The following is a 57671-nucleotide window of genomic DNA, read 5'->3' as shown; positions in this document are numbered from 1 at the left end:
TATGAAAAGCTGAAGGAATACGATAAGAAAAAAGAACTTATCGAAACGTTAACGGTCTACATAGAAGAAAATGGCGAAGGAAGCACAGCAGCTAAAAAGCTTTTTATACATCGAAATACGCTAAGTTACCGTCTAGATAGAATTCAAAGCATTACGGGAAAAGATCCAAGAAAAGTCAAAGACCTTCTTGAACTGTATGTAGCGCTATTGCTATCTAAAATTTCATAATTGTGCACGTGCATAAAAGATCTTGCGATAGTGAGGTCTTTTTCTGTTGAAGTGACTAATGAAAGAATATAAGATAGCGCTTACAATTAACGTTAGGGACAGGAGAAATAAGAAAGGGGATGCTTTATGGACGTTCAAGTAAGCGCATTAGGCGCTATTTGTGCATTAGTAATTGCTATTATATTAATCTTAAAGAAAGTGGCTCCCGCATACGGAATGATAGCCGGAGCTTTAATTGGAGGACTGATTGGCGGAGTTAACATCGCTGATACCGTTAATTTAATGATTGAAGGCGCACAAGGCATTATTCCGGCAGTACTGCGGATTCTTGCAGCCGGTATATTGGCCGGGGTATTAATAGAATCAGGTGCTGCAGCGGTTATAGCAGAAACCATTGTAAAAAAACTAGGGGAAACAAAAGCGCTTTTAGCTCTAGCGCTAGCCACACTCATTCTTACGACAGTAGGTGTGTTTGTTGATGTGGCTGTCATCACAGTGGCGCCTATTGCTTTAGCCATTGCTAAACGTACGGGTATGTCAAAGCCTGCTATTTTATTAGCGATGATTGGAGGAGGAAAGGCAGGAAATTTAATGTCTCCTAATCCTAACGCTATTGCTGCTTCGGATGCATTTAATATTCCGCTTACATCCGTGATGGCTGCAGGAATCATTCCCGCTATATTTGGCGTAGCGGCCACTTATCTAGTAGCCAAACGATTAGTGAAAAAGGGAACAATGGTTCAAATTGAAGAAATAGATACAGTGGATGCAAGCAGCTTGCCGCTCTTTTTAACGGCCATCATAGCACCAATTGTTACCATCGTGCTACTGGCGCTGCGCCCGCTTTTTGATCTTAATATTGATCCAATGGTTGCTCTTCCTGCAGGAGGTATTGTTGGTGCCATTGTGATGAAAAAAGGAAAACAGCTTAATACATATGCTATTTCTGGATTAGGGAAAATGTCAGGGGTAGCCATTATGCTTCTCGGAACGGGGACATTAGCAGGTATTATTGCTAACTCTCAGCTAAAAGACGTTATTATTCACGCCTTGTCTGCCATTGGATTGCCCGCTTATGTTTTAGCTCCGGTTTCAGGTATTTTTATGTCAGCGGCAACCGCTTCGACAACAGCAGGAACAGCAGTCGCAAGCCAAGTTTTTGGCTCGACAATTTTAGAGCTAGGCGTTTCTGCTTTAGCCGGAGCTGCTATGGTTCATGCCGGGGCGACCGTACTTGATCACCTTCCGCACGGAAGCTTTTTTCACGCAACGGGCGGAAGTGTAAATATGAAAATAAAAGAACGCTTAAAATTAATACCATACGAATCGCTTATTGGACTCATTATGGCAATTGTATCCACGCTTATATTTGGTGTATTAAAGCTATATGGCTAAAAACTAAAAGGAGTGTTTACGCATGAAAATTGTGATTGCACCTGATTCATTTAAAGAAAGCTTAACGGCTCTTAACGTTTGTGAAGCGGTTGAAAAAGGAATAAAAGCTCATTTTCCCAACGCGGAGATTAGTAAAGTACCTATGGCAGACGGTGGAGAAGGAACCGTTCAGTCGCTTGTGGACGCGACGGGCGGACAAATCATACAAGCTAAAGTAACCGGACCTTTAGATAAAGAGGTGGAAGCTTTTTATGGAATTCTTGGAGACGGCAAAACGGCTGTTATTGAAATGGCAGCCGCTTCAGGCCTTCATCATGTTCCGGTCGATAAACGAAACCCGCTTATCACAACAACGCGAGGAACTGGCGAGCTCATTCTTAAAGCGTTAGATCACAAAGTGAAGCATATCATTATTGGCATCGGAGGAAGTGCTACAAATGATGGAGGAGCCGGTATGGCAAAAGCTTTAGGCGCAAAACTTCTTGATGCTAACGGAGCAGAAATGAAAGAAGGAGGCGGCAGCCTAGATCAGTTAGCTTCTATCGATCTTACAAACTTGGATCCTCGGCTTGCTGAAGTCAAAGTAGAAGTGGCGTGCGACGTAGACAATCCGTTAACGGGTGAAACCGGAGCATCTGCGGTATTTGGTCCTCAAAAAGGCGCAACTCCGGATATGGTCAAACGGCTTGACCGTAATCTAGCTCATTACGCAGCGGTTATTGAAAAAGAAATGAATATTCATATCCAAAGTGTTCCTGGTGCTGGAGCCGCAGGAGGACTAGGAGGCGGCCTGCTGGCATTTTTATCTGCGGAGTTAAAGCCAGGTGTAGACATTGTCATTGAGGCAACTCAGCTAGAAAGCTATATTAAAGATGCTGATCTTGTCATTACCGGTGAAGGAAGAATAGATGGACAAACCATTTACGGAAAAACACCCATTGGCGTAGCCAAAACAGCAAAAAAGCATAGGATTCCCGTGATAGCGATAGCAGGGAGCATTGGAGCGGGAAGCGAAGCTGTGTATGAACACGGTATTTCGGCGTTATTCAGCGTTGTGCCCGGAGCGGTCGATCTGTCAGAAGCGCTGGAAAAAGCGGGTGAAAACATTGAAAGAACGGCTAAAAACGTAGCGTCAGTTATACGCTTAGGCATCAAGTGAAGAAGTTACAGTTTTTATTGTTCTCTTTTTAATAAATAGTAAAAGGTCTCTTCCATCAGAAGAGGCCTTTTTTCGTTTAGTGCTGAAGTAAGCTGCTATCATTCTTTTAAATTTTATATAGGAAATAGAACTAAACGTTTTCTGAAGCGTCATAGTAAGTAAGCAGTTCTAAAGGTTCTCTCGCATTCTCGTCGGCTTACTAACTGCTACTTATGGAAAGGAGAGGTTAACGTGCAAAAAAAGTTTAGGTTCTTGAGAATTTTACGAAACATGATAGTAGCTATGTTAGGGATATGCATCATTTGGATTGTAACGAATCAAGTTATAACGGCAGTAGAAAAGAAAAAGTACCCGCCTATTGGTCAATTAGTAGAGGTTAATGGCAGAAATATTCATGTATATACAAAAGGTAAAGGGGAAAATACAATTGTACTACTAAGCGGCTTGGGAACGACTGCGCCTGCACTGGATTTTGAACCTTTAGTAAATGAACTGTCGAAGGATAATAAAGTGGTGGTAGTAGAACCATTTGGATACGGATGGAGTGACATTACGAATAAAAAACGTACCGTAGAAAATAGTGTAAGTGAAATGAGAGAAGCTTTGCAAAAATCGGATATAAAAGGCCCGTATATATTAATGCCGCACTCAGTTTCTGGCGTGTACAGCATATATTACGCTAATAAATATCCAGATGAAGTAAAAGCAATTATTGGAATAGACCCTACGTTGCCAAAAGCGCTGGATTATTTTAAAGAAGAAGCGCCGAATATACCAAGTTTGATGAGTGTTTTAGCGCCAAGTGGACTTGCGCGCTTAGCCCTGCTTACTAGTCCTGATCAGTATCTACCGCTAGCCGAAGAAGGAACGTATACAACAAAAAATTTAAAAATGACAAAAGCAATATCCAGCTGGAAAGGCTACAACAAAAACGTCATCGATGAAGCAAAAGAACTGAACAACAATATAAATAAAACTCTCGATATGTCGTTTCCTTCAAAAATGCCCGTAATGATTTTTACTAGAAAAATAGATAAAGAAGCAAAAGAAGGAAAATCGAATATTACGTTTTATCAAAACCAATTAAGTCACGTATCGTCGCAAAAACTAGTCGTTTTACAAGGTCATCACTATTTACACTGGACGAACTACAGAGAAATGAGCAAATATGTGAATGATTTTATAGATACATCTATTAATTCAAGTACAAAGAAATAAAGGCTTTAAGAAAAAGTAGTCCGCACCATGGATCTCCTTTTTTATGACACTGCAAATAAAAGATTCCAGCCGCCATTAAGGGATAGGATGAACTCTTTGTTTTTTACAAACGTAAATCATTTGAGTGCTTTGGTTGGTCAAAGCGCTCTTTTTCCAATCTCCGTAGACGCTCGTAATTATAAATCCGCTACGTGTTAAAAGATGTTCCATTTCTTGAGGGAACGTGTAGCGTAAATCTATTTTCGATGTTATTTCTTTTATGATTGTTTTATCGTAATCTCTTATCTTTCTAGTTGTGAGGTTATGCTGAATTTGTTTGATGGCATCATAGTGGCTGCTTGTGTAGACTTCTGTTGTATATCCGGTGTCAGGGTCTTGATAGCTTTTCCAATATTCTTCTGCTTCTGTTGGTGTTAGCTCTTCTATAGAAGGAAAACGTATTCCAACAATAAAGGTTCCACCGTCGTTCAAATGCGTATAAACGCTTCTTAAAAATGCGTGCTGCTCCTCATTTGTTAGAAAATGCTGAAATGAATTTCCTATGATATAAATAAAGTCGCTTTTTACTTTTAAGTCGAGTTTGGTACAATCTTGTTCTACCCATTTAACAGATAGGTCCAAAGCCTCTGCTTTCTTCTGTGCTTCCTGCAGCATGGGTGGATGAATATCTACTCCAATCAGTGAATGTCCCGCTTGTGCTAATGGAATGGTCGCACGCCCTGTGCCACAAGCTAAGTCAAGGATTATTCCGCTTTTGTTAGCTGCTTCTGTTAGTAAAAAAGCAACATCTTCTGTATACTGCTCATTTTCATCGTCGTATAAAATAGGGTTATTATATTCTTCTAAATTTGTTAACATAAAAGCGGACCTCCGTGTAGACGTATTTTTACATAATTATAGTAAAAAAAAAGAGCTGAAACTATTTTCAGCTCTTTCTTTTTACGGCCCAGTCCTCCACAATTTTCGTAAATTCACTTAGGTGTTCTTCAAATATCCGTTTTCGATGTCCGTTTGCTCCGGATGGATGAGGAAAGCCAAATAAATACGTATGCCGAGAAAACGAAGGTTCACGCGAAAGTTTTCTTAAAACATTCTCAACCGCTTTTCCTAGTGGAACGATTAAGCACGGATTCTTTATTTCGTTCAATTCATGTGGAAATACTTCAAAGGCATAGCGAGAAAGAAGCGCTGATCGTTCGATTGGTGGCTGATGTCCCGTGTAGTTTTTTCCTTTATAAAACACAGGATATTTCAGTACGGACGTTGTATGCAGCAAATCTCTCTGTGAAGCGAATAGCTCAGCGGCACCGTTAATGCCCATGACTTTTGCAATTCCGCATTGATCTAACATGTCTATTAAATTGACTCTCATCGTTCCGCTAAAGCTAGCTGCTTTTTTTGTTTCGTACAGGACTTGTTCAAGCTGATGATGAGACAGGCTGGAAACGCATTGTTTAAAAGCAGTTTTCATTTGAAACCAGCCTGGTGTGATGCCGGCAATGACAATATGAGCGTCTGGATTTATGTAATCGTTATGGGGCGAGTAGTACATGCTTAATTCACGTTCTTGAGCGATTAAAAAGTCTTTTTGCAACAGCTGTTCTTTCATAAAATTCATATTATGCAATTGTTGAAGGGCAGGCAGACATTGTTGAAAATAAGAATGTTGGCTAATCATAGGCTCTCTCTTTCCTTATCAGTATTTCTTCTTTTATTTTCCCCCAACAAACCGTTTTATATCAAATATGAACAAATTCTTATGAAAATTAATATTTACTAAAAGTTTACTTAAGTTTTAGTACAGTGTGACAAAAATAAAGTAGTAATAGCGGCTTTTTTGTCATTTTAACGGCGAAACTAACAAAAGAAATGAAGATTTTTGGAGAATATTTTAATAAATTTACTGAAATTTTAAAATTATTTATTGAAAGCGTTTTATTAATGTGCTATTCTTCCAATATAAGAGATAAATATTTAGTAAAAATAGAAGATTATAATAGAGAGGTAAAAATATGGCAACTTTAAAAGATATAGCGGCGTACGCTAAGGTTTCCAGTTCAACTGTATCCAGAGTACTAAATAATGATCATACGCTTTCTGTATCTGAGGTTACTCGTGAACGCATTCTCCATGCAGCCAAAGAGCTGCAATATACGCCCGTGAAGATACGAAAAGGAACGGCAAACGGAAAGGATATAGAAGCTCCTCAAATAGGTATTATTTTTGCTCAATCCCTTGAAGAAGAGTTAGTAGACCCTTTTTTCTCCTCTATTCGCCATGGAATAGAAAGTGAATGCGCAGAAAAAGAAATTTTTACAGTAAAGTCATTTAGGCTAAAAGGCATGAAGCAAGAAGAGCTGCTGCAGGATCTTGATGGAGTGATTGTAGTGGGAAGAGTTAGTCCAGAAACGGTTCAAGAAGTGAGCAATCATTTAGATACTATTGTTTTTATTAATCACAAAGCGGATGAGGATTTGTACGATTCGGTCATGATTGATTTTGAGAAAGCTACTAAACACGCATTAAATCATTTATTTGACCTCGGTTATAAAAGAATTGGCTATATCGGAGGGACAGAAAGAGAACATTATATCAATGGAAGTTCTATTATTGAAGATCAGCGTCAAACGGTTTTTGAACGCGTTATGCATGAAAAAGGCCTGCTCGATTCTGAGAAAATTTATATAGGAGAGTACTCAATGACTGAAGGCTATGAGCTGATGGGACAAGCGATTAAGCAAGGAAATCTTCCTGAGGCATTTTTTATCGCAAGTGATGCAATGGCGATAGGAGCAATGCGTGCCCTGCAGCAATCAAATATAAAGGTTCCTGAAGACGTAGCGATTGTAAGCTTTGATGATGTGGACATCGCAGCATTTGCGAGCACGCCGCTCACAACGGTTAAAGTATATACTGAAGAGATGGGAAGGCAGGCTGTTAAAATGCTAGTAGATCGGTTAAGCGGCAGATCCGTTCCTTTAAAAGTCATGGTGCCGACTAAATTAATTTATCGTGAAAGCTGCGGAGCCTTACTCAAAAAACAGTAGCCTAAAAGTTATAACTTGAAAGGGGGTGATAGAAAAGAAGAATTCATACATAAAGAGTGATAAGGGGGAAGGAAAATAGAAAAAACCATAGAAAAAGCAGGTTAAAAAGCCCTAGAAACTACATACTTATTGGCAGATAAGTATGTAAATGAAAAAGCTTTTTCATCTCTAGGACTCTTTGAACCTTTGTAAAAGTATAGGATTAAATTATAAGTGACTTTATTTCGTTGTGCAATGAATTTGTCTATGTGTAAATAACTGAATATTCAGTTATTTATGTCTTGATAGAGTATAAGGAGGAAAAAAGATAAATGAAAAAGCTTACGTATCTTTTCGTTCTATTACTAGTCTTTTCTGTTGTGGCAGCGGGCTGCGGAAATAAAGAAGCGGCAACAGGCGGAAATGGGAAAACGACGCTAACGCTTTTTTCTACGATGAGTAATAAAGGCGAGAGAAAAGCGCTTCAAAATGCCATTGCAGAATTTGAAAAACAAAATCCAGATATTAAAATTGATGCGAATTTTCCGGGTAACGGCTATGAAGATATGCTTCGTGTGAAAATGGGTGCAAATGATATGCCGGATTTATTTGATACGCACGGCTGGTCTCAGCTTCGCTACGGGGAGTATGTAGCAGATTTAAAAGATATGGATTGGGTTCAGCATTTGGATCCGGCGCTAAATCAAATTTTAAAAGATAAAAGCGGCAAAGTGTATGCGTATCCTTTAAATCAAGCAAAAGACGGAATTAGCTATAATGCGACGCTGTTAGAAAAATACGGAATAAAGCCTCCTAACACAATGGATGAATTTATAACAGCATTAGAAACAGTAAAAAAGAAGAGCAAAGGAGAAGTAGCGCCTTTATGGATCCCAGGAGGGGAAAATGGCAATATTGCTCAAGTATTTGATCAGCTGGCTACACCTCAGCTTATTACAGCAAGAAATAAGAACTACGCTAAGCAGTTGGAAAAAGGAACATTTAATTGGTCAAACTATACGCCGCTAGGGGAAACAATGGCAGAAATGAAGAAGAAAGGGCTGCTGAATGAAGATGTATTAACCGCAAAAGTATCTCAAGCAACGGAATTAATGGCTCAAAATAAAATTGCTTTCACATTTGTGGGCGGATCTCTTGGACCGGATGCAACAGAATTAAATCCTGAAGTAAAAGTAGGAACAGTACCGGTGCCTGCTATTCATAAAGGCGGTACGCAAAGCTGGATCGGCGGAGAGCGCTTTACCCTTGCTGCGTGGAAAGATTCTAAGCACCTTAAAGAAGCCAAGAAATTTATTGAATTTGTGTCACAGCCGGAAGTTGCCAAAAAGATTGCCGAAGGAACGTCTTCAGCATCGGCTCTGACAAACAATAAAACACAAAACTACTACTCTGAATACTACGATAAGTATAGCGATATTAAAGTTGAGCCATACTTCGACCGGAAGTATTTACCGAGCGGTATGTGGGCAGTGATGTCTTCTACAGGTCAAGAATTGCTAGCGGGAAGTTTAACGCCAAAGCAATTATCAAAAGAGATGGAAAAAGAGTACAAGCGTCTCAGTAAACAATAAAATAGTGTGCAAAAGTTCCTTGTTCGCCGAGAAGCAGGGAGATAGGCTTCTGCTTCTTTTCAACACAAGCTGAAATAGGAGTGAACACGATGAATGAATTAGTCAGGAAAGAGCCGGTTTCTATAGTAAGAGATACGAAAAAACGAAAGAAAAAATTAAAAAAAGAGTCCTCTTTATGGTGGATGTACCTTCCCGGCTTAGTAATTATCACCGTTTTTATTATCTATCCTTTTATTAACGGAATTAGACTTTCCTTTACTAATTGGAATGGATTTTCACAAACATATGATTGGATTGGGCTCGAGCAGTATAAACGTTTGCTTGCAGATCCAACGACTTGGCTTGTGATAAAAAATACGCTGCTCTACGGAATAGGCAGCACTATTTTTCAAAATATTATTGGCTTGTTATACGCTTTGCTTCTGAATCAAAGCATTAAAATGAAAGCTGTAACAAGAACAATAGTCTACCTTCCGGTTATTATCAGCCCAATTATTATGGGGTATATCTGGTACTTCTTTTTTGCCTACCAAGGAGGCGCTTTAAATGACCTTCTTGTATTTTTAGGTTTTGAGAAGATTAATGCTTTGGGAACTCCAGAGCTTAACTCTTGGATTATCGTGTTCGTCAATACGTATCAATTCGTTGGAATTGCAATGATTATTTATTTAGCGGGGCTGCAAAGTATTTCAAAAGATTATTACGAAGCAGCGCAGCTTGACGGAGCATCGGCTCTTCAGCAGTTTAAAAACATCACGCTTCCATTGCTTATGCCTTCGATTACAATTAACGTCGTTTTAAATATTATCGGAGGTTTAAAACTGTTTGACGTAATTGTTGCGCTGACAGGAGGAGGGCCTGGAGATGCATCGCAGTCAATGTCTACTTTTATGTATGACTTATATTTTAGAAGACAGGACGCTGGCTATGCTGCAACTCAAGGTGTGTGCATGGCGCTCATTATTTTAGTCATTAGCTTATCAGCACTTGTGTACTTTAAACGAAAGGAGACAGAAGCGTGATGGACTATACAAATAAACGGAAAAAACGATTTTTTACCTTTCTAGCTCTTTGTATAACGCTCGTTCATATTGTCCCTTTTTATATTCTTGTTACGACTTCTTTAAAAGCAACCGGGGATTTTAGTTCCAAATGGGTATTTCCAAAAAGCATACACCTTGAAAATTTCACAGCGGCTTGGGAGCAAGCGAATTTAGGCAGTTCTTTTATGAATACGTTTATCATTACGTTTGTTTCGGCGGTTCTGCTTATTTTTTTAGGATCAATGGCTGCGTATCCTCTAGCGCGCCGCCAAACGAAACTAAATAAGTACGTCTATTTTATCTTTATCGCCGTGATGGTAATACCGCCTCTAACAGCGTTAGTTCCGCTGTACAAAATGGTTGTGAATATGGGGATGATGAACACGTACCAAATTGCTATTTTAAATAATGTCGCAGCATTTTTGCCGCTAACAATCTTTTTGTATGCGGGCTTCATTCGCTCCACTATTTCTAAAGAGCTCGAGGAAGCAGCAAGAATTGATGGGGCCGGCACGTTAACGATTTTCTTTAAAATCGTATTTCCACTGCTAAAGCCTGTCACTGCGTCTATTTTAATTATTGCGAGCGTCTACATTTGGAACGACTATCAGTTTGCAATTTTCTTCCTTCAAGATAAGGAAATGCATACATTAACCGTTACGTTAGCAAGCTTTTTTGCTGAAAATCAAAATAATCTTAGCTTAGTAGGAGCAGCTGCGATTATTGCGATGCTTCCAATGACCATTTTATTTTTAGTGCTACAAAAATACTTTATTGCAGGGCTTTCATCAGGATCTGTAAAAGGATAAAACCAATACGAGGAAGGAAGATGACAATGTCTAAAATCACATTTATCGGAGCGGGAAGTACAGTTTTTGCAAAAAATATTTTAGGAGACTGCATGTTTGTGCCTGCTTTAGCTGGCTTTGAATTTGCGCTATACGATATAGATGCTGAGCGTTTAAGAGATTCGGAAAATATGCTAAACAATCTAAAAGAAAACTATAAAGTGAATATTACGGTTAAAGCCTATTTAAACCGCAGAGAAGCTTTAACAGGAGCAAAGTATGTGATTAATGCCATTCAAGTAGGCGGTTACAAACCAAGCACCGTCATTGATTTTGAAATTCCTAAAAAATACGGCTTGCGTCAGACGATTGGAGATACAGTAGGAATTGGAGGGATCTTCAGATCACTGCGCACGATTCCGGTCCTGTTTGATTTTGCAAAAGATATTGAAGAAGTATGTCCAGATGCGCTGTTTTTAAATTACACCAATCCAATGGCAACACTAACGGGTGCAATGCTGCGCTATACAAATGTAAAGACGGTGGGCCTTTGTCACAGTGTTCAAGTATGTACAAAAGATTTATTTGATTCTCTCGGAATGGATCATGAAGGAATACAAGAGAAAATCGCAGGCATTAACCATATGGCATGGCTGCTAGAAGTAAAAAGGGATGGACAAGATTTATATCCAGAAATTAAGCGTCTGGCAAAAGAAAAGCAAAGAACAAAGCATCACGATATGGTGCGTTTTGAGCTAATGGATAAGTTCGGTTATTATATTACCGAATCGTCTGAGCATAACGCAGAGTATCATCCATACTTTATTAAACATAAATATCCAAATCTTGTTGATCAGTTTAACATCCCTCTTGATGAATATCCGCGCCGATGCGAAGAGCAAATCAGCAATTGGGAATCCATGAGAGAAGAAATGGTTAACAACAGTCAGTTAACTCATACACGTTCACATGAGTACGGCTCTAGAATTATTGAAGCAATGGAGACAAACGTGCCGTTTAAATTTGCCGGTAACGTATTAAATACCGGGGGCTTAATTAGTAACCTGCCGACAAAAGCGTGCGTAGAAGTTCCATGTGTTGTAGACCGAAGCGGCATTATGCCGACTTATGTAGGAGACTTACCTGAGCAGCTTGCGGCGTTAAATCGTACGAATATTAATACGCAATTGCTAACAATTGAAGCAGCGGTCACTAGAAAAAGAGAGCACATCTATCAAGCAGCGATGCTAGATCCTCATACAAATGCGGAATTATCTATGGATGACATCATTCGTATGTGCGATGATTTAATTGAAGCCCACGGCGAGTGGCTGCCTGATTTTACAGGGAAAGTGAACCAATACGTGTAATAAAAGAATCCTCGGCTTTGATCGGCTGAGGATTTTTTTGTGAGTAGTAAAAGAAGGGAATATCATCCAAATGGATATTGACATTTAAAAAACTTCATCATACACTGTAAGAAGCAAGTCATTTTATACTAAGAAAGGAAAGGTACCGTAGACAATGGATAAGTAATCCTATTTTTTTAGACATTCTTTTAAAACTTTATTTTAAATGAACACTTGTCTAGATAGGATTAGTCTGTACATTTTTAGGTGCCATTTCTATATGTCTTATATGAAGTGATTTCTCCCTTTTTTTACTCTATAAAAAGGGTGCATATTTGCGTATGCCTAATTATGACCTCTAATCCTCTCTAGAAATCCTAGGGAGGTTTTTTTATGTTATTGTTAGAAGCTATAAATATTGAAAAAAGCTATGGAGATCGCCTGCTGTTTCAAGCAGAGAAACTTCAAGTACATCGCGGAGAGCGAATTGGAATTGTGGGGAAAAACGGAGAAGGCAAATCGACGTTGCTTCATATTTTAATGAAAAAAATGAGTCCAGATCAAGGGATTGTACAAACATATGGCTGTTCCTCACTGATTCCGCAGCTTGATGTTCAAGCTACAGGAGCTGTTTCTCCTGAGATGAAAAGTCAGTGGAGTGTGCCAACTGAAGCGGACTTTCTTAGCGGAGGAGAAGAAACAAGAAAAAAAATTGCAGCTGCTCTTTCATCAGGCGCGGAACTGCTTGCAGCCGATGAGCCAACGAGCCACTTAGATGTAAAAGGCGTAGAGAAGTTTGAAGAAGAAATGAAGTCTTTTACAGGCAGTCTGCTGCTGATTTCACATGACCGAGAATTATTAAACCGCCTTTGTACGTCTATTTGGGAAGTAGAAGACGGCAAAATTAACTGCTATGAAGGCAATTATCAAGAATATGTGACGCAAAAAAAACACGCAGTTGAAAGACAGCAGTTTGAATATGAACAGTATGTAAAAGAAAAGCAGCGGCTTGAACTGGCGTCTGAAGAAAAAAGCCAAAAATCAAAGTCGCTTAAAAAAGCGCCGAGCCGCATGGGCAACTCTGAAGCGAGACTTCATAAGCGAGCGGTCGGAAAACAAAAAGCGAAGCTAGACAGAAGCGCAAAAGCGATTGAAACAAGAATTGAAAAGCTGGAGAAAAAAGAAAAGCCAAAAGAAATGGAAGAGATTCATTTTGACCTATCGCAGTTTCATCAAGTGCACAGCAAGCAGGTACTAAGCTTTGACAAAGTCTCAGCATCAGCTGGTAATCATATGTTGTTTCAAAATCTAAAAGGCGGTGTGAAGACAGGAGCGAAAGTAGCGATTGTCGGCAAAAACGGTGCCGGAAAATCTACGCTGCTGAATATGATTGAGCAGCGAGCAGAAGGCATCACGGTTGCGAAGCCTGTAAAACTCGGCTTTTTCCATCAGCGTCTTGAAAATCTAGATCCCGCTAAAAGCATTTTAGAAAACATTAAAGAAGACAGTCCGTACACCGAGCATTTTATTCGTACGGTGCTATCGCGCTTACTTTTCAAACGTGAAGACGTGTATAAAAAAGTAGAGATGCTAAGCGGAGGAGAACGAGTGAAAACGGCATTAGCAAAAGTCTTTTTAGGAAATTATAACGTTCTTCTTTTAGATGAACCGACCAACTATCTTGATCTTCATACAAAAGAAGCGCTTCAAGAAGTGTTAAAAGCTTATCCAGGGACGATTTTATTTGTGACGCACGACCGCTATTTTGTTAAAAAGCTTGCGACGCATGTTTTGACGTTAAAACAGTCCAAAGCGGAGCTTGCGGCGATTGAAGACACGGGTAAAAGCAAAAAAGCGTCACAGCAGCAAAATGAAGCGGAGAAACTTGCGCTTCAATTAGAATTAACAAAAGTGATTAGCGAGCTTTCTATCACCCCAGAAGGAAAAGACAAGCAGCGTCTTGAAAAAAGATATGAAGAGCTGTTAGAAGAAAGAAAACGATTAAATAGAAAGGAAGGATAACATCACTTCGCCTAATAATGAATACAATGATGTTACTGAACATCAAAAGCATATTGAAGGAAAAATAACGGATATGAATGTAAAAGGAACGCCCAAAAGAATAAAATGGATTGGGTATGGCATCATTATTTTCTTTGTGATTCTTATTTTAACGATGATCATCGGCGTATTTATCAATTAAAATAAAAGCAGCCGCTTCAATGTTGAAGCGGCTGCTTTTTTTACTTACCTACTTTTGTAACAATGGCATCTCCGTTTTTTCCAACTCGTACAGTAGCAAAACGAGCTTCGCTTTCCACTTTGCTTCCGGTTCCTTCTGGAATAAAGTAATGCTCAATTCCGTACTGAATTCCCCAGTCGTGATACTTCCCCGTAATGACAACGTCTTTCTTTTTAGAAGTATACGGCTTATTCCAGTCATCATCCGCTTGGTAGATTTTTGCGTATTTATACACACCTTGTTTGTTAGGACGAAGAACGAGCTTCACTTTTTCACCGTCTTTCACATGAGGTAAGGTAACGTGCGCAATGTCGTAATTCAGCTCAACGTAATCGCCTTGCAGCAGCGAGCGCGGATCGATCGGCTGTAAAGCGAGCTTAATTTCTTTTCCGTTTTGAAGAAGTACTTCGTTTTTAGTGAAAATGCCGCCCAGAATAATGAGCTGAACAAGAACGATGACCCATACAGCGGTTCGGCTGCGGTCAAGAAACGACGGCTGCGGCTGATCAGGCGTTGACAGGTCCCATTTCCTGCTTAGGAAAAGAAAGATCAGACCTAAAATAACGAGCACAAGTGATTTATTAAATAAATCCCACACAAAGTCGTAATATTTCATCGCTAAAAAAACAAACCAGAAAATCATGCCGACAATAAAATCGTATTTTGGCTCTTTTCGTACCGTCACAAATAAAAAGACGGTCGAAATCACAAAAAACACCGTGCAGTAAATAATATTTAAAAAAGAAGGTTCGCTTAATTCAGTCAGCGACAGTAAAAAGATAAAAGCAAGAAGCAGCGCCGCTTTTTTAAACGCGTGGTGTACGTTTATCGCGTACACAGCGGCATTTAATAGAAACAAAGCGAGCAGCACATAATCTATTTTGATAGTGTCATAGTAAGCAGTCGGAACCTTTATTAACAGAAGCCCTTGCACTAGCACAAAAAGCAACAGGCGAACGGGCGTATGCTTCGTGAATACTAAAAGCGCTACAAGTGCGATGACGTAGATAAAAAACAGAATGTCGTTCACAAAAAAAGAAGCGCCGCCGCTAATTAATACGCCCATCATTAAAAGCGTATATTTCACGGTTGGAATATCTGCTTTAATCAAATAACATCCCACAATCAGCAAAACGCCAATCACAAGCATTCCGTTTGTTGGGTACGTTCCTGTAATAAGTGTGACAAGTCCTCCTAAAGAGCTGCTGCCGATGACCGATGCAATGGCCGTAATCCCAATCACCGCTATTCGTTTGATTACGCGGAGCGAGGTTTTTTGTGCTGACGTGTTGGCAGTGAGCCATTTGACAAACCATACGCTTGCACCAATAAATAAAATCACAAATCCTAAAGCTAAGAACAGTGACCATTCAGCGTAGTGTTTAAAAATAAAAGAGAAAAACTGTTCAATAACAAATAAAGCAAATGCCACAATGGAAATCCCTAAAAACGACCTTTGCGGCTTCACTTTTGAAAAATAAAAAAAGGAGCTTAGTAAAAACAGCAAATAAAAAATAATAAGACCAATCCGTAAGCTAGAGCTGCCTGTGAAATCCGGCAGGGAAACAGTTAAAAAAATGTAGTGAAACAAACAAAACGCTGCATACATGATCACAGGAGACGAGCGCTGTTTCTTTTTTATGATCCAAAAGATGAGTAAGTTCACAAACGCCATTCCTGCGTAAAGTAAAAGCGTCTCGTGTTCGCCTCGCTGTGAAGCTGCGCCAGTTGGTGAAATGAAAAAAGCCATGGTGAATTGAAATAAAACAAACGATAACACGTAAAACGGCTGATACTTTGTAAAAAGGCTAAACAAAATAACCGGCACAAGCCAAATTAAAAACAGCCAGTACGATTCAGCGTGCGTGTTGTAAATTTGAGAAAGAAGCGCGATGCTTAATCCAAATGAAAGAGCGCCGGCCAAAAGCGTCCAGTGACTTAAAAACGCCTGCTGAGGAAGCAGCTTTCGCACTACAAACGCACTTCCGTAAAACAGCAGCATCAGCCCCACGCTCAGCGCAATTTTAGTGTAGCGGTCAAAGCCTTGCCAGTTCGATGCAAAGAAATATAAAATGCCGGACAAAACAAGAGCCAACCCCAGTAAATAACCGAGTCTTACGAGCTTTTCTCTCATACTCAACCTCCTCTTTATATTATGTATATACTAGCGCATGTTTAAATATTTGGAAATAGAAAGAATGAATGCGTTTTAACAAAAAAATTGTGTAAAAAGGCCTTTTAGTGACATGGAAATAACAAGTAAAGTAGTCCAAAAATCTTGATAAATTGTCAATGGTAAGATAGTTTTGGTTATTTTATCCTGAATAGTGGGTATTGAACTAAAAACCTATATTATTCCCAAAAAATATAAGAAAACGTGCCGATGTGCTCTCTTTCTTTATTTGATAAGCTGTAAAAGGGAGTTACTGTTAGAAGATCCAAGAGATAGATATAAAGGAAGTGTCATCATATGAATGAGATGTTTGTTGCTCATCTATATACTCAAGTGAAGCAGGCACATGAAGATATCCAGCAGCTTACGGATAGTAAAAACACGTTAACGGAAGTCAAAGGAGAGCTTGAACGTGCAAAGGAAAAGGTAAAAGAACCAGAGCTCACTTCCGCCACTTGGTCAGGCAGCCTTGCTGTTGGGTTTGAAGACATCCGTACGGCTATGTTAGACGAATACGATGATTTGCTGACCCGTCAGCTGACGGATGCCCTTACGACAATTGATACAAAAATTACGGCGCTTCAATCAGATATACAAGGGATGGAACGCGCCATTAAAATGCAAGAAGACGAAGCAAAAGATAAGGTGTGATGCAATATGGCAGACGAAATTAAAGTAATAGATGGTGAAATTAATAGAACGCTTAGTGACCTAAGCGATGCTGCGCAGCAGTTTCAGCCGCTTTTTCCGTTTCACGTCGGAAGCGGACAAGAACTAGAGGTGCTCGATGAATTAAACCAGCTGAACCAGCAGCTGCGAACGTTAATTGTGGACTACAAGCAAACGCTCCTCGATGATTTGAACGCCACCAAAAAATCCGTGCAGTCCATAAAAGAAGCAGATGAAAAAGCTGCAAACGCCGCTAAATAATGTTCATATTTTATATAAAGCTATCAAAAACAACCTTTCAACCAGCATAGATTTGGCATTCAAATAAAAAGGTTTTATCTAGCGGATGATGCAAGCCTTGTAAAAAGGAGCGTCCGCTTAGGTTTAGAAAAATGACGGGCGGTTGTTCGTTAACCGTTTGTTGTTTTTCTATATCGATACAGCTGGGAGGTTACAGGTTATTGAAAACACTTGATGTCGATGCTTTTCACGAAAATATTCAAGCTATCTTAGACTCTATTAAAAGTCAAAAAGAACAAATTCAGGGCCTAATTTCACAGGTTCAGGCATTTTCAAGCTTAGATGATGCGTTTAAAGGAAAAGGAGGAGAAGCGATTCGGTCTTTTTACGAAACGGGACATGCTTCTTTTTTAACGCTGTATCATTCATTACTCACTTCCTATGAAGCTCGACTAACTCAAATCACACATGCGCTGCGCTCATTTGAACCGAGCGAAGACGGCTACATCACGCAGCCGTTTCTACAAGACACTATTCCTGCGCATTTAAATCAAACAAGAAATACAACCGTTTCGCTTGTCGATCAAGCGAATGCAGCGATTCAAAAAGTCAGTCACCTTGCTTCTGTTTCAGCGCTTAACGACCAAGGTTTTCTAACAGAAGTAGAACAAGCAAAAAACAAAGCGGACAAAACGATGAACGATTTAGTCCGTTTTGACGAACAGCAAACGCAAAGCCTTTCAGTCATTCAAGATCAGCTGACGTCTTTAAACTCGCTGCTTTCTAAAGTGAAAGCTGGGTTTCAAAATGGTTCCATTCAGCCGGGCAATGTAAGTGAGCTGAGCGCGTTGGCGAAAAAAGCGATGACCGATTCAGGAGGCGTCTCGGTTTTTGAAAAAGGCATTCCAACAACCTTGACAAGAAAAGAAAAACAAGAGAAAGTGATAAAGGAAGTAGGCCTTGAAAAACTGATTCAGCTTCAGGCAATGACGCCTGCTGAGCAGTTAAAAGAAATTCACAGGCTTGAAAAAAACTCGCCTTACATAAGAGAAGTGCTAACGCAAATTCAGCAGGATACAGCACCTGCTAACATGAAAAAACTAGCGGAACTGTCACCTGCAGAGCAAGCAGTGGAACTGGAAAAAAGTCCATACCTGCAGGCGTTCAACGATTCTTCAACTGTAGGCATGCTAACGTCTCAACAGATTCTTCAAAACGCTACGGGCGTTGAGGGAATGCTTATGCAGTCGGTGGTGCGTCAGGGTCAGGTTAGGAGTGTTGGGACTAAAAAAACAGCTGAATCCTTTGACTTTACAGAAATCTGTGAAAATCCTAAAGCTAAAAAAGAAGAAACCGGTATAAAAGCTGTAGTCAAGGACGTAGGAGAAGGTGCTATAACTTTAGCAAAAGGCACAGTTACGGGTACTAAAGGAGTAGCACAAGACGTTTGGGCCGGTATGGGGGAGAGAGGAGATAAACAGTTCAACTCCTTATATGATTTTGGAAATTTTGTAACGATGGGTGGATTTGATGGCGCTGTTGCCTTCAAAGAAGGTTTAATTGAGCGAGGAGAAAAATCGTTTGATTCACCGTATGACTTTGTCAATCACGCAACGATGGGACTCTTAGATGTAGGGCAGCAGGCACTTAATCCTGACAAACCTCTTTCAAAAGAGCACTGGGAAAGCAGCATGTTTCTGTTTGCGAGCGTAATTGGAGGAGCGAAACCCGCAGGAGCCGTAAAATCCGTTCCAAAAGTAACAAACGTTCCGCGTGTACCTGCACATAAAGGGACCAAAACATTAAGCGATATGCGGAATGTCGTCAGCCCAAAAGCAGCAAGCAATTGGTCGAAGAAGGTGTATGAACCGTTTCAAAAGCAGATCAAACCTTTACTAGATGCGGAGATGCCGACTTTACGTCCTCAACCTCAACTGGTAGGGATAGGAGAGGCTTTGCCTGGAAAGACCTTTGGTGAAGCGTTAAATGGATTAACGACGTATAAGATGGGGAATGTTTCGAAAGGTCAGTCCAAAGCTTTGGAGAAAGTGGAAAAGCCTGATAGTAAAGCGAATGTTGAAGGGGTTTATGATCAGGAAGCTGTTGCTAAGGGTAATACTAGTATACCGAAGCCGGTAAGACCTAAAGCAAGTAGAGTGAAACCTGACACTCGAAAAAAACCTTCTGCTAATAAAAAACAGAAGGAAAAAAAATTATCAAATGCGCAATTAAATAAACTGGTAAAAGACCACTTTGTAAAAGAAACCGCGAGGACTAGAACCTTTACATCAGAGACTATGCCCGGAAGTAAAGCCTTTGCAAAATGGTTTAATGAATTGAGCGTAGATGAATTTGAATTAGCCTGGTCTACTCCAAAATTAAGGACTATTATTGAGAGTAGAATTCGTTATCCTGGTGGGTACCATGAATGGCACTTAGTATCACGAGCGCCAATTTTTAAGCGGTGGGGTGTAACGGCTGAAGATATAGCAGAAATGAGAACGTTAACGAAAGATATTGAATTTGTTAATCCGGTAGGAAGACATGGGTTTGATGGTTCTGGCAAAGCTCATAGAGAGCTTCTCAATTTAATTGATTACTCACTTGACTACGATACATTTAAAAGAAAATTAAGAAATTGGGCACATTATAGGTTAAAAGGTGGAATTGATTCATTGCCAGAAGGACTTAGGTAAATAGAAAAGGGGGATTATGATGGAAAACCCAGGAGCTGTTTCTCTTTGGTTTGGAAATTGTAGTGATGAGGATTTGTTAAGCAAGTATGTAGAAATAAAATATGATGATGAGGGAGATAGAATCCCTTCGAGCTTCATGAATGATTTTCAGATAAATTTCCTTGAGTACAATCAAGACTTATTAGAATGTACCTACAATGAATATCCTACATCTTCTTTGTCCGAATTACTAAAGAATGCTTCGTATTCTGATTCACTTATAAGTGAACTTGAAGACTTTTATGGTGAAAGCTTAGAAGAGCCGTACAATATTGTTATTCGGTTGTATGATTTTGAATATGAAGAACTTGTTGAGGAAGCAAAACTTGATGGTAGGAAGCTTAAATATATGGGTTCTGTTATTTATGAAGATTAGAGTTTGAATTAAAGAACCTAAGTATATTTATTAATATATTATCTGAAGAAAAAAGCACTTCTTGTCTAATGACAAAAGGTGCTTTTTTTCATTTTAGGATAGAAGTAGGTAGACACATTATAATTTTATAAGTGCACGAAGTATTAAATTTTTAAAGAAGGAAATTAAATACATCGAAAGGGAATTAAAACAGCTAGTAAATCTACTAGATTATCAATTAGAGACGATGCCGGGAATAGAACTTGTGACGGCATCGGCATTAATTGCAGAAATTGGGGATGTAAAGTTATTTCCAAATGCCAATAAATTAGCACGATTTGCGGGGATTGCACCTGTTTACTTTGGTTCTGGTGGGAAAGGTAAGACACATAAAAGTAAACAAGGAAACAGGGCGCTACACGCTTTATTTTATAATTTAGCCGTACAGCAAGTGCAAGTAGCGAAAGGAAGTAAGTTACCTAGAAACCCAGTGTTTCATTTATATTATCAAAAGAAACTAAAGAGGGAAAAACAAAAGGACAAGCATTGGTATGTATTATGAGAAGTTTTGTAAACATTGTATATGGTATGATGAAATATAAAACAGCTTATGAATTGCTTGATACGTTTGCAGGGAAAGGTCAACTACTGCCAAACGGTAAAAAAGAAAGAGTAGACTTTGGTAAAACTATTGGGAAGTACTATGATCGAAATACCGGTGAATACCTTGAGACTACTAATGGATTGATACATTATGGCAAAGATGGAGCTCGTATAGTACCATCAAGGCCGTAAAAACAAAAGAAAAGAGGATGTATATGGGGTATGACTCTTTAATAGGAACATTAATAAAATATGAACATAGTGACATGATACTAGAATGGGAAAATGGATTAAGGATTGTAGGTGAACTAGATACAGTCTTTGAAACAGATAATGGGTTAGATGACGACGATGTAAATTATACCGAATATGATGCAGCTGTATTTCAAGTAAATGATATTTTAGCGCATCCTACTAGTGAGGAAAGTCGTTTATATAATTGGCTAATACAAAAGAAAGGTTCATTAGTTGAAATTTCACTTTATGATGATCCGCCAAGTGCAGTTTTTTTAACTGACGGAGAAAGTGTATGGAAAAGGAATATTAAAAAATAAAAACGTTACTCTAAACATATACCTTGATGGGCTACATTACCTTTCAAGGTTTATTTTGTTTTTTATAAATTTTTTAATTTCTTTGACATAGTGATTAACTGTATTACTTAAATTCCATACATAGTGAAATTAAAATTAAATAAGTATTTCTTATAGATATATCCGAATTATACAAAGCCTGAAATCGCAAGAAGTGTATATGAAGCGGAAGCCAAAAGCAACAAAAGGACGGTCTAGGAACTGTTTCTTTTGCATTCGATATGGTGCCTTTGATTTCCAATGTAAAAGGTGGATGGGAAGTAGGTACGATCCTGTTACTGGCGATGAACTCTCTCATTTTGACCGTTCTGTTTCTGGAGCAGGAATGGTATTGCAGCTTTGCGAGAGTGCCAGGGAAAACGGTGAAATACGGAAGCGAAGGAGCAGAATACGTACTTCGCGTAAACAAACGCGTAAACAAAGCAGAAAAGACCGTAACCAAACATAAGGTTAAAGGTGTTTTTAAGGTTGAGTCAGAAGCTGTGGAGAAGGTGGAAAAGCCTGGTGGTAAGGCGGCTGTTTCTAAGGGGACGGCTGAAATTAATTATGTTAATTTTAATAAAACACATAAGGATTCCTTACCTAAACCTAAAGGAGATGGTCCAAATGGTGGGAAATTACAATCTCATCATGGATTACAGGAAGAATTACAATTCATGGTGGACGATTTAACTAAAGCTGGTTTTTCACGTAATACTACTAGTCAAGTTCTTGAACAACAATACAAGATGCTAAATAAACTAGGTGTTAAGTATGAAAGGATTGATTATTAATGAATATACTAGATAATATCAGTAGTATGTACACAATTGATGCTAAAAAATCTCCTTCGAAAGAAGAAGAAATTAAAGCACTACAGGACTTTTCGACAATAGATGTACCTACAGAATTTATAGAAATAATTCAGCTGGCTTCAGACATTGAAATTAATGTTAGCGACCAAATGTATATTCGAATTTGGGGAGCATCGGGGTGCATAGAAATGAATGAAGCTTATGAAGTACAGAAATATCTCCCGAATTCAATCGCAATTGGTGATGACGAAGGAGGTGGTGCGTTAATCTATCTACAGGGTAAAGATGGTTTTGGGATATACTATACAAGATTCGCGGATTTTGACATTGAGGAGGCAGTGAAAATTGCACCATCTCTAACCGAATTATTAGTAAATAATGTAGGTGTGAATACTTTATTAGATATATGAAAAACTTATACCTTGATTGGCTAAATGCTTTTCAAGTTTTGTAACGTAGAAATTGTATATTTGAAAATAGCTCAGCATCTGAATCAAAATTTATGAAAACCAGTAAATTGGTGATAAAAACTAAAGTAACAATAAGGACTGTATTTGTAAGGAATAAATTAAATATAGATGGGAAGGTGATTTTGTGTGGAGAGATCAAGTTAGTCAAATTTCTCAACTAGAAGAGAAGTGGAATAAAAAACTCAATTTACCTAGCAGTGAAAAAGAGTTATCGAGTTTTTGTAAATATGTAGAAGGGAAATTTGGTGAGGAGGTACTTCCTCAGGAATACTGTGAATTTTTAAAAACTGTTAATGGAATTGAATTTAATGGACTAATAATATACGGAATGGACCCAGACTTCTTGGAAGCTAAGCCCATCAACGAAGTGGAAAGTTTTTTAGATGCTAATGAAACGTGGAAGTTAATTATGGATGAAGATAAGCTGATTTTCTTTGGCGATTCAGATATAGCTTGGTATTGTTATAATGTTTCTAAAAAATGTTTTGTAGAATTAGACAAACCTTCAGGTGAACATATGGAAACCTTTGAAGATTTTAATACTATGCTGAAGTCTGCCTTTTCTGCAGCGCTTAGTTGAATGTACAATTTATACCCCAAGTTCGAAATGTTAAAAGGCGGTAAATTAATAGTAAAAGGTGATACATCGTATGTGTTATTCTAATAAATTAGAAGATCCTGTTTTTTAATTTCTAGGTGGGACTTTTCATCAGGATATTGCTTCGTCAGAAGAGGCATTAAAAGAGTTCTTAAAAGAAGAAAGAGCAAGATGAGGTTGAACCAGTATGTAAATTAGAAACAGTTGAGTTTGTTAAAATTATATTGGTGTGGACTTATGAAACATATAAGCATAAAAGCCAAAAAAGAGTCATTTCTCAAGAAGATGCAGAAATAGCTATGAATTGGATTGAGGAAAAAATGGAATCCATCACTTAGTCATAAGAAGTGTGAAGTGTACTAAAGCCTGAAACCACAATGGGTGAATGCTACTCAAACTCAGCAAATCAAGCTATTGTTGAAAAACTGTTAGTGCTGGTTCTAAGGCTCCGGTTTTTCTAAATCACTAGTTTAATAAAATAAATCAGTAATCAAAGGACAAGGTTAAAAACGTTGTCCTTTAAACGTTCAGTCACCTATTAGTAAATGTTATTTTAAACTATCTATATAGTAGAAATAGCAATGAAATGGTGAAGAAGCTAATCAATAAGGAGTGAGTTTTAGTGAAAATGGAAAGAATGCATGAAAGTTTATCCATTGAAGATTTAGAACGATTTGAGCATAGTCATTCTATTACAATTCCAAGAGAGTATAGAGATCTTTTACTGGAATATAACGGTGGTTATCCAAATCCAAGTGTTTATAAGATATCTGAAAAGCTGGGTGAAAGTATAGTAAACATTTTTTATGGAATTGGAACCATGTATGACAATTTAGAGAAAAAGTTTGATCTTTTCGATGAAATTGTAGAAGCAGGGTTTATGCCAATAGCAGATGACCCAAGCGGGAATCAAATATGTATTGGGATCAGCAAACAGTATTTCGGACAAGTCTATCATTGGGATCATTGTGAGGAAACTGAAGAAATGGAAAATATATATTTTTTGTCAAATAGCTTCAACGATTTTCTTAATTGTTTATATGAGGACTGATCATTTTACATATAAAAAAAGAATGGTTGTAACAGGTGGCACGAAAGGAGAAGTAACATGAAAAAAGAAAAAACATAGAGGTTATAAACGAATATAATGATTCTGTCTTTTTGACTGATGGAGTCAGTATTGATGAAATAAAAAAGAGAGAAGATACGATCAACGTAAACTTGCCAGATAGTTATCAAATGAATTTAAATGCCTTTGGTCAAGCAACGGAAGAATCAATAGGCAAATTAGAAGAACTTTTGGGGTTTTTACTTCCGGAAGATTATAAAAAATTTTTAGTTGAATATAACGGAGGAACTTCGAAAGTAAGATATAGTAAATTTTTTGTTGAAGAATTAAATCAAGAAATTCCTTTAGATGTTTTGTGTGGGATAGGTGTAACAAGAACGTTTGATTTAATTAAATGCTATGAAGAGTTTGAAGAAGATATGCTGCCGTGTAGTTTGGTAATAGGAGATGATCCTGGTTCGGGACTTATTGTACTTATTACTGATACGGAAAGGCACGGTGTGTATTACTGGGACCACTCTCTTTCTTTCCCCCAATCTTGTGAAGAAGAAAATACATATAAAGTAGCCCATAGTTTTAAGGATTTTTCAGACGAATTAATTCATCCGAGATAACAAGGCGTAAAGAAACAGAACGAACATATGCTGAACGATTAGAAAAAGTCTTAAGTGAAGGTGAGGTTATTGGCAATGAAAGATGCTATGAGCAACTATTTTAAGGTAAGAAGAGAATATTTTGAAAAAGGTTTGGATTTCCTATTTAAAACAACCTACAACGAAAATGTTCAATCAATGATTTATCAAGGGGAAGTGGATGAAGACGAAGAAATTTTATGGAACCCTGTTCCAAAAAATAATCATAGCGATATAACACCACTTGAAGAAAGGTTTGATATTACATTTCATTCTTCAATTGACTGCTATTTTAATTCCTACTGGTTTGCGGAGTTAGATGGTTTTATGGATAGCCATTATCTCACGCTAGAAGCTGTATTACCAAATATTGAATTGGATACGTTTGAAAGGAACTTAAAGGGATATAAAATAAATCACGATAAGCTTGATAAGGTTCCTATAGGTATAGAAGGCAATGGCTTGGTAGTTGTGATTGATAACCTCAGCGGCAAAATTGAATTAGAAGATTTTGAACGAGGTTGCTTGAAAGAAATTGCAAGCTCCTTAGAAGATTTAATTTCTAGCCTGCGTTTACAAAGATAACAAAAGTATGTACAAAAAAGAATTAAATTACCACCTATAGAAAGGGAAGGCATGAAATGAAGATTGAATTGTTAAATGCAGTAGACCAAGAGTTTGAAAGGTACCCTGAAGCTTTTGGCGGTGCTGTTACTAGTGAGGAAGTGACACAAGCTGAAGCGAAGCTAAAAGTGAAATTACCAGAGGATTTTAAAAGGTTTCTTTTGAGGTATGGTTCGGGGGCAATTGGTGAAGCGGTTGTTTTAGGGTTAAGAGAGGCAGAGTTTGTGTCTACACCGTCATTTGTAGATAAATCTCTACAGTTCAGAAATATGTTGCCTCAAGGATCGAGCATTTTGTTGTGATTGGAGTAGACAGTGCGGGAAATCCAGTAGGCTTTCAATACCCTAATAAAGAAATCGTCATAGTTGATTTTGACTTTGGCGGAAAAAAAGTTATAGCAGGAAGCTTTGAAGAATATTTAGAAAAATCGATTCGTGAAGAATTAAATATCCATTTCTGATTGGAGTTATGGAATAATCCGTATTTATAAGGAGGAATTAGATGAGAAAAGATTTAGAGTGGGAATATGCTGATTGAGAAGTATCAGAAAATGAGGTTGAAGAAAGTGGAAGGCAATTAGGATTCCACTTACCTAAAGATTATATTGATTGTGTAAAAATAAATGGAGGTGCTAGCGTATTACCAAAAGAATTTAATGTAGGCAACGTAGAGCATTGTTTTGGTAGTTTATTTAGCTTTAATAAGAAAAGCAGTGAGTACATTGTTAAAAAATATGAACTATATAAACCTATGCTTCCGAAAAAGGTTTTTCCTATTGCGAATGATCCCGCTGGAAATTTAATTTGTTTAGATTATAAAAATAATATAGACAACCCGATTGTGTTATTTTGGGAACACGAAAATGCCCCTGAAAAAGAAGTATTAATGCAAGAGAAAGGTTTAACTGAAGAACAAGTGGAAGAACGTGCAAGGAGCAATGTATTTTACATCGCAGATACGTTTACGGATTTTTTAAGTAAATTACATGATTGAAAAGCTTTTTGTAAGTGCACGTTGATTTGCTAAAGTCTCTAAGGGGTATTTTTGTGGAAATGCTTCATCAAAAAAATGCTCGAGCGTATAACAATATGTCACTCGTCAAAATTTGGAGGGTTTTCTTTTAAATATTCAAATATAGTCTATGTAAAAGTCAACATACATGTTAGGTTTTATAACATAAATTTCTGAATAATCATTTACTTATTCACTTATTTCATGGTATGTTATATGACATAGATATTGTAACTTGCAATATGGGTTGAAAATTAGCCATTGCAATATATACTTATTTTTCTAAAAATGCACCTGGACGAGCCGGTGCTCTATACATATATGAATACATCTACGTATAACTAGTCAAAAAGAATGAAGGCTTTTCTATTTATAGTGCTGATTGTTCTTTGGGCTGAGTATAGTTATAGTAGGTGAAATTTTCAAGGCAGTTATTTTGGTTTTTAAGCTGAATTTTTGGAATAGTTTGTTATTTTATTAATCGATGCTTTGCCACTTAGAAGTAGGTATAAAAGTTTACTAATAAAAGAAAATGCAGACGGAATTTAATAAGTTTTTTGGAATTTGTGGGCGATTTTCTCACTTTTTTATCATTTTTGAATAGTTTATAATCATCAGACAATTATACTGTGATATAGTTATAAGTGAGACAGAAAAAGGTGTGTTCTTAGGTCGCACCTGAATTTTTTTACTACGTAAGCAGGAGCGCCTACATCTTTTTACAAATATAGGGGATGAGGAAGGTTATAATGAGCAACGTACAGAAAAAAACAGACGTTATCTTAATTGGTGCCGGAGTCATGAGCGCAACTTTGGGATCATTACTCAAAGAGTTAGCACCTGAATGGGACATTAAAGTATTTGAAAAACTCGCAGACGCAGGGGAAGAAAGCTCGAACGAATGGAATAATGCAGGGACGGGCCATTCTGCGCTGTGCGAACTAAACTATACATCAGAAAAAGCTGATGGATCTATAGATATAACGAAAGCGATCCGAATTAACGAGCAGTTTCAGCTGTCAAGACAGTTTTGGTCTTATCTTGTAAGCAGCAAGTTGATTCGCAATCCGCAAGACTTTATCATGCCAATTCCGCATATGAGTTTGGTACAAGGGGAAAAAAATGTATCGTTTCTGAAAAAGCGTTTTGAAGCGCTGTCAAACAATCCGTTGTTTCAAGGAATGGAGTATTCCGACAGTCCTGACAAACTAAAAGAATGGATTCCGTTAATCATGAAGGGGCGCACGTCAAATGAACCAATTGCCGCAACTAAAATTGATTCAGGAACAGACGTAAACTTCGGTGCTTTAACACGCATGTTGTTTGACCATCTGAAGAATAAAGGGGTTCACGTTCATTACAAACGAAGTGTAAAAGATATTAAACGTAAAAGTGACGGTATGTGGGAAGTAAAAGTCGCAGATGTAGACAGCGGCAAAGTTGAGTACCACACGGCAAAGTTCATCTTTATCGGAGGTGGAGGCGGAAGCTTGCCTTTGCTTCAAAAAACAGGTATTCCTGAATCCAAGCATATTGGAGGATTCCCGGTAAGCGGATTATTTATGGTATGCAATAACCCTGAAGTCATTGCGCAGCATCACGGAAAAGTATACGGAAAAGCCAAAGTCGGAGCTCCGCCAATGTCAGTTCCACACCTTGATACACGCTATATTGATAACAAAAAGACGCTGTTGTTTGGTCCATTTGCCGGCTTTTCACCGAAATTCTTAAAAACAGGTTCGAACTTGGACTTAATCAGTTCTGTAAAGCCGAATAATATTTTAACCATGCTAGCAGCAGGCGTCAAAGAAATGGCGTTAACAAAATATTTAATTCAGCAAGTGCTGTTATCAAATGAAAAACGTGTCGAAGAACTGCGTGAGTTTATCCCGAACGCGAAAAGCGAAGACTGGGATATTGTTGTAGCGGGTCAACGTGTGCAGGTAATCAAAGACACGGAAGCCGGTGGGAAAGGAACGCTTCAGTTTGGTACAGAAGTTGTAAGTGCCGCTGATGGTTCGGTTGCTGCACTTCTTGGTGCTTCTCCTGGTGCGTCAACGGCCGTTCACGTTATGCTTGAAGTATTAGAAAAATGCTTCCCAGAAAACATGAACAAGTGGGAGCCAAAAATAAAAGAAATGATTCCTTCCTATGGCATGTCGTTAGTTGATCATCCAGACTTCTTTAACGAAATTCATGCGTCTACTTCACAGACGCTTGGTTTAATTAAAAAAGAGTCCGTTTATAGCTAAAGATTTTACGCCGCAACAAACAGCACATGTGTATGTGAAGAAATCTACAGGCGTGCACAAACACCACCTTTTCTTGAGGTGGTGTTTTAATGGTCTTTATATGTAGAGTTTGAGTTAAGAGCGGTATTGATTGCTTCCAGGCTGAAGTTTCAAATGCTTCCACGCTGCAATTGCATCATCGCGGCTTTTTCCATTGTTTTTCGGATCCTTAAAAAAATCGCGAATAAACCGGTTGTACTCAAACTGAGGCGCAATTTCTTTTTGATAAGAAGGCTGCTTTTTTCGTTTTTCTTCCTCATGCCACGCTTTTACCACATCTCGATAGGTTTTCCCTACATTTTCTTTAAAGTAGTTTTGAATATACGTGGAAAAATGAAACGTAGGATGAATGGCTTCTTTAAAAAAAGCCCGTACTCCTTGACTGCAGCGGTGATTTTCTCCAATGACGGTATCTAATGTTAGCGGAGCTTTCGTTTTAGAGGACGAACGTCTTTTAGAAGGTGATTTTGATTGTTGAGTGTCACCGGTTGTTAAAAACACTTCAATTCTTTTTGAAAGTTCCATTTTAGATCCAGACGGGCTCATGTTGTTTTCACGGCAAAATTGCTGCAGCTCGGTTTTGAGCCAGTAAAAGTCCGTAAAGTCATTGATAGATAAATTTTTTGTAAGTTCGGGTCTCATTGTTTTCACCTCCATATATTTGCAAAATAATTATAGAACGTTTGTTCTTGTTGGTCAATTGTTTTTAGAGAAGTACGAAGCAATGTCTTTTATGTTTCTTCCTACATAGTGAGAAGAAATAGGCTGTTTATTCATCTCTCTTGCCCAAATAGAAAGCTGGCCGATGTGATGGATTTCATGAATGATGATGTGATGCAAAATGTCAGCTTCCGTGTAAGAAGTAGAATCCCAAGGGACTGTTACGTACCTTTTGTTGGAAAAATTCAAATGACTTAGAAAGTCGGCAATTTCGGGTCTATGTGCAGAAGAAAGCGCTTGAAGCTTTTCAAGCGTATCGTGTTCTTCAAAAGAAAGAACGATATCTGGTTTACCTTGGATGGCGCGTATCCAGCTGTCTTCCACATCAATAATATGAAACAGAGTTTGTAAAATGCTGCCCGTTCCTCCAGTCCGCTTCTTCAACAGTTCTTCTCTAGAAAGTTGATAACACCAGCTAAACCATTCATCTCTCACTTGCCAATTATATTCAAAAAAATGAATCATCTACCACACCTCACATGTTTTTTTACCTCTTACTAAATTAGATTAAGGCTTGTAAATTCCTTTGTAAAAAGAAGAAAAAACGTCTAGGCAAGAGATCTCTTGCAAATTCCAAAATCAAACAATTACAATAATAGAAAGGAGTTGATCACATGACGCTACATAATAAAGTCCTTTCTACAATTCTAGGAGGAGCTGTGGGAGACGCTTTAGGCGTTCCAGCTGAGTTTAAAAAACGCGATTCATTTCGAATTACGGCTATGACCGGCTACGGTACATACAACCAGCCTGAAGGAACATGGTCAGATGATACATCTTTAACGATGTGCTTGATTGATAATTTAATAGACAAACAAGATGAGTATGATTTAATGCGAAAATTTGAGAGCTATTGGGTGGATGGCTACTGGACGCCGTATGGGGAAATGTTTGATATTGGCATTGCAACAAGCGAAGCGATTCGCCGCTATAAAAGCGGACTTCCTAAAGAAGAGTGGGGAGGAAGCGCTGAATACGATAACGGAAACGGAGCGCTTATGCGTATTGCTCCGCTTGCGTTTACACTATGTGATGAAACTAGCTTTACAAAAAGAAAAGAAGAAATAGAAAGAATTGCGCACGTCACGCACCGCCACTTGCGCTCTACGCTTGGCTGTATTATATATGTGGAGCTGCTTATTCGTCTCCTTCACGGCGACGAGCCCTTTGAAGCATATGAAAACGCGGTAAACCTCTGCCAAAAGCATTTAACAGGTACGGAGTATGAAGCAGAGTTTTCTGCGTACGAACGAGTGTTAAACCTAAGCTTGCCGCACGCAGCGAGAAATGCAATCGGGTCAACCGGATATGTCGTCAGCTCGCTAGAAGCATCGCTTTGGTCTTTTCTTCAAAGTGACGACTACGAAGAAGCTGTACTTACTGCTGTGAATTTAGGAGAAGACACGGACACAATAGGCTTTATTACAGGTACTATGGCAGGAGCATATTATCAGCTGGATGGCATTCCTGAAGAGTGGGTTTGTCAGCTTGCTAAAAAAGAAGAGTTAGAGAAAGCGTGTAAGAAGTTTGCGGATATATGTTAATGGATCATAAAAATCACTCAAAAGTTCGGAGGAGATAAAGTGAAATTTTCTATGGATTTTGGCGATACCAATTTTATCGGAGTGGCAAACGCAAAAGAGTACCAATCATTTGTCGATGAGGATTGGGAGCTAGACCAGCTTCTGAATCACTTCGGCAGTGAAATGAAAAAGAGAAATATTCTAGTATGTCAAATGACAGAAGAAGGAATTGAACACTCTTGGAACGTAGAAGTGAAGATTGGAACAGAGTCGGATATAGATACATACTTTAGGAAAGCAACAGGTTATATAAATGTAACCAATCATCAGCTTTATCTCGTAGATTATGACTGCCTTACGATGGCCGCCCAATTTGAAGATCAGTTAGTGCCTGATGCGAACTGTTCTAAGTATAGAATTGATATTAAAAACGGTATGTACAAGCTCGAGCTTATTCAATTTTATAATGTTGATCAAGATGAGTATACAGGAAATGACCAAACGGATCTTTTATTGAACTTTATTAAGATGGAGCATGTTGAAGAAACGGTCGATGAGGTATTTTGGTGTACGTATTAAGTAGTAAACGTACCGTAGGCTACTAACTTAGAGGCGTAGTGTGCCGTTCTAAGGCATCCTATCTTATTTATATATTCAGTGAAACCCTCTGGCTTTGCGTCAGAGGGTTTTTATGGTCAAAATCATTTATAATATACTTTTACATAACATACAAACTTCACGTTAAAGAAAGGTGATCACAGTGCCAAATGCATGGGATGCAGAACAAATCGTATCAGCACCGCTTGCCAAAACGTTAATCGAGACGCAGTTTCCAGAACTTGCGCCCGCTGCGATTTCACTGCTTGGCTACGGCTTTGACAATACGGTTTATCAAGTAAACGACCGCTTTGTGTTTCGGTTTCCTAGACGAGAACTGGCAGTAGGACTATTAAAAACAGAAAATCAGCTTTTACCAAGTCTTGCTTCTCAATTGCCTCTATCGATTGCAGAGCCCATTTTTTTAGGTAAGCCGAATGGAGGCTATCCTTGGCCTTTTACGGGCTATCACTACGTGCAAGGAACTCCGCCTGCAAGATTAACAGAAGAAGAGCGCATACAATCTGCTTCTGTACTAGCAAGATTTCTTCGCGCGGTGCATTACTATCCTCATTTAAAAGCGCAAGAGCTCGGCGTGCCGTTTGATGAGCTGAATCGACTTGATATGATGAAGCGAAAGCCGGCGTTAGAAAAGTATGTCAAGCAAATGAAGGAGCGTAATCTTTATTCAAAACAAGAGATTCTTGAAGACTATGTAAATGGCATACAAGAAATTCACTATCAAGAAAAACATGTACTGGTTCACGGAGATCTTCATATTAAAAACATGATTGTTGATCAAACCAATATGGTTTCAGGCATCATTGACTGGGGAGATGTTCATATTGGTCACCCGGCAGTTGACCTAGCGATTGCCTACAGCTTTTTACCTCCTAAAGGAAGAGCATGTTTTTTTAAAGAATACGGAAAAGTAGACGAAGAAACGTACAGACTGGCAAAATGGAAAGCTGTATTTACAGCCGTAGTACTTGTGGCGCGCAGCTACGATCAAGGAGACAAACAAACGTTAGAAGCGGCTCTAGAAAGCTTAAACCTCATTTTTCAAGAGTAATAAAACTGTAATAAAATTTTTGTTAAATTCCTGTATAGTTAAAAAAGGATAAAAATAAAAACAACAGGTGAAGCAAACGATGAATACAAGCCATTGGAATGAATCAGCAGCGCAGCTGCTAGAAGCATGGATACAGCTATACCAAGAAAAGGAATTTCTTATTGGAGAAACGGAATCTTTAAACATGCTAAAAGAAGAAGTAGATGGGATGGATAAAGAAAAATTTCTCTCCATAGTAGAACGTCATCTGCAGAAAGTGTATGACGAACTGGAAAAAGAACGTACAGAGTACAACATAAATAACATTGAATATATGATGTTAACGTTTCTTTCAAACGATTATCCAGAGTACATAAAAAAGCGTCAAAGCAATATGAGACAGATTGAACAGTTAACAAGCATACATAGGAATGTGACAGAGGTTTTCGGAAAAGAACTTTTTTCTGAAGCGGATATGGTAGCGTTTAGAAACGACTTTTTTCAACTAACAGAAAAACACGCTAACACGTCATCGTTAAAAGAAATGAAGGAAAACTGGAATACGTATTTGTCAGCTTTCGTTGACTTTCAAAAAAAGCATGAACATGTAAAACAAGCGATAACCACAGTACTCGAAGAAGACAAGAGCTTAAAGCAAGAATGGCATCAGCTAAGCAAAAATAAAGTAGTGACCAAACAAAAAGCGACCGCCTTTCGCACAAAGCAGCATGAGCTAAATGAAAGTATTCGAAAAGCCACGACTGCACAAAAACAGTTACTGGAACTTCACTGGCCTGATGTTCGCAGTCAGTTTGATGCGCTACAAGAAAAAATGAGTAAGAGTCTTTCTACCGTGCTGAAAGAAACGCAACGCAGTATGGAAGTCATTAGCCAAAACGATGCAAATGAACACGCCAAGTTAAAGCAATCACTTAACGACCTAAATGCAGTCCACAAAGTTGACGTTCATCAAACGTGGTTAGCGGCTTTTATTAAAAAATCACGACCATTTTTTAACGAACTGAGTGAAGATATAAAGGATAATCGGTGTCGAGAACTGTGGAACCGAATTTACGGCATGTACAAAGGAATAGCAGTAAACGAGTTTATTGTTACATACGAAGAATTTTTAGCACTTCAGCCGCTTGGCAGTGTAAAAAGCACGGGAATACCACAGCCAATAGTTCGGTTAAAGGTAGATATAAAACCTGTTACGCTGCCATCCTACGCAGACTTTCCCGTGCTCAAAAAGCAGCAATCATCACGGCGCACTTTTCCTATTTTAGTAGTAGGCGCTATCGTCCTTGTCTTATTACCGACGATTGTACATATGAATCGTGACAATCAAACGGCAGAATCAGACGCAGACGTACAAGCTACGGCCAGCACCAAGCCGTTAAAAAATGAAGAACCTAAGCCAGCTGACGTAAGCAAAACAGAGCTTGAAAACTTTTTTATCTCCTATAAAGCTGCTTACTTTTCAAGCTTGAACAGCGGAGACTTTAGTGGGATGGCACCTTATATCGATTCGGGTCAGCCAGTTTATAAACAGCTAAAAAGCTATATCACATCACTTGCCGGAAAAAACGTATCGTTTGCTAACGATCAGTTTCTCGTGACAAAAACAGAATCACATGACGACGGAACCTACAGCATTTATACAAACGAAGTGTACACGTTCACTGATTCATATGACGCGAGCACGCAGTTCAAAAAAGAACGAATTTACCATGTGAAAACTGCTGGCAAAGACAAACTTCAAATTACTAAAATTGATACATTAACAGATGAGCAGAAGCCGGTGGAAGAGTGAACGGTTTCTGAGAGGTTATGAATAACCGCTAGTTCCTTTTGGGGACTAGCGGTTGTTGTGGTTGGGCGGAGAGAAGAGGTTTAGTTGAATTGCTTGAGCTTAGGATGACCGCTACGCTGCCAGCGTGGATATCTTATTATATAAACTTTTAAATCTTTCCATATAGAAGCAAGAAATTAATCTAAAGTACGATCATATTAATTCCAGTTTTTCTCGATAAAATGAAATGCCGGTCGTAAATTTGTTTTATTAGCAATTGAAATAAGAGCGGGCACCACTGAAGGATCCGTTTTAGAGAAATTAGGAATCCTCGGGTTTAACCGGAAAAACTGTTCGCCCAAAAGCTCAGAGCTAACCATTGATTCATAATAGCTCGATCCACCAGAGATAATCTGAAGAAACGGCAGCAACGGTTCATTAGGAGACCGTTCTAAAAGTACTCCCCAATTCGGAGGTAGGTCCTCCATATCTTCAGGGCGTATGTTATCGGCACTCACCATTCCCCATCCCTTTGTATCTCTTCTTAATTGAGTTGGCTGTTCACCTGTTCCAATGGATAATACGGCAATTTGATCCAACGGCTGTTTTGCTTTCCCTACTGCAAACGCGATACTAGCTGTACTTGCGTTAGTTGCCACTGTATAACCATCTACGTAGTTTTGATAAGCTCTTTGCGTTGCGGGGGCAGCGCTGCTCCTAAGTATTACGTCACTTGCTTTTTCATTAAGATAGGGAGAGCCAGGAAAATTATGAAATAACACAGGATTCCAACGATTCAGCTCCGGTGAAAATAAGTGGAATGCAGGCACAACAATTCGTTTCTTTAAGTCTCTAAGGCGAAGGTCCCGGGGGAAAAATGTTCGTATGGCTTTAATAAAGCCAGAATAGGGTAGTTGCTGGTTAAAGACAGGTCCGCCCGGTCGGGAAACGCTGAACGCCGGTAAGATGTGATCTTTGAAAAACTGAAACGTCTCTTCTGGTGATCTTCCGCTTGCTAATGCAAGAGCAGTAAATGAACCAATCGAATTTCCTGAAAAAACATCGGTTTCACTAATTAACTTTGGGTTTTGATAAGCCAATCTATTCAAAAGCTGTAAACTTAAAGCACCTAAAGTACCGCCTCCATCAAAGGTCATAATCCGATATTTTGTCAAAGGTGATTTCTCCTTTCGAATCTCATGAGAGGTATTATTCTGTATATGTTTATTTGATGTGTTGGATAAGTATGAGTAATCGCTTTTATCAGTTCTTCAGGAAGCTTATAGGATACGAGTTTAGTATTAGGAGAGGCTTATGTCTTTTAGTTTTGTCTTAACTTTTTACTTATCTTAAAATAAGTTTAGACTTCATGAAATTCCATTTTTTTGATATACTCTGTAAAAATATTTTTTATAATTATAAAAAATATTTTTCGGAAATTAAGAAAAGGGATAGGAGGAATATTTTGAATAAACAAAAGGCACCTTTAGAAAATTTGAAAATTATAAGAGATGAATTAAAAAAACGAAATTGGGCTGTAGACGTTTTTCTATTTCAGTACAAAAAGCAAGAATATATTGTTCTAGTGAAAGTTTATTCAGAACGCGAAAAGAAAGACAGTAAGTATGCAATTGTAAAGCTTGAGTTTATTAAAAAGAGGGGGAGGAACGAAAATTTTTGTACCTATGCAGATTTGTATAAGATACATATCTCTGATATGAAATCATTTAGAAAATTTTTTGGGATTGAATATAAAGAAAACTTGGGAGATGTTATTCAACAATTTACACAGCAGTTCTCCACTTTTATTCCAAGCCAATTAATAGTTGATAAAGAGATAGATTTAAAGAGTTCTATAACAGAGTACTTGAATAAAACGGACACGGATTCTTCTAAGGGCATTTATTGTATTGGTGTAAAGAGAAATGGAACCAAAAAAGATGGTACATCAGGACAACGGAGTCCTGAGAATAATCAAAAAGCAGCAATATTCAGACCAGAATTATTTGAGAAACTAAAGGATGATACTACAATAAGTTTTTGTTTTTCTGAGGATCCTTCAAGACAAAAAACAGATGAGGATATTCTTTTGCGCTGGAAAGAAAAGAAAAATAATTCATAAATAAAAATTTTTACTTTTTATATTAGCTTTCCCTTAGTTATAAAAGGTGTCTTATAATTTATATTGTAAACGTCGCGATGTTTATGAAAGTAATGTATTAGAAAGCAAAGATGTGTGATATGTACTTGTACAAGACCATGTTTTCTGTGCCGTCTCAGCCGCAGCCATATTTATTACACAGCGAAGAAGCAGCGGAACTTCTGAATGGAAAGATAAGAACGGGATAACGGCGCGTAATAAACTCGAACAAATGTTAAGTGTAGAAACAAAATAACCTAGATCTAAACCTTTTGATCTCAATAAGGATTTCAAAACATTGACATTCCCTTCCAAACCGCATACAATAACTACTAATAAAAGCACACAAATTCGTTGAAGAGAATCAGTACGCTGCAAGTTTGTTCCACAGAGAGCTGGTGATAGCTGAAAGCCGGTGTTCAAGCTGCAGGGGAATATCCTCTCTGAGAAGTCAAACTGAACGATAAGTAAGTTTGAACGGTAGTCTACCGTTAAAAAGAACGCGTATGATTGTACGTTGCTGAGTGCTATTGATGAACGGATCAATAGAAGCCAGGGTGGTACCGCGGTTAAAACCCGTCCCTAGTCATAGGGACGGGTTTCTTTGTGTGCTTTTAACTTTAAAAGGAGTGGTATCACATGAAAGAAGTGAATGTAAGGGAGTCTTCGCAAGAGCGCGAACAGCGTATCCAGCAGCAGTGGCAAAAAGGAAATGTGTTTCAGCAGTCGGTTCAAAATCGAGAAGGGCATCCTTCGTTTGTATTTTATGAAGGGCCTCCAACAGCCAACGGTTTGCCTCACGTGGGGCACGCGCTAGGCCGGACGATTAAAGACGTGGTGGCTCGTTATAAAACGATGACGGGGCATCAAGTGATCCGAAAAGCAGGCTGGGATACGCACGGACTGCCGGTAGAGCTCGGTGTCGAAAAGCAGCTCGGGATATCGGGGAAGCATGACATTGAAAAATACGGCGTAGAAGCTTTTATCAACAAGTGTAAGGAAAGTGTGTTTGTGTATGAAAAGCAGTGGCGCACGTTCACGGAGCAGCTTGGCTATTGGGTTGATATGGAAGACCCTTACATCACCTTGGAGAATTCATACATTGAAAGTGTATGGAACGTGCTTGGCACGATTCATGATAAAGGACTTCTTTATAAAGGCCACCGCGTATCACCTTACTGCCCGAGCTGTCAAACATCATTAAGTTCGCATGAAGTAGCGCAAGGGTATAAAGATGTAAAAGATTTAACGGTAACGGTGAAATTTAAAGTGAAAAACCGCGATAATGAGTATTTTTTAGGCTGGACGACAACGCCTTGGACGCTTCCGTCAAACGTGGCGCTTGCGGTGCATGAAGAGATGAACTACGTTCGAGCCCAGCAAGGCGACAGCGTGTATATAGTGGCAGAAGCACTCGCAGACAAAGTGTTAAAAGGAGAGTATACGGTTTTATCTCAACATAAAGGAAATGAGTTAAAAGGGATGTCGTATGAGCCGCCGTTTAATTTTGTGAAAGTGGAAAAAGGGCACGAAGTCGTAACGGCTGATTACGTAACGGATCAAAGCGGAACAGGAGTTGTTCATTTAGCACCTGCATACGGCGAAGATGATTACAGAGTCGTAAAAGAAAACGGCTTTTCATTTGTGAACGTGGTGGATGAAAAAGGGCAGTATACGGCTGAAGTGCCGCCGTTTAAAGGACGTTTTGTAAAAGACTGCGAAGTTGATATCGTGCGCTACTTAGCAAATCAAGACGTGCTGTATCATAAAGAAAAGCATGAGCACAGCTATCCGTTTTGCTGGCGATGCGACTCGCCGCTTCTTTATTACGCAAATGAAAGCTGGTTTATCCAAACGACGGCGTTAAAGGAACAGTTTTTGAAAAACAATGAAAGCGTGACGTGGTACCCGGATCATATCAAGCACGGTCGCTTTGGCAACTTTTTAGAAAATATGGTGGATTGGAACATCAGCAGAAAACGCTACTGGGGAACGCCGCTGAACGTATGGGAATGCGGGAAATGTCAGCATCAAGTAGCTCCGAAAAGCATCAAAGAGCTGCAAAATCATGCGTCTCATTCCGTTGGTGACAGCATTGAACTTCATAAGCCGTATGTAGATGACGTGCAGCTAACGTGTCCGGTCTGCAGCGGAGAAATGAAGCGAACGCCGGAAGTGATTGACGTTTGGTTTGACAGCGGCTCGATGCCGTTTGCGCAGTATCACTATCCGTTTGAAAACAGCGAGCTGTTTCAAAAACAGTTTCCAGCAGACGTAATCGCAGAAGGAATTGATCAAACGCGCGGCTGGTTTTACAGCTTGATGGCAGTTTCAACGCTGTTTACAGGAAAAGCACCGTATAAGCGTGTTCTGTCTCTTGGCCACGTCTTAGATGAAAACGGTCAAAAGATGTCTAAAAGTAAAGGGAATGCGCTAGACCCTGTTGATCTTATTCATACATTTGGTGCCGATGCGCTTAGATGGGCGCTTTTAGCAGACAGTGCACCTTGGAATCCGAAGAAATTTTCAGAGCGGGTCGTGCAAGAAGCGAAATCAAAAGTTATTGATACGCTAGTGAACGTGTACGGCTTTTACGTTCTGTACGCCAAGCTTGACGGCTATGACCCGAAGCAAACGTATGAATTGAAAAAAACAAAATTGGATGAGTGGATTCTTTCGCGTTTGCACAGCACGGTCAAGCGCGTAACAGTACATCTTGAAGATTACGGGTTTACAAGCGCGGCTCGTGAAATCGCGGTATTTATTGAAGAGCTAAGCAACTGGTATGTGCGACGTTCCCGCGATCGTTTTTGGTCAGAAGGAATGGACGGAGAAAAAGCAGCGGCTTACGATACGCTTCATAAAGTACTAGTGACGTTAAGTCAGCTATTAGCACCGTTTACGCCGTTTGTTGCGGATGATATTCATGAAAATCTAACAGGGAAAAGCGTTCATTTAGCAGACTATCCTGCATGTGATCAAACGAAAGTGAACGAAAAGCTGGAAAAAGAAATGGAAGCGGTGCTTCAAGTAGTGGAACTAGGCCGAAGCATCCGAAATACGCATTCGTTAAAAGTAAAGCAGCCTTTGCAAAGTCTTTCGCTTGTGGTAACGGAAGAAGATGTAGAGTGGAAAGCATATCGTGATGTCATCAAAGATGAGCTTAATGTAAAGAACTTTAACGTTGAGCAAGACGACGACAAACTTGTTTCCTATGTATTAAAACTCGATTTTAAACAGGCGGGACCAAAGTTTGGAAAACGAGTAAATGAGGTCAACCAAGCGCTGAAAAACCTTTCAGAAGAGGAAGGGAAAAAGTTTGTTGAACAAGGCAAGCTAAGTGTTACGCTTGCTTCAGGAGAAAACCTAACGCTTGAAACGGCAGACGTACTTGTTGAAAAAGTGCCAAAAGAAGGTTTTGCAGTTGCATCAAACGGCACGTACACTGCGGTGTTGGATACGGCGTTAACCGAAGAACTCGAGCAGGAAGGAGTCGCTCGTGAAGTAATTCGAGCGGTTCAAGATTACCGCAAAAAGCTGGATTTACCCGTGAATTTACGTATTGATTTGGAGCTTAGCGGAGACGAAGAAGTGCAGAAAGCCGTCGAGAAGTTCGAAACGCTGCTTCAAGAAAATCTTTTGCTGCACAGTCTCAGTGTGAAAGAAGCTATCAAAAACGGAGAGACGGTAAAAGTCGGAACAAAGCAAATTACGCTTCGTATTTTAAATCAGAGCTGATAAAAAGCACTTACCTCATAGCGGGTAAGTGCTTTTTTACCTTTAATCAAACTGCCCGAGAACGTTCTTAAGACTCGGCCAGACAATTTCAAAAGGAGCCGCTAACACATACTCTTTTCCGTTTTCATCTTTAAAGTGCTGCACAAAACGATATTTTCCTACTTTGTAGTTAGGAGTTGCGATATCTAATTTGAGTGATTTTCCTGGCTTCAGCGTGACAGTTTTATCAGGAAACTCTAATCCGTTTAGCACAACTTCGTACCACTTTCCGTCTTTTAAGTGATCCGCCGTATTTTTATAAGGAATCGTTAAGGTATGCGTCGAATTGTTTTGAATAACAAAAAAGCCAAACTGCGTTTTATCGTATTTTTTACTGACAGCAGATAGTATAATAGTTCCCCCGTTAGTGTTAATGGAAGATGGGATGTTTTTTTCTTGTTTGGCTCCTAAATCCATTTTTTGACCGTTATAATCGATATAGCCAAAGATACAAAATAAGATAATAAAAATGCCCAGTATTAATAAAAGTGTTCGTACTATTTTCAAAAGCTTTGCACCACCTTTTTTTCACTATTCCATTATACGGAAAACTTCTTGTTTGAAATAGTATGAATTTACATTTTCTATATCACTTTTTTGAAGGGAGAATTGAAATGAGACAAATTATAGCCATGGGCGGCGGAGGCTTTTCAATGGAGCCGGATAACTTGCTGCTGGATCAATACATACTTTCACAAGCTCATACAGATGTGCCGAAAATCTGCTTTATCCCTACAGCAAGCGGAGATGCGGATAACTATATAGAAAGGTTTTATGAAGCGTTTGAGAAGTTGGTATGCACACCGTCTCATTTATCGCTGTTTTCTCAAAATTTTATAAATTTAAAAGCATATGTGCTGCAGCATGATATTTTGTATGTAGGCGGCGGTAATACAAGGAATATGCTTTCTTTATGGAAAGAATGGGGACTGGATACGATTTTACAAGCGGCTTATGAAAAAGGAGTGATCTTAGCAGGAATAAGCGCAGGTTCACTTTGCTGGTTTGAAGAAGGCGTCACTGATTCAATGAACAACAAACTGTCTAAACTAGATTGTTTAGGGTTTTTAACGGGAAGCAACTGTCCTCACTATGACGGAGAAAGCAATCGAAGACCTTCGTATCACGAGTTAATTGCAAGCGGAGAAATGAAAGAAGGCTATGCTGTAGATGATGGAGTCGCGCTGCATTTTAAAGACGAAAAGCTGTCTGCATCACTTAGCTCAAGACCAACAGCAAAAGCGTATGTTGTTAATCGGAAGGAGGAAGACGTAATTGAACGTGAGCTTCCGGTGACCTATTTGGGTGATCGCAAGCAATAAATGGCCGCTTCTCATGTTTCTCTGTATAAATCTCTGTATAAAATGGAGCTTATTTGTACATACATAAGCAGAGATTCTATCTAGGAGGGTACTTCAGTGAGTTATAAACAATACTGGGGAAGCATACATGAACAAAGCGATAAGCTGCAGAAGTTACTATCGTCGTATTGGCATCAGTATTCGGATTTTGGAAACTGGCAGTTTTGGGTGGTGCTTGCTTCGCTCGTTCTTCCTCTTGTGTTGTTGTATTTTACCGTAGACCGGACGCGGATCTTTGAGGTGTTTTTCTTCGGTTACACAGTGCACATGCTTTGGGCATATATTGATATTGCACTTGGAAGAACCGGTTATTTAACGCACACATTTTTCTTAACACCACAGCTTCCAAACGCAACAAATATTACTGCTTCTATTTTGCCGGTAGGCTTTCTGCTCCTTTATCAATATTGTACGAATCACCAAAAGAATTTTTATCTGTATACAATTCTGCTGAGCGCTGTTTTTTCATTTGGACTGGCGCCTCTTGAACACCATTTTAAATTTATTGATTCAGGAAAAGGAATGAGCTTGTTCTATATTTTTCTGATTGATATAGGGATAACGCTAGTGGCGTACTGGGTTACAAGGCTGCTTGTAAAAGCAAAAGCCGCAGCCTATCGTAAAGTGGAAAAAGAACGTTGAAAAAATGTTTGAGGGTTATTAGTTAAGGGTATACATATATTTAAGATAAATTGAGGTGAAAAAATTGTATTACTACCGCATTTCAGAAGGACAAGATGAAACGTACTCTGAGACAATTGTTGTTCATGAAGAACAGTTTGATCAAGGTACATTTGAAAAAATGGTGAAAGAAGCGATGGTCGATAAGCCTGGCAAAATTGATCAAGTGGACATTGTGAAATATTTAATTGGACATTATCATTTCCAAGTTGCATATATTGAAGCAGCCTTTCATAGTACATATACAGATTAATAACGTTATGTATTCATTAAGAAACCCCGTTGCACTGGCAGCGGGGTTTTTTGCCTCTACCAGTATCGATAGTGATAAGGGTTTTGAGGTTGATAATAAGAATTCTGAGGCGGAGGATACGTATAAGGAGGAGTCTGGTGGTGAACGGGGCTTCCTTGTTTTTTCTTTTTATAGTGTTCTTTTTCTCCGCATTCGTCTGTTGGTCCAATTACGATGGTTTGATTTTTTAACGGAGCCAGCGTTTTCTTTAGCTGCTCTGGATCTAAGCAGTACGTGTGAGCAAGGACTTCAATAGGCGTCTTATTTAAAATGTCCGATCCAAAAATGTATTCCGGGTAAGGGGCGTCAAAAATGGCAAGTAAATGCGTATTGTCTTCAGACGCAATCTCCCAGTGCCACCAGCCTTGAGGGATATTGGCTACTTGACCGGGAGTAATTGGAATATTTGTGACTTCGTTGTTAAACGGATTGATTAATGAAACGACGGCTGAGCCTGAAATGCAGTAAACAAGCTCAGCGGCATTTTGATGATAGTGCGGTTCGACCACGCGGCTTTTGCTTAAGTAAATATCAAGTAATGATACGTTTCCAAGAGTATTTAGCACATCTCTTCCTAGCCGGTTAATATAGTTTTCATCATTGCGCGTATTAAGTCTGTTTTTGTTCAAATCGGAAAAGTATTGTACGTTTGGATTATTGTAATCCATATAGGGCGTTGACAACGGTCTCCAGCTCCGATCCTTGAATTTTTTATGATGCTGTATCGTATGTGAAGAGTTTTATTTCGTGACAGAAGCCTAGGAGGATAGGTAGGTAAGGCCTATTTTTGATAAGGTGTACAAACATTTGTCCACTGATTTTCATACACTGTAACAGGTTCTTTTTTTACAGAGCCATGATCAATGTCAGACGCATAAGACAGATCATTTTAAGGAAAGTGAGTTGCAGAGCTGTTGCTTGATCAATATGAAAAGATAAATAGTACGTATGAAAAGCTGGATGAACTTCAGCTGCCGTTTGATAAGCCCCTTTTAGTAGGAGTCGAGTGGAACGGAGTGCTGTTTGAGTTTTTAGTAAGGCTGAAAAAAGAGTCTTCTCATTTGCTTGTGTTTGGTTCAGGAGGAGGCGCAAGTCAAGAAATGCCGGCAGGTCCTCCATATTTTCAGCGCCATTCGTGGATGAATGAATTCCAAGATTCAATTATTTATTATAACGATCCTACGCTTTATTTAGGAAAGGTGTCGCTTGCGTGGGGGCAAGGGACAAGCGACCGTTTTTATTTAAAAGATATTGCGTTTTTAATTGAAAAGTTCATGAAAAAAGTGCAGGTGAATTCGTCTAATGTGCTATTTTACGGATCTTCGGGCGGCGGCTTTATGTCAATGTTTTTAGCGGGATACGTAAAAGGAGCAAAAGCGCTTGTCAACAATCCGCAGACGTGCTTGACCAAGTGGCTGAAAACGCCGGTTCGGCAAGTGTTTAATTTATCTTATCCGAACCTAACAGAAGATGAAGTGATAGCCTCATACGGTGAGCGAATTAACGTAGTGAAGTTTTTTCGCCATATTAACTATGTGCCAAAAGTGTATTACTTGCAAAACGGGGCGTTTGAATACGATATGGACAATCACTTGCTGCCGTTTTTAACGGATTTGCAGGATATGCCAGACGACTGTGAAATTAATAATATAAAAGTGGAGCTCTATTACAACCCAAAGCTGAAGCATGCAGCTGTTAGTAAGCAAGAAACGATTGATTATGTAAATATGGCGAAGAAGATATAAGAAAAAAGGCAAGAGTTTATCCTTTAAGGAGCTCTTGCTTTTTTATGTCGAATTTTCTACCTCAATAGATACAAGTAGGAAGTTATGTTGCTTTTTCTTTTGAATATGATAGTGAAGATGAGGTGTAAGGAGGGAAAGTATGGCCGATCAAGATGAGAGAAAAAGATACTTGATGGAAGTTCAGACCTGGCTTGAACAAGTATGTGATCCTGTATTTGAAGAAGCCATTACAGAAGTAGATATAACGTCATATATAACGCGCACGCAAGAAGACGTTCTTGAATATTTAAGCGAAGAAGATGTCAACGAATATACGTTAGAGGAAATCAATAATGCAGTGCGGCATATTGATAAAGTTTTAAAAGAGCGGCTTGGAGACGACGGCAGGGAGCGAGAATCGATAGCGCCAGGACAGCATGAGCTGCCGCCGCTTGGCTATAGCTATTCAGCTCTTGAACCGTATATTAACCGAGAGATCATGCGTCTTCATCACAGCAAGCATCATCAAAGCTATGTAGATGGATTAAATAAAGCAGAGCTCATGCTGCAGCAAGCCCGTAACACAAACAATTTTGACCTCATAAAACATTGGGAACGGGAAGCTTCTTTTCATGGCTCAGGTCATTATTTGCATACAATCTTTTGGGAAATTATGAGCCCAGAAGGAGGAGGGAGGCCGAGACGACAGCTGCTGCAGCAGCTTCAAAAAGACTTTGGCAGCTATGAGAAATTTATGATGCACTTTTCTCAAGCTGCAAAAAAAGTGGAAGGTGTGGGCTGGGCTATCTTAGTATGGTCGCCTCGTTCGCGAAAGCTTGAAGTCTTACAGGCTGAGCGCCATCAGCTTCTCACGCAGTGGGATACGATTCCGCTGCTCGTATTAGACGTATGGGAACACGCCTATTATTTGCAGTACAAAAATGAACGTGATCCGTACGTTGATAATTGGTGGAAAATAGTTTACTGGCCCAATGTAGAAAAAAGGTTCGAGGCAGCTAAAATGCTTCAGTGGCAGCCATATTAACAAGGAATGCAGGCATTTTAATTTCAAATAAAAAGGCTATGATAAAAGTATTTTAGTTGAAGAAAGATCCGAACGATGAATTGAGATTCTTGATGGAGAATCCAACACGTTCGGATTTTTTATTGTTATGACGATCATGTATGTGTGCGCTTCTAGCTGTTGATTGGAGAGCAAAACGAAGACTCCCGCGGAAAGGGAAGTCTTGCACGGAAATCAACAGCGGTGTAAAAAGTGATGTATATTAAGCTCCTTTAACGCATTTATTAATTTTAAATAAACTATGTTCTAAATAATCAATATAAAACAAAGGATAAGCCTCTAGAACCAGTTAAATGTTACAAATGAAATAATCTATTATAAATGTGTATAAAAGCACCGTCATATACCTAAATATGTATGTTTTTGAAGAGTAAAGGTGATTAATTTACTAGTTTAAAAGGAAGAATCTTTATTTTTATTGTAACTAAACTATCAAACTATTGACATGCTACTGAAATATAACTGTAATATTCATGTGTTATTTTTTATGTATTGGTAGATAAAGGGGAAATCAATTACATGAAAAAGACAATGATTACGTTCAGTTTAGTTCTAATGTCACTGTTCGGAGTGGCAAGTGGTGCATCAGCTGCAACAAATACATATACAGTAAAAAGCGGAGATTCGCTATACAAAATTGCAAAGACATATAAAGTATCGGTTAGTCAGCTGAAACAGTGGAATAACTTAAAGTCAGACAGCATTCATCCGAAACAAGTATTAAAAGTATCTCAAGTAAAATCAAGCACGCCTGCTAAAGCAGCGCCTGCGAAGTCTTCAAACGTTGTGAAAGAATTTAAAGTAACAGCAACAGCGTACACAGCGAACTGCAAAGGCTGCAGCGGAAAAACAGCGATTGGAATTGACTTGAAAAAGAATCCAAATCAAAAAGTGATTTCTGTTGATCCAAAAGTGATTAAACTTGGTTCAAAAGTATACGTAGAAGGTTACGGCACGGCAATCGCAGCTGATACGGGCGGTGCGATTAAAGGAAATAAAATTGACGTTCTTCTTCCTTCTCAAAAAGAAGCGTTAAAATGGGGAAGAAAAACAGTAAAAGTTCAAATCTTAAAATAAGTATTTCTTAAGGGAATGAGAGCCTTCGTTGAAGGGCTCTCATTTTTTTCTTCATTAAAGGGCATGCTACTTTATATATACTGATGGAAAAGTTTTACGAAAATGATCATATTTGTTGACAAATATTTCGGAAACGGATATATTTATCCGGTATATAATTAAGTTCATTAAATATTCGTGACATAAATTAATAGAATGAACACATAAAATATATTCTTAACCTGTTTGTCATCTGAAGATTTACATACAGATAATTTTAAAGGGAAAGGTCTTGTTAAAATGAATACACAAACACAACAGTCCGATCAAGCCCGAACTCGGTCTATTTTTGGCGTAATGATAATGGGAGCGCTCGTCGCTTTTTTAAATCAAACGCTGATTAACATTGCGCTTCCGCAAATGATGGATCATTTCCATGTAACAGCGGCTACGGGCAACTGGTTAACAACCATCTTTATGTTAGTAAACGGAATTGTTATTCCAATTACAGCATTTTTAATGAATCGATTTACGACAAGGCAGCTGTATATTACAGCAATGGGGCTGTTTACAGTAGGAACACTGCTTTGCGGTATTGCACCGACATTTTCCGTTATTTTAGTGGGACGCGTCGTGCAAGCAGCAGGAGCAGGGATTTTATTTCCGTTAATTACGAACGTTATCTTTACATTATTCCCGCCTGACCGACGCGGTTTTGCGATGGGGATTTTTGGTGTAGCGATGAACTTCGCACCGGCAGTAGGGCCGACGCTTTCTGGCTTAATAGTTGAGCACTACTCATGGCGCGTTTTATTCTTTATGATGTTTCCAATTGCACTTATCAACGTAATTGCGGCAATTATTTTAGTGAAAAACGTGACGGAAACAAGCCGACCAAAGCTAGACGTGCTTGGCGTTATTTTATCAACAGTTGGATTTGGCGGCTTGCTGTATGCGTTCGCTACGGGCGGTACAAAGGGCTGGACCAGCACTGAAGTATTAGCTATGTTCATTGTAGGCGGTATTTCAATTCTGTTCTTTATTTTCCGTCAGTTAAAAATCGATCAGCCGCTTCTTGAATTCCGTATTTTCCGTTACCGTATGTTCACATTAACAACAATCATTAACGTGATTGTGACAATGGCAATGTTTTCAGGTATGATTTTAATGCCGATTTATATGCAAAACGTACGGGGCTTCTCACCGTTTCTTTCAGGCTTGCTGTTACTGCCAGGAGGAATTGTAATGGGGATTATGTCTCCGATTACAGGACGGCTGTTTGATAAGTTCGGCGCAAGATGGCTTGCTGTTATTGGTTTAGCGATTACCGTTGTGACAACATATGAATTAACAAAACTTGAAACGACAACAACATTTATGTATGTGATGATTGTTTATACTGTTCGTATGTTTGGTATGTCGCTGCTCATGATGCCAATCTTTACAGCAGGATTAAATGAGCTTGCGCTTAGCTTAAATAAATACGGCACGGCGATGGTTAATACGCTTCGAATGGTTGCTGGAGCTGTAGGAATGGCGTTCTTTGTATCTATTATGATGAATCAAGGTGAAAAACACGTGAAAAACATCGTCACGAATCAGCAAATTTTGCCAACAGATAAAGGCAGTATGGCTGAAGCTGTGAATCAAGGTACAGCAATGGGTATTAACGATGCGTTTATGATTGCAACGATTTTAAGTGTGATCGCGTTTGTTTTAGCCTTCTTTATTCGTAAAACATCACCAAAAGAAGATACCATTACAAATCGTGTAAAAAAAGCAAGCTAAAAAAAAATCCGTGCCTTTTGGTACGGATTTTTTTTATGAGTTAACTTTGTCTTTTTTATAGTCAATATAAAGCGATCCGTCGGACTGAACCTCAGCGTAAAAGACGTCATCAATTGAGTTGACTCCCGCTTTTTCTAGCTGTTTATGCAGCCAGTTGTTATCTACGTGCAGGTCCTTCAAAGCATCTTCATTCGCTTTTCCGTCGTAAATAACGCCTGTTGAAGTGGGAAATAAAAGCGTTTTTGACCACGAGTTCGGCTTTTTATCTTGTTTTTGCATAACGGAAAGGTTTCCGTTGATTTCTAATATGGCGTATTCGACATCTTTTATGGAAAATATGTTTTGCTGCCTCAGCATGCCTAAAAGAGATTCAATATCTAGCCGGACTTGTTTTAACGCCTTTTCCATCACTTTCCCTTGCTTAATCACAATTTTGGGCTCACCGGTAATAAGATGCCGCGCTTTTTTCGATTTCATTCCAAGATAGCCCATAGCGATCGTTAAAAATGTCCATCCTAGCAGAGAATACACTCCTTTATCAATCTCTACTCGCTTATCAGTGGAGAGGGAAGAAGCGATATTACCAATCGTAATCGCCGTAATGAATGTAAATACATTTAACTGGCTGATTTCTGTTTTTCCCATGAGCCGCGTTAAAAGAAGCAGCACAAAAAATGAACAGGCGATTCGAAACGTTGATTCAGCATAGCCCATACATTTCACCCTTCCTTCATTTCATTGTTTTATGTTGTGAAAAAATAGAAATTTTATGCAGTTAAAAGGATAAATTCCATGCTTGTCTCCCAATCGCTTTTGCTTTTGCGCTACAATAAAGAAGCAACGTGTTTAACTAGACAAAAGAAGGTGAAAAGATGAAACCATTTAAAGCATCCGCATTATTAGATGTCATCAGTGAATTGTTCTCCGATGAAGCGTCGATTGCCGTTTCAGATCTAGAAACGTACGTGTATTACCGAGCAAGCAAACGAATTAACTTAAAAATCAGCCCTGGAGATCAAATAAAAAAAGGAACGATTACATATAAAGCATTAGAACGAAAGCAAAAAGTGTCGGAATTTATTCACCGAGACGTATTCGGCACACCTTACTACGGCATGGCCGTGCCCTTTTTAGATGAAGGAGATGTTCAAGGATGCGTAACGGCGATTTTTCCCGCGTTAACGAGCGGAAAGTCAGTTGTGACGTTAAAGGTGAACGAGGGATGGATACCGGTTCCTTTCTCAAAAATCATCTACGTAGAAGCGCGTGACCGAAAAACCTATGTGTACGCCCAGAAGTATACAGGTACGCATAAATACACGTTAAATGAATTTGATTATGTGCTTCCAAAAGAAGAGTTTGTGCGCTGTCATCGTTCCTTTATCGTCAATGTGACGCAAATTCAAGAAATTTACCCTGATACACATTCAACCTTTCTGTTAGTGATGAATAACGGAGAAAAAATTCCGGTCAGTCAGTCGTACGCCAGTTATTTTCGAAAGCTGCTTGGGTTTTAACCGTCATTTTGCTTAATTATCATCAAATATGCTGTTTTGTCGCTATTTTTGTCCATTTCATTCCAAAAACTCTTGTGGACGCTCCCTTTACAGTAAAATGGTAAAAAGAGAAAAAACAAGGAGTGAAGAGAATGAAAAACGCTTGTAATCGAATTAAGCATGAAGCACTACAGAATCGTGTTGTCTCTGCTGAAGAAGCAGCGTCTTGGATTCAAGATGGAATGACGCTTGGTTTAAGCGGCTTTACGCGTGCGGGAGATGTTAAGGCTGTGCCGTTTGCGCTAGCGAAACGAGCAGAAACAGAATCGATAAAAGTCAGCGTGTATACCGGCGCTTCACTTGGGTCAGATGTGGATAAGCTATTTGCAGAAAAAGGTATGTTAAACAAACGCCTGCCGTTTCAAGCTGATCCGACGATGCGTAAAAAGATTAATGAAGGTGAATTTCAGTTTATCGACCAGCATTTATCGCATACTTCTGAATGGGTGCGTTCAGGCGTGTTAGATTCAATAGATTTCGCTATTTTGGAAGCGGTTTCTATTACGGATGACGGAATGATGATTCCAACAACGTCAATCGGCAATTCGATGGTGTTTGCCGAGCATGCAAAATCGATTATTATTGAAATTAACACAGCACAGCCAGAGCTGTTAGAAGGCATTCACGATCTGTATGATCCAGGCGTTCAAGGACAGCGAGGTGTGATTCCTTTAAAAAAATCTGATGACCGGATTGGTTCGTTAGGCATACCAATTGATTTAGATAAAGTAAAGGGTATTGTGTTTACAAATCAGCTAGATTCACCGTCTACGATTGTAGCACCTGACGAAGAAACGGTTGTGATGGCTCAAAATTTGATTTCATTTTTACGTGAAGAAATTAAAGAAGGGCGATTAACCGAATCGCTTGCTCCTTTACAATCTGGAATTGGATCTGTGGCAAATGCCGTTTTCCACGGTTTCTTAGATTCAGAGTTTCATGATTTAGAAGTGTATTCAGAAGTATTGCAAGACGCCGTGTTTGATTTATTTGACGCAGGAAAAGTTACGTTTGCTTCCTGCTGCTCAATTACGCTTTCAGCGGATAAAATGAAACAAGTTTTCTCTAATTTTGAAGCCTATCGAGATAAGCTCATTCTTCGCCCGCAGGAAATTTCAAACCATCCAGAAATCATTCGTCGCTTAGGACTGATTTCTATTAACACTGCCCTAGAGCTAGACATTTACGGAAACGTCAATTCCACGCATGTGATGGGAACAAAAATGATGAACGGAATCGGAGGCTCAGGAGATTTTGCCCGAAATGCGCGTCTCGGTATTTTTGTAACAAAATCTATTGCCAAAAACGGCGATATTTCAAGTATAGTGCCGTTTGTTTCACACGTTGATCATACGGAACACGATGTGGATGTGATTGTAACAGAGCAAGGATACGCAGACCTGCGCGGACTCGCTCCAAGAGAACGAGCAAAACGAATCATTGAAAATTGTGCACATCCAATGTACCGCGACCAGCTTATGGCGTATTACGAAGAAGCGCTCACGCGAGGCGGACAAACACCGCACGTTCTTGAAAAAGCCTTTTCTTTTCATATGTCTTATCAAAAAAATGGAACGATGCGAGAAGTTGTAGAGCAAACAAAGTAAAAGAACGCTTTATCTCCTTAGGAGACAAAGCGTTTTTCCCTTGAGTCAGAAACTTGTGTTTGTTATCTCTTTGAATTACGATGAAAGGGAATACATAAAGAAAACGAGGTAACTTATATATGAAAGCATTAGTGTTTGAAAGATTTGGAGGACCTGACGTTCTCCACTATCAAGATATACCGAACCCCTCTATTGGTCCAACAGACGTATTAGTAAGAACAAAAGCAATTGGACTTAATTTTGCTGATGTGTACCGAAGAAAAGGGAACTACCACTTAACGGGTACACCTCCGTATATTTTAGGATATGAAGGAGCAGGTGTGGTAGAAGAAGTAGGAGCAGAAGTAAGTCACGTTAACGTAGGAGACCGTATTGCGTTTGCTGACGTCCCTTTTGCAAATGCAGAGCTTGTTGCCGTGCCACAAGATAAAATCATTGCCGTACCTGACGATATTTCGTTTGACGCAGCTGCTTCTGTGCTTTTACAAGGGTTAACGGCTCACTATTTAACACAAGACAGCTACAGCATTCAGCCCGGCGATTATGTACTTGTTCACGCAGCTGCTGGAGGCGTAGGTCAGCTTTTAGTTCAAATTACCAAGCTATTAGGCGGACAAGTCATTGGCTTAACGTCATCTTCTGAAAAAGCAAAAGCAGCGGCTCAAGCAGGCGCTGACTATGTTTTTTTATACGAAGATAACTGGGTGGAACAAGTGAAAGAAGTAACGAAGCGAGGCGCAGATGTTGCCTATGAATCTGTAGGAGTTACGCTAGAAAAAAGCTTTGAAGCCGTAAAAACAGGCGGAACCGTGGTATTTTACGGAATGGCAGGAGGCGATCCGGCCCCGGTCGACCCGCGTATGCTGATGGATACCTCTAAAACGCTCACAGGCGGAGATCTGTGGAACGTACTTGTATCTTATGAAGAACGTAAAGTACGTTCCCAGCAGCTGTTTGAGTGGATCAGTAAAGGTCAGCTTGTGCTAACTGATCCCGTGGTGTTCGATTTAAAAGACGGAGCAAAAGCACATGAGCTGCTTGAAAGCCGGAAAAGTACAGGGAAAATTTTGTTAAGACCGTAAAAGAAAGGCCCTTTAGTCAAGGGCTTTTTTCTGTTAGTAAAGGAGAAACTAAGGAGCTGTCTAATATATATAGTAGATAAGTAGAGTGAAAGAGGTGAAGGTAGATGAAACATGCATTGATTACAGCGGGTCATAAAGGTATTGGCAAGAAGGTAACAGAACAGTTTTTAAAAAAGCAGTATTCCGTTACCGTCCATTTTCGCAGTGATAAAAATAAAGTGCGAGAACTGCAAGAAGAATGGCATCAATATAAAGACAACGTACAGTTCGTAGAAGGAGATATAACGAATAAAGCAGATATTGAACACGTCGTTGCGCAGGCTATGGAGCGATTTGGACGTATTGATGTTTTAATTAATAATGCAGGTCCGTATGTATTTGAAAGAAAAAATTAATAGAGTACACAGACAGTGAATGGTATGAAATGCTGGAAGGGAATTTAAGCTCCGTTTTTCACTTTGTAAAAGCGGTTGTTCCTATTATGAAAAAGCAGCAGTTTGGAAGGATTATTACATACGGTTTTCAAGATGTAGAGTACACCCCTGGATGGATGTACCGCGCGGCTTTTAGTGCCGCTAAGTCAGGGCTAGCTTCTCTGACCAAATCGCTTGCTCTAGAAGTAGCCGAATACGGGATTACGGTCAATATGGTCTGTCCCGGAGATATTGTAGGGGACATGAAAGAAAGTGATATTATAAAAGCAAGATTACTAGAAGACAATGAAACGCCTGTGGGCCGATCAGGTACGGGAGAAGACATTGCGCGTATTATTGAGTTTCTTTGTGATGAAAACTCAGATATGATTACAGGCAGCATTATATCCGCTTCGGGTGGAGTAGACGTTGTTCATAAAAGTAAAAAAACAAGCCCCTGACATTGATGCAGGGGCTTGTACGTTACAACAGCGATTCTCCGCCGTCGATAAACATTTCACTTCCGGTAATATGTTTGGACGCGTCAGAAGCTAAAAAGAAGATTAAATCTGCTACTTCTTCGGGCTTAGCTGAGCGTTTAGCAAGCGGCTGATTGCCATTTGGATATTCAATTGGAATCGCAACTTCTTTTAATTTGTCTTCTTGACGGAATGTATTGCTTTCAATATTTGTATCAACTGCTCCTGGACAAATGACGTTTACCCGTATTCCGTATGTAGAAAGTTCAAGAGCTGCCATTTTGCCGAACGCCATTTGGCCAGCCTTTGAGGAACTGTATGCGCTCATGCCGATATTTGAAAATGTACGGTTGCCGTTAATTGAGCTAGTAATAATAATGCTTCCTCCCTGAGCTTTCAAATAAGGAATAGAATGCTTCACGGTTAAAAAAGTACTTGTTAAATTTGTATCAATTGTTTTTGTCCAATCTTCTGGTGATAGTTCTTCAATAGAAGAGAACGTACCGTTGATGCCTGCGTTAATAGAAACAATATGTAATTGACTCCATAGGCTGCTGATCGTTTCGATACTCTCTTTTATACTTTCAGAGTCGGAGACGTCTGTTTTAATGGCTATACACTCTCCGCCGCTCGACATGATGGTCTCTTTTACTTCATGTAATTTTTCTTCGTCTAAATCTAAAAGAGCAACGCGCGCTCCTTGTTCAGCTAATGTAATGGCTGAAGCACGTCCAATTCCAGACGCCGCTCCCGTCACGAGCGCAACTTTTCCAGTTAATGCAATCATTTGTAACCCCTCCATATAAAAATGTTGTTTCCTTTCTTTAGCCTATACGGAGGAAATAAAAACCTCTTTTAAAATATTTGTGTTTAAATTTGCTAAAAGATGCCAAAAGGAAAAGAGAAAACAGCGGCGAATTATTAATATGACGCCAGAACATGAAAAAGCTAATGTCAAATGAGACTACTTGAGTAGCTAAATATATAGCCTGTCTTTTCAGAAGAATGTTTATATAAAATTTTACATCAGAGGGACTTGCAAATCGTTCCTTGAAAGCTTACACTAGTAAAGCACAGAAAAAGGACGGTGTTTTATGAAGAAGAAAAATAATGTGATTCCATTCCCGCAAAGAAGGGAAGCGGCTGCTTATGTTCCCGCTTCTATTAGTTTAGATAAGGATATTGTGGAGTTTTTAGAAATTATGAATTTTGAAGATCGCAATGATTTTTTAAATGAAATGATTGATTCATTTTTTAAATATGTAAAAGGTGAAGAAGACGAAGTAAGATAAAAGGTAACGTTAAAGACATCCAACGAGATGTTTTTTATTTTGTGACCAATTGCTTAAAAGGCATGCTTAAGCCTCGTATAGTTATTTATGGTATAGTATACATTAGATACTATCTAGCAGGTGCAAATGCGAGGAGTGATAAGATGAGTGGATTTAAAAAAGACATTCGTGCCGGATCTGAAGAAACACACTCACTAGAACAATTAAAGCATGAAATGGAGCAAAGCCTGTGGAATTTAAGAAAAGATTTGCGAAATGAAAATCGCTCGGAAACGGAAATGGAAATGATTAAAATTTCGCTGCTGTCATTATTTGAGGAACAGGCAAATAAATTGAGTGAAACTGAGCTTTCTGACTACCTTGCTGATTACCACAAAAGAGTCGAGCAGTTATTCGACAGGTATAGCTATAAATAAGACAAGCATCCTTGCGGGGATGCTTGTTTTTATTTGAGCAAAATTCGCTTGTATTCATTGTGCTTCAGAGGTTTGGATACATATCCGTCGGCTTCTAGCTGATAAATAATGGTCGCGGCTGCATACACGCTAAAGGCATGATCAAGACCAAAGTAGTCTTGCAAAGCGGCGACGCTCACTACCTCTTGAAAGATTTTACTGCGATTCGATAAGACAATAGGGTAGACGTTTTTAACGATTTGCTTTGAAATTTCGAGTGTTAACATATTAAATCCCTCCCGTGTGAATGTACATAACTAAAGGTATTCAGCACGGTGTACATTCATGAGAAAGGGAGCGATTACATTTCTAAAAGCTAAAGAAAAGAGGAGTAAATGCCCATAAAATCCAATGATTTATCTCTTTATGGGGCATGTTTGAAAAACGCAGTATTTTTAGTGTATGACAAACATTTTCAAAAGTTCTATGGAATTATTAGGAGCAATTTAACTAAATCCACATATCTTAAAGTATAGCAAATGGAGGTGAAACACATGGGATACTACGGAGGTTACGGATACGGTTGTGGTTATGGCGGCGGTGGCTGCGGCGGCGGTTTCGCTTTAATCATTGTACTTTTCATCTTATTAATCATCATCGGCGCTTCTTGCTTCGGCGGCGGCTGGTGCTAATTATTAAAAAATGATGACGATGCAACATCCACACTTTATTTCTTCAACTATTTCTTCCACAAAAGGTCTCTTCGAGATGAAGAGACTTTTTTAGTTTATTATTTATAATAACGTGTACAAACTGCACGTTAAAAAGGTTTTATGCGTGGTTCTACATAAAAAAAAGACTCTGAAATCAGAGTCTTTTTCTACTTATGCTTTTTGAACGTTAGCAGCTTGAGGTCCGCGTTGACCTTCTTCAACGTCGAATGTTACAGCTTGACCTTCGTCTAAAGATTTGAATCCTTCGCTTTGGATTGCTGAGAAATGTACGAATACATCGTCGCCGTTTTCGCGCTCGATAAATCCGAAACCTTTTTCTGCGTTAAACCATTTTACTGTACCTTTTTCCATGAATGTTGCCTCCTCGTGTGCTATGCACACATTGTATTACTATCCTTGCTCATGATCAAAATCTTTAAGACGAAAGTATTCACCTATCGATTGTTGCCGAACAAAAATAATTCTTCTTATAGAATAGCAAAAGTTAATGATAATTGCAAGGAATGAAGAAAATTTAATGAAAGCGGTCATTCATTTAATGAAAGAAAACGAAAATTATACGAGTGAAAATAAGTAAGAAAGAGCGTATCAGGTCACACTATCTCTATATATAAGAAGAAAGGGGTCAGTCATATGTTTAAACAAAAAGCAGGGGAAAAACTGATTGAACTGTTAATTGAATGGGGCGTTGATCATATTTACGGCATGCCAGGAGACTCCATTAATTCAATTATTGAACCGCTTCGCAAAGCCCAGGATAAAATTAAATTTATTCAAGTGAGGCATGAAGAAGCGGGAGCTCTCGCAGCGGCTGCATATGCCAAGCTAACCGGTAAAATCGGTGTATGCACGGCTATTGCCGGACCGGGAGCGATTCATTTACTGAATGGTTTGTATGATGCAAAGTTAGACAAAGCTCCCGTGTTAGCACTTACAGGGCAAGTGGAGTCCGATCTCATCGGAAGCGATGCGTTTCAAGAAATTAATTTAGAGCGAATGTTCGATGACGTGGCTGTATATAATCAGCGAATCATGTCCGCTGAACAGCTTCCCACTGTTGTTAATCAAGCCATTCGAACAGCTTATGCTAAAAAAGGTGTAGCTGTGTTAACTATTCCTGATGATATCCCTCGTTTTGAAGTCGGATCAGAAGCACGAGAAACATCAAGCATAATCGTTAAACAAGACGTCTTTCCTCACAGAGAAGACCTTGAAAAAGCAAAAGATTTGATTGGTAAAGCAGAAAGTCCGGTTATTTTAGCCGGTCGAGGCACACATGAAATGAGAGAAGAACTGCTTGCGTTTGCAGAAAAAATCGCAGCACCTATTGTTCTTACGCTTCCTGGAAAAGGCGCCATACCGGATGAACATCCATATTGTCTCGGAGGACTTGGATTAATCGGTACAAAGCCAGCGTATGAAGCGATGCAAGAAGCGGATACGCTCATCATGATTGGAACGTCCTATCCGTTTACAGGCTTTTTGCCAAACCATGCGAAAACGATTCATATTGATATTGATCCCGCACAAATTGGCAAAAGGTACCCTGTAGATGCAGGGCTTGCAGGAGAAGCAAAAACAACCATTCAGTGGTTCTTAGAAAACGTTGGCCGCTCAGAGCATCGCCAGT

General features: G+C 39.1%; 57 protein-coding genes, 4 pseudogenes and 1 other annotated feature (2 of these 62 cut by a window edge). Of the genes and pseudogenes, 49 read left to right on the top strand and 12 right to left on the bottom strand.

Annotated features, from left to right (window positions below; all coding sequences use genetic code 11):
• From AC3WJG_RS15645 to AC3WJG_RS15630, 4 genes are all read left to right on the top strand, one after another.
• Positions 1 to 228 carry the final stretch of a sugar diacid recognition domain-containing protein gene (locus AC3WJG_RS15645; RefSeq protein WP_263034080.1) on the top strand. 873 nt of this gene lie to the left of the window's left edge, so the window shows 228 of its 1101 coding nt (coding positions 874-1101); its start codon lies beyond the left edge, outside the window; it ends in the stop codon at positions 226 to 228.
• A gap of 126 nt (positions 229 to 354) precedes the next feature.
• Positions 355 to 1623 carry a GntP family permease gene (locus AC3WJG_RS15640; RefSeq protein WP_028408164.1) on the top strand — a complete coding sequence of 423 codons (1269 nt, stop codon included), beginning with the start codon at positions 355 to 357 and terminating at the stop codon, positions 1621 to 1623.
• Positions 1624 to 1645: 22 nt separating this feature from the next.
• Positions 1646 to 2782, top strand: coding sequence for a glycerate kinase (locus AC3WJG_RS15635; RefSeq protein ID WP_028408165.1), 1137 nt, complete (start codon positions 1646 to 1648; stop codon positions 2780 to 2782).
• A gap of 270 nt (positions 2783 to 3052) precedes the next feature.
• Entirely contained in the window at positions 3053 to 4000 is a 948-nt protein-coding gene (locus AC3WJG_RS15630; protein ID WP_337134418.1) for an alpha/beta fold hydrolase, read from the top strand.
• A 75-nt stretch (positions 4001 to 4075) separates the two neighbouring features.
• On the opposite strand, the gene AC3WJG_RS15625 is transcribed toward AC3WJG_RS15630, so the two are convergent.
• Positions 4076 to 4858 carry a class I SAM-dependent methyltransferase gene (locus AC3WJG_RS15625; RefSeq protein WP_337134410.1) on the bottom strand — a complete coding sequence of 261 codons (783 nt, stop codon included), beginning with the start codon at positions 4856 to 4858 and terminating at the stop codon, positions 4076 to 4078.
• Positions 4859 to 4925: 67 nt separating this feature from the next.
• The gene (locus AC3WJG_RS15620; RefSeq protein WP_337134409.1) at positions 4926 to 5678 is read right to left on the bottom strand and encodes a uracil-DNA glycosylase family protein; all 753 of its coding nucleotides are present in this window, start codon (positions 5676 to 5678) and stop codon (positions 4926 to 4928) included.
• Positions 5679 to 6012: 334 nt separating this feature from the next.
• Between AC3WJG_RS15620 and AC3WJG_RS15615 the strand changes: the two genes are divergently transcribed.
• The 6 genes from AC3WJG_RS15615 to abc-f all read left to right on the top strand — a co-directional run bounded on the left by AC3WJG_RS15615 (position 6013) and on the right by abc-f (position 13820).
• Positions 6013 to 7047 carry a LacI family DNA-binding transcriptional regulator gene (locus AC3WJG_RS15615; protein WP_098331836.1) on the top strand — a complete coding sequence of 345 codons (1035 nt, stop codon included), beginning with the start codon at positions 6013 to 6015 and terminating at the stop codon, positions 7045 to 7047.
• A 311-nt stretch (positions 7048 to 7358) separates the two neighbouring features.
• Positions 7359 to 8618, top strand: coding sequence for an ABC transporter substrate-binding protein (locus AC3WJG_RS15610; RefSeq protein ID WP_337134408.1), 1260 nt, complete (start codon positions 7359 to 7361; stop codon positions 8616 to 8618).
• Positions 8619 to 8707: 89 nt separating this feature from the next.
• Positions 8708 to 9640, top strand: coding sequence for a carbohydrate ABC transporter permease (locus AC3WJG_RS15605; protein WP_098791857.1), 933 nt, complete (start codon positions 8708 to 8710; stop codon positions 9638 to 9640).
• Positions 9640 to 10470: a carbohydrate ABC transporter permease gene (locus AC3WJG_RS15600; protein WP_034651257.1), complete on the top strand. Its 831-nt coding sequence runs from the start codon at positions 9640 to 9642 to the stop codon at positions 10468 to 10470. Before AC3WJG_RS15605 ends, AC3WJG_RS15600 begins: the two co-directional genes overlap by 1 nt.
• A 26-nt stretch (positions 10471 to 10496) precedes the next feature.
• Positions 10497 to 11819, top strand: coding sequence for an alpha-glucosidase/alpha-galactosidase (locus tag AC3WJG_RS15595; protein ID WP_014459694.1), 1323 nt, complete (start codon positions 10497 to 10499; stop codon positions 11817 to 11819).
• A 372-nt stretch (positions 11820 to 12191) separates the two neighbouring features.
• Positions 12192 to 13820 (top strand): ribosomal protection-like ABC-F family protein, encoded by a 1629-nt coding sequence (gene abc-f, locus AC3WJG_RS15590; RefSeq protein ID WP_337134407.1) that lies wholly within the window; start codon positions 12192 to 12194, stop codon positions 13818 to 13820.
• A gap of 221 nt (positions 13821 to 14041) precedes the next feature.
• On the opposite strand, the gene AC3WJG_RS15585 is transcribed toward abc-f, so the two are convergent.
• On the bottom strand, positions 14042 to 16174 hold the full coding sequence (locus AC3WJG_RS15585; protein WP_337134406.1) for a GDYXXLXY domain-containing protein: 2133 nt from the start codon (positions 16172 to 16174) through the stop codon (positions 14042 to 14044).
• Between the two features lie 336 nt (positions 16175 to 16510).
• On the opposite strand from AC3WJG_RS15585, the gene AC3WJG_RS15580 reads away from it, so the two are divergent.
• The 17 genes and pseudogenes from AC3WJG_RS15580 (at position 16511) to AC3WJG_RS15500 (ending at position 28858) form a co-directional block, all read left to right on the top strand.
• Positions 16511 to 16864, top strand: coding sequence for a YwqH-like family protein (locus AC3WJG_RS15580; RefSeq protein ID WP_337134405.1), 354 nt, complete (start codon positions 16511 to 16513; stop codon positions 16862 to 16864).
• Between the two features lie 6 nt (positions 16865 to 16870).
• Positions 16871 to 17143 carry a DUF5344 family protein gene (locus AC3WJG_RS15575; protein WP_337134404.1) on the top strand — a complete coding sequence of 91 codons (273 nt, stop codon included), beginning with the start codon at positions 16871 to 16873 and terminating at the stop codon, positions 17141 to 17143.
• Between the two features lie 200 nt (positions 17144 to 17343).
• Positions 17344 to 19818 (top strand): T7SS effector LXG polymorphic toxin, encoded by a 2475-nt coding sequence (locus AC3WJG_RS15570; RefSeq protein ID WP_337134403.1) that lies wholly within the window; start codon positions 17344 to 17346, stop codon positions 19816 to 19818.
• Between the two features lie 19 nt (positions 19819 to 19837).
• Positions 19838 to 20233 (top strand): immunity 22 family protein, encoded by a 396-nt coding sequence (locus tag AC3WJG_RS15565; RefSeq protein WP_033579301.1) that lies wholly within the window; start codon positions 19838 to 19840, stop codon positions 20231 to 20233.
• A 136-nt stretch (positions 20234 to 20369) separates the two neighbouring features.
• Positions 20370 to 21007: pseudogene (locus AC3WJG_RS15560) on the top strand (transposase); the annotation flags it as partial.
• Between the two features lie 23 nt (positions 21008 to 21030).
• Entirely contained in the window at positions 21031 to 21369 is a 339-nt protein-coding gene (locus tag AC3WJG_RS15555; RefSeq protein ID WP_102813927.1) for a YxxD family cognate immunity protein YxxD, read from the top strand.
• Positions 21370 to 21568: 199 nt separating this feature from the next.
• The gene (locus AC3WJG_RS15550) at positions 21569 to 21856 is read left to right on the top strand and encodes a pre-toxin TG domain-containing protein (RefSeq protein WP_115648255.1); all 288 of its coding nucleotides are present in this window, start codon (positions 21569 to 21571) and stop codon (positions 21854 to 21856) included.
• Between the two features lie 43 nt (positions 21857 to 21899).
• The gene (locus AC3WJG_RS15545) at positions 21900 to 22181 is read left to right on the top strand and encodes a hypothetical protein (protein ID WP_034655107.1); all 282 of its coding nucleotides are present in this window, start codon (positions 21900 to 21902) and stop codon (positions 22179 to 22181) included.
• Positions 22181 to 22612 (top strand): SMI1/KNR4 family protein, encoded by a 432-nt coding sequence (locus AC3WJG_RS15540; RefSeq protein WP_034651277.1) that lies wholly within the window; start codon positions 22181 to 22183, stop codon positions 22610 to 22612. Before AC3WJG_RS15545 ends, AC3WJG_RS15540 begins: the two co-directional genes overlap by 1 nt.
• A 184-nt stretch (positions 22613 to 22796) precedes the next feature.
• Positions 22797 to 23252: a YrhA family protein gene (locus AC3WJG_RS15535; RefSeq protein ID WP_337134402.1), complete on the top strand. Its 456-nt coding sequence runs from the start codon at positions 22797 to 22799 to the stop codon at positions 23250 to 23252.
• A 646-nt stretch (positions 23253 to 23898) separates the two neighbouring features.
• Positions 23899 to 24321 (top strand): SMI1/KNR4 family protein, encoded by a 423-nt coding sequence (locus tag AC3WJG_RS15530; protein ID WP_260505612.1) that lies wholly within the window; start codon positions 23899 to 23901, stop codon positions 24319 to 24321.
• A 188-nt stretch (positions 24322 to 24509) separates the two neighbouring features.
• Positions 24510 to 24953, top strand: a complete 444-nt coding sequence (locus AC3WJG_RS15525; RefSeq protein ID WP_337134417.1) for an SMI1/KNR4 family protein — start codon at positions 24510 to 24512, stop codon at positions 24951 to 24953.
• Between the two features lie 87 nt (positions 24954 to 25040).
• Positions 25041 to 25556: a SecY-interacting protein Syd gene (locus tag AC3WJG_RS15520; RefSeq protein WP_337134416.1), complete on the top strand. Its 516-nt coding sequence runs from the start codon at positions 25041 to 25043 to the stop codon at positions 25554 to 25556.
• 56 nt (positions 25557 to 25612) lie between these two features.
• Complete coding sequence (locus tag AC3WJG_RS15515) at positions 25613 to 25897, top strand: SMI1/KNR4 family protein (protein ID WP_258006113.1); 285 nt, start codon at positions 25613 to 25615, stop codon at positions 25895 to 25897.
• Positions 25894 to 26055, top strand: coding sequence for a hypothetical protein (locus AC3WJG_RS15510; RefSeq protein WP_258006112.1), 162 nt, complete (start codon positions 25894 to 25896; stop codon positions 26053 to 26055). The genes AC3WJG_RS15515 and AC3WJG_RS15510 overlap by 4 nt, the downstream gene beginning before the upstream one ends.
• Positions 26056 to 26096: 41 nt before the next feature.
• A pseudogene (locus AC3WJG_RS15505) lies at positions 26097 to 26588 on the top strand (SMI1/KNR4 family protein).
• A 767-nt stretch (positions 26589 to 27355) separates the two neighbouring features.
• The gene (locus tag AC3WJG_RS15500) at positions 27356 to 28858 is read left to right on the top strand and encodes a malate:quinone oxidoreductase (protein ID WP_013083523.1); all 1503 of its coding nucleotides are present in this window, start codon (positions 27356 to 27358) and stop codon (positions 28856 to 28858) included.
• A gap of 114 nt (positions 28859 to 28972) precedes the next feature.
• On the opposite strand, the gene AC3WJG_RS15495 is transcribed toward AC3WJG_RS15500, so the two are convergent.
• Positions 28973 to 29539 carry a DUF6434 domain-containing protein gene (locus AC3WJG_RS15495; protein ID WP_337134401.1) on the bottom strand — a complete coding sequence of 189 codons (567 nt, stop codon included), beginning with the start codon at positions 29537 to 29539 and terminating at the stop codon, positions 28973 to 28975.
• Positions 29540 to 29593: 54 nt separating this feature from the next.
• A complete protein-coding gene (locus AC3WJG_RS15490; RefSeq protein ID WP_025751574.1) occupies positions 29594 to 30082 on the bottom strand; it encodes a DinB family protein in 489 nt (162 codons plus the stop codon).
• A 149-nt stretch (positions 30083 to 30231) separates the two neighbouring features.
• Between AC3WJG_RS15490 and AC3WJG_RS15485 the strand changes: the two genes are divergently transcribed.
• The 4 genes from AC3WJG_RS15485 to AC3WJG_RS15470 all read left to right on the top strand — a co-directional run bounded on the left by AC3WJG_RS15485 (position 30232) and on the right by AC3WJG_RS15470 (position 34601).
• The gene (locus AC3WJG_RS15485) at positions 30232 to 31161 is read left to right on the top strand and encodes an ADP-ribosylglycohydrolase family protein (protein WP_337134400.1); all 930 of its coding nucleotides are present in this window, start codon (positions 30232 to 30234) and stop codon (positions 31159 to 31161) included.
• A gap of 51 nt (positions 31162 to 31212) precedes the next feature.
• On the top strand, positions 31213 to 31719 hold the full coding sequence (locus tag AC3WJG_RS15480; protein ID WP_216876207.1) for a hypothetical protein: 507 nt from the start codon (positions 31213 to 31215) through the stop codon (positions 31717 to 31719).
• Positions 31720 to 31900: 181 nt separating this feature from the next.
• A complete protein-coding gene (locus tag AC3WJG_RS15475; protein WP_221841351.1) occupies positions 31901 to 32809 on the top strand; it encodes a phosphotransferase in 909 nt (302 codons plus the stop codon).
• Positions 32810 to 32888: 79 nt separating this feature from the next.
• A complete protein-coding gene (locus AC3WJG_RS15470; RefSeq protein WP_221841350.1) occupies positions 32889 to 34601 on the top strand; it encodes a TcaA NTF2-like domain-containing protein in 1713 nt (570 codons plus the stop codon).
• 197 nt (positions 34602 to 34798) lie between these two features.
• Here AC3WJG_RS15470 and cotR read toward each other — a convergent pair whose 3' ends face one another.
• Entirely contained in the window at positions 34799 to 35755 is a 957-nt protein-coding gene (gene cotR, locus AC3WJG_RS15465; protein ID WP_221841349.1) for a sporulation hydrolase CotR, read from the bottom strand.
• Positions 35756 to 36045: 290 nt separating this feature from the next.
• Between cotR and AC3WJG_RS15460 the strand changes: the two genes are divergently transcribed.
• The 3 genes and pseudogenes from AC3WJG_RS15460 to ileS all read left to right on the top strand — a co-directional run bounded on the left by AC3WJG_RS15460 (position 36046) and on the right by ileS (position 40458).
• Positions 36046 to 36702 carry a DUF6037 family protein gene (locus AC3WJG_RS15460; RefSeq protein WP_337134384.1) on the top strand — a complete coding sequence of 219 codons (657 nt, stop codon included), beginning with the start codon at positions 36046 to 36048 and terminating at the stop codon, positions 36700 to 36702.
• Positions 36703 to 36832: 130 nt separating this feature from the next.
• Positions 36833 to 36976, top strand: a pseudogene (locus AC3WJG_RS15455) (DUF4357 domain-containing protein); the annotation flags it as partial.
• Positions 36977 to 37065: 89 nt separating this feature from the next.
• Positions 37066 to 37307, top strand: a binding site (T-box leader).
• A gap of 52 nt (positions 37308 to 37359) precedes the next feature.
• Entirely contained in the window at positions 37360 to 40458 is a 3099-nt protein-coding gene (gene ileS, locus AC3WJG_RS15450; protein ID WP_337134383.1) for an isoleucine--tRNA ligase, read from the top strand.
• A 42-nt stretch (positions 40459 to 40500) separates the two neighbouring features.
• Here the strand turns inward: ileS and AC3WJG_RS15445 are convergent, their stop codons facing one another.
• Complete coding sequence (locus AC3WJG_RS15445; protein ID WP_028408217.1) at positions 40501 to 41004, bottom strand: immunoglobulin-like domain-containing protein; 504 nt, start codon at positions 41002 to 41004, stop codon at positions 40501 to 40503.
• Positions 41005 to 41111: 107 nt separating this feature from the next.
• Here AC3WJG_RS15445 and AC3WJG_RS15440 point away from each other — a divergent pair, with 107 nt between their 5' ends.
• The 3 genes from AC3WJG_RS15440 to AC3WJG_RS15430 all read left to right on the top strand — a co-directional run bounded on the left by AC3WJG_RS15440 (position 41112) and on the right by AC3WJG_RS15430 (position 42792).
• Complete coding sequence (locus tag AC3WJG_RS15440; protein WP_098791872.1) at positions 41112 to 41819, top strand: Type 1 glutamine amidotransferase-like domain-containing protein; 708 nt, start codon at positions 41112 to 41114, stop codon at positions 41817 to 41819.
• A gap of 96 nt (positions 41820 to 41915) precedes the next feature.
• Complete coding sequence (locus tag AC3WJG_RS15435) at positions 41916 to 42500, top strand: hypothetical protein (RefSeq protein ID WP_337134381.1); 585 nt, start codon at positions 41916 to 41918, stop codon at positions 42498 to 42500.
• A gap of 55 nt (positions 42501 to 42555) precedes the next feature.
• On the top strand, positions 42556 to 42792 hold the full coding sequence (locus AC3WJG_RS15430; RefSeq protein ID WP_224357852.1) for a hypothetical protein: 237 nt from the start codon (positions 42556 to 42558) through the stop codon (positions 42790 to 42792).
• A gap of 56 nt (positions 42793 to 42848) precedes the next feature.
• On the opposite strand, the gene AC3WJG_RS15425 is transcribed toward AC3WJG_RS15430, so the two are convergent.
• The gene (locus AC3WJG_RS15425; RefSeq protein ID WP_098249516.1) at positions 42849 to 43514 is read right to left on the bottom strand and encodes a cupin domain-containing protein; all 666 of its coding nucleotides are present in this window, start codon (positions 43512 to 43514) and stop codon (positions 42849 to 42851) included.
• A 231-nt stretch (positions 43515 to 43745) separates the two neighbouring features.
• Here AC3WJG_RS15425 and AC3WJG_RS15420 point away from each other — a divergent pair, with 231 nt between their 5' ends.
• From AC3WJG_RS15420 to AC3WJG_RS15405, 4 genes are all read left to right on the top strand, one after another.
• The gene (locus tag AC3WJG_RS15420) at positions 43746 to 44576 is read left to right on the top strand and encodes a glycosyl transferase family 2 (RefSeq protein ID WP_221840626.1); all 831 of its coding nucleotides are present in this window, start codon (positions 43746 to 43748) and stop codon (positions 44574 to 44576) included.
• Positions 44577 to 44715: 139 nt separating this feature from the next.
• Positions 44716 to 45600 (top strand): superoxide dismutase, encoded by an 885-nt coding sequence (locus AC3WJG_RS15415; protein WP_034651345.1) that lies wholly within the window; start codon positions 44716 to 44718, stop codon positions 45598 to 45600.
• Between the two features lie 558 nt (positions 45601 to 46158).
• Positions 46159 to 46716 (top strand): 3D domain-containing protein, encoded by a 558-nt coding sequence (locus AC3WJG_RS15410; protein ID WP_014459735.1) that lies wholly within the window; start codon positions 46159 to 46161, stop codon positions 46714 to 46716.
• Between the two features lie 279 nt (positions 46717 to 46995).
• A complete protein-coding gene (locus tag AC3WJG_RS15405; RefSeq protein ID WP_050690644.1) occupies positions 46996 to 48483 on the top strand; it encodes a DHA2 family efflux MFS transporter permease subunit in 1488 nt (495 codons plus the stop codon).
• A gap of 33 nt (positions 48484 to 48516) precedes the next feature.
• On the opposite strand, the gene AC3WJG_RS15400 is transcribed toward AC3WJG_RS15405, so the two are convergent.
• Positions 48517 to 49197, bottom strand: coding sequence for a DUF421 domain-containing protein (locus tag AC3WJG_RS15400; protein ID WP_132018902.1), 681 nt, complete (start codon positions 49195 to 49197; stop codon positions 48517 to 48519).
• 158 nt (positions 49198 to 49355) lie between these two features.
• Here AC3WJG_RS15400 and AC3WJG_RS15395 point away from each other — a divergent pair, with 158 nt between their 5' ends.
• From AC3WJG_RS15395 to AC3WJG_RS15380, 4 genes and pseudogenes are all read left to right on the top strand, one after another.
• On the top strand, positions 49356 to 50000 hold the full coding sequence (locus AC3WJG_RS15395; RefSeq protein WP_014459738.1) for a LytTR family DNA-binding domain-containing protein: 645 nt from the start codon (positions 49356 to 49358) through the stop codon (positions 49998 to 50000).
• 131 nt (positions 50001 to 50131) lie between these two features.
• Positions 50132 to 51646 carry a succinyl-CoA:acetate CoA-transferase ScpC gene (gene scpC / locus AC3WJG_RS15390; RefSeq protein WP_337134380.1) on the top strand — a complete coding sequence of 505 codons (1515 nt, stop codon included), beginning with the start codon at positions 50132 to 50134 and terminating at the stop codon, positions 51644 to 51646.
• A 119-nt stretch (positions 51647 to 51765) separates the two neighbouring features.
• A complete protein-coding gene (locus AC3WJG_RS15385) occupies positions 51766 to 52728 on the top strand; it encodes a quinone oxidoreductase family protein (protein ID WP_337134379.1) in 963 nt (320 codons plus the stop codon).
• A 104-nt stretch (positions 52729 to 52832) separates the two neighbouring features.
• A pseudogene (locus AC3WJG_RS15380) lies at positions 52833 to 53602 on the top strand (SDR family oxidoreductase).
• A gap of 22 nt (positions 53603 to 53624) precedes the next feature.
• Here AC3WJG_RS15380 and AC3WJG_RS15375 read toward each other — a convergent pair.
• Entirely contained in the window at positions 53625 to 54407 is a 783-nt protein-coding gene (locus tag AC3WJG_RS15375; RefSeq protein WP_028408229.1) for an SDR family oxidoreductase, read from the bottom strand.
• Between the two features lie 307 nt (positions 54408 to 54714).
• On the opposite strand from AC3WJG_RS15375, the gene AC3WJG_RS15370 reads away from it, so the two are divergent.
• Positions 54715 to 54912 carry a hypothetical protein gene (locus tag AC3WJG_RS15370; protein ID WP_013057412.1) on the top strand — a complete coding sequence of 66 codons (198 nt, stop codon included), beginning with the start codon at positions 54715 to 54717 and terminating at the stop codon, positions 54910 to 54912.
• A 143-nt stretch (positions 54913 to 55055) separates the two neighbouring features.
• On the top strand, positions 55056 to 55328 hold the full coding sequence (locus AC3WJG_RS15365) for a hypothetical protein (RefSeq protein ID WP_060746651.1): 273 nt from the start codon (positions 55056 to 55058) through the stop codon (positions 55326 to 55328).
• Between the two features lie 29 nt (positions 55329 to 55357).
• Here AC3WJG_RS15365 and AC3WJG_RS15360 read toward each other — a convergent pair whose 3' ends face one another.
• Positions 55358 to 55594 carry a hypothetical protein gene (locus tag AC3WJG_RS15360; protein ID WP_098249523.1) on the bottom strand — a complete coding sequence of 79 codons (237 nt, stop codon included), beginning with the start codon at positions 55592 to 55594 and terminating at the stop codon, positions 55358 to 55360.
• Positions 55595 to 55861: 267 nt separating this feature from the next.
• On the opposite strand from AC3WJG_RS15360, the gene yjcZ reads away from it, so the two are divergent.
• Positions 55862 to 55999: a sporulation protein YjcZ gene (yjcZ, locus tag AC3WJG_RS15355; protein ID WP_013057409.1), complete on the top strand. Its 138-nt coding sequence runs from the start codon at positions 55862 to 55864 to the stop codon at positions 55997 to 55999.
• A gap of 192 nt (positions 56000 to 56191) precedes the next feature.
• Here yjcZ and AC3WJG_RS15350 read toward each other — a convergent pair whose 3' ends face one another.
• A complete protein-coding gene (locus AC3WJG_RS15350) occupies positions 56192 to 56392 on the bottom strand; it encodes a cold-shock protein (RefSeq protein WP_013057408.1) in 201 nt (66 codons plus the stop codon).
• A gap of 282 nt (positions 56393 to 56674) precedes the next feature.
• Here AC3WJG_RS15350 and AC3WJG_RS15345 point away from each other — a divergent pair, with 282 nt between their 5' ends.
• A protein-coding gene (locus AC3WJG_RS15345) for a pyruvate oxidase (RefSeq protein ID WP_337134378.1) crosses the window boundary here: on the top strand, positions 56675 to 57671 show its 5' portion. The gene runs 704 nt beyond the window's last position; the window shows 997 of its 1701 coding nt (coding positions 1-997); its start codon is at positions 56675 to 56677; its stop codon lies off the right edge, out of view.

It is taken from the genome of Priestia sp. FW507-14D1A, assembly GCF_058781295.1.
This window is presented reverse-complemented; position numbering and strand designations above follow the sequence as displayed.

Excerpts from the sequence above, each read along its gene's own strand:
- AC3WJG_RS15640 (WP_028408164.1), top strand. The coding sequence starts at position 355 with ATGGACGTTCAAGTAAGCGCATTAGGCGCTATTTGTGCATTAGTAATT.
- AC3WJG_RS15635 (WP_028408165.1), top strand. The coding sequence starts at position 1,646 with ATGAAAATTGTGATTGCACCTGATTCATTTAAAGAAAGCTTAACGGCT.
- AC3WJG_RS15630 (WP_337134418.1), top strand. The coding sequence starts at position 3,053 with ATGATAGTAGCTATGTTAGGGATATGCATCATTTGGATTGTAACGAAT.
- AC3WJG_RS15625 (WP_337134410.1), bottom strand. The coding sequence starts at position 4,858 with ATGTTAACAAATTTAGAAGAATATAATAACCCTATTTTATACGACGAT.
- AC3WJG_RS15620 (WP_337134409.1), bottom strand. The coding sequence starts at position 5,678 with ATGATTAGCCAACATTCTTATTTTCAACAATGTCTGCCTGCCCTTCAA.
- AC3WJG_RS15615 (WP_098331836.1), top strand. The coding sequence starts at position 6,013 with ATGGCAACTTTAAAAGATATAGCGGCGTACGCTAAGGTTTCCAGTTCA.
- AC3WJG_RS15610 (WP_337134408.1), top strand. The coding sequence starts at position 7,359 with ATGAAAAAGCTTACGTATCTTTTCGTTCTATTACTAGTCTTTTCTGTT.
- AC3WJG_RS15605 (WP_098791857.1), top strand. The coding sequence starts at position 8,708 with ATGAATGAATTAGTCAGGAAAGAGCCGGTTTCTATAGTAAGAGATACG.
- AC3WJG_RS15600 (WP_034651257.1), top strand. The coding sequence starts at position 9,640 with ATGGACTATACAAATAAACGGAAAAAACGATTTTTTACCTTTCTAGCT.
- AC3WJG_RS15595 (WP_014459694.1), top strand. The coding sequence starts at position 10,497 with ATGTCTAAAATCACATTTATCGGAGCGGGAAGTACAGTTTTTGCAAAA.
- abc-f (WP_337134407.1), top strand. The coding sequence starts at position 12,192 with ATGTTATTGTTAGAAGCTATAAATATTGAAAAAAGCTATGGAGATCGC.
- AC3WJG_RS15585 (WP_337134406.1), bottom strand. The coding sequence starts at position 16,174 with ATGAGAGAAAAGCTCGTAAGACTCGGTTATTTACTGGGGTTGGCTCTT.
- AC3WJG_RS15580 (WP_337134405.1), top strand. The coding sequence starts at position 16,511 with ATGAATGAGATGTTTGTTGCTCATCTATATACTCAAGTGAAGCAGGCA.
- AC3WJG_RS15575 (WP_337134404.1), top strand. The coding sequence starts at position 16,871 with ATGGCAGACGAAATTAAAGTAATAGATGGTGAAATTAATAGAACGCTT.
- AC3WJG_RS15565 (WP_033579301.1), top strand. The coding sequence starts at position 19,838 with ATGGAAAACCCAGGAGCTGTTTCTCTTTGGTTTGGAAATTGTAGTGAT.
- AC3WJG_RS15555 (WP_102813927.1), top strand. The coding sequence starts at position 21,031 with ATGGGGTATGACTCTTTAATAGGAACATTAATAAAATATGAACATAGT.
- AC3WJG_RS15550 (WP_115648255.1), top strand. The coding sequence starts at position 21,569 with ATGAAGCGGAAGCCAAAAGCAACAAAAGGACGGTCTAGGAACTGTTTC.
- AC3WJG_RS15540 (WP_034651277.1), top strand. The coding sequence starts at position 22,181 with ATGAATATACTAGATAATATCAGTAGTATGTACACAATTGATGCTAAA.
- AC3WJG_RS15530 (WP_260505612.1), top strand. The coding sequence starts at position 23,899 with ATGGAAAGAATGCATGAAAGTTTATCCATTGAAGATTTAGAACGATTT.
- AC3WJG_RS15525 (WP_337134417.1), top strand. The coding sequence starts at position 24,510 with ATGAATTTAAATGCCTTTGGTCAAGCAACGGAAGAATCAATAGGCAAA.
- AC3WJG_RS15520 (WP_337134416.1), top strand. The coding sequence starts at position 25,041 with ATGAGCAACTATTTTAAGGTAAGAAGAGAATATTTTGAAAAAGGTTTG.
- AC3WJG_RS15515 (WP_258006113.1), top strand. The coding sequence starts at position 25,613 with ATGAAGATTGAATTGTTAAATGCAGTAGACCAAGAGTTTGAAAGGTAC.
- AC3WJG_RS15500 (WP_013083523.1), top strand. The coding sequence starts at position 27,356 with ATGAGCAACGTACAGAAAAAAACAGACGTTATCTTAATTGGTGCCGGA.
- AC3WJG_RS15495 (WP_337134401.1), bottom strand. The coding sequence starts at position 29,539 with ATGAGACCCGAACTTACAAAAAATTTATCTATCAATGACTTTACGGAC.
- AC3WJG_RS15490 (WP_025751574.1), bottom strand. The coding sequence starts at position 30,082 with ATGATTCATTTTTTTGAATATAATTGGCAAGTGAGAGATGAATGGTTT.
- AC3WJG_RS15485 (WP_337134400.1), top strand. The coding sequence starts at position 30,232 with ATGACGCTACATAATAAAGTCCTTTCTACAATTCTAGGAGGAGCTGTG.
- AC3WJG_RS15480 (WP_216876207.1), top strand. The coding sequence starts at position 31,213 with ATGGATTTTGGCGATACCAATTTTATCGGAGTGGCAAACGCAAAAGAG.
- AC3WJG_RS15470 (WP_221841350.1), top strand. The coding sequence starts at position 32,889 with ATGAATACAAGCCATTGGAATGAATCAGCAGCGCAGCTGCTAGAAGCA.
- ileS (WP_337134383.1), top strand. The coding sequence starts at position 37,360 with ATGAAAGAAGTGAATGTAAGGGAGTCTTCGCAAGAGCGCGAACAGCGT.
- AC3WJG_RS15440 (WP_098791872.1), top strand. The coding sequence starts at position 41,112 with ATGAGACAAATTATAGCCATGGGCGGCGGAGGCTTTTCAATGGAGCCG.
- AC3WJG_RS15415 (WP_034651345.1), top strand. The coding sequence starts at position 44,716 with ATGGCCGATCAAGATGAGAGAAAAAGATACTTGATGGAAGTTCAGACC.
- AC3WJG_RS15410 (WP_014459735.1), top strand. The coding sequence starts at position 46,159 with ATGAAAAAGACAATGATTACGTTCAGTTTAGTTCTAATGTCACTGTTC.
- AC3WJG_RS15405 (WP_050690644.1), top strand. The coding sequence starts at position 46,996 with ATGAATACACAAACACAACAGTCCGATCAAGCCCGAACTCGGTCTATT.
- AC3WJG_RS15400 (WP_132018902.1), bottom strand. The coding sequence starts at position 49,197 with ATGGGCTATGCTGAATCAACGTTTCGAATCGCCTGTTCATTTTTTGTG.
- AC3WJG_RS15395 (WP_014459738.1), top strand. The coding sequence starts at position 49,356 with ATGAAACCATTTAAAGCATCCGCATTATTAGATGTCATCAGTGAATTG.
- scpC (WP_337134380.1), top strand. The coding sequence starts at position 50,132 with ATGAAAAACGCTTGTAATCGAATTAAGCATGAAGCACTACAGAATCGT.
- AC3WJG_RS15385 (WP_337134379.1), top strand. The coding sequence starts at position 51,766 with ATGAAAGCATTAGTGTTTGAAAGATTTGGAGGACCTGACGTTCTCCAC.
- AC3WJG_RS15375 (WP_028408229.1), bottom strand. The coding sequence starts at position 54,407 with ATGATTGCATTAACTGGAAAAGTTGCGCTCGTGACGGGAGCGGCGTCT.
- AC3WJG_RS15370 (WP_013057412.1), top strand. The coding sequence starts at position 54,715 with ATGAAGAAGAAAAATAATGTGATTCCATTCCCGCAAAGAAGGGAAGCG.
- AC3WJG_RS15365 (WP_060746651.1), top strand. The coding sequence starts at position 55,056 with ATGAGTGGATTTAAAAAAGACATTCGTGCCGGATCTGAAGAAACACAC.
- AC3WJG_RS15360 (WP_098249523.1), bottom strand. The coding sequence starts at position 55,594 with ATGTTAACACTCGAAATTTCAAAGCAAATCGTTAAAAACGTCTACCCT.
- yjcZ (WP_013057409.1), top strand. The coding sequence starts at position 55,862 with ATGGGATACTACGGAGGTTACGGATACGGTTGTGGTTATGGCGGCGGT.
- AC3WJG_RS15350 (WP_013057408.1), bottom strand. The coding sequence starts at position 56,392 with ATGGAAAAAGGTACAGTAAAATGGTTTAACGCAGAAAAAGGTTTCGGA.